Source organism: Sphingomonas sp. DBB INV C78 (assembly GCF_042693015.1).
Classification (GTDB): Bacteria; Pseudomonadota; Alphaproteobacteria; order Sphingomonadales; family Sphingomonadaceae; genus Sphingomonas_E.
In genome coordinates this window covers 4,100,001-4,155,009 of sequence record NZ_CP170544.1, presented here as the reverse complement: position 1 = coordinate 4,155,009, position 55,009 = coordinate 4,100,001, and the positions used below count along the sequence as shown (strand labels likewise).

58 protein-coding genes (2 of these 58 only partly in view) are annotated in these 55,009 nt (G+C 65.6%); 33 read left to right on the top strand and 25 right to left on the bottom strand.

Going from position 1 to position 55,009, the window contains the following annotated elements:
- The 3 genes from ACFB49_RS19725 to ACFB49_RS19715 form a co-directional block, all read right to left on the bottom strand.
- Positions 1 to 897, bottom strand: the 5' portion of a protein-coding gene (locus tag ACFB49_RS19725) for an NAD(P)/FAD-dependent oxidoreductase (RefSeq protein WP_380873074.1). Its footprint begins 189 nt before the window's first position; the window shows 897 of its 1,086 coding nt (coding positions 1–897); its start codon is at positions 895 to 897; its stop codon lies beyond the left edge, outside the window.
- Positions 876 to 1,568, bottom strand: a complete 693-nt coding sequence (locus ACFB49_RS19720) for a methyltransferase domain-containing protein (RefSeq protein WP_380873073.1) — start codon at positions 1,566 to 1,568, stop codon at positions 876 to 878. Before ACFB49_RS19720 ends, ACFB49_RS19725 begins: the two co-directional genes overlap by 22 nt.
- 154 nt (positions 1,569 to 1,722) lie before the next feature.
- Positions 1,723 to 2,802, bottom strand: coding sequence for a type III polyketide synthase (locus ACFB49_RS19715; protein WP_380873071.1), 1,080 nt, complete (start codon positions 2,800 to 2,802; stop codon positions 1,723 to 1,725).
- Between the two features lie 454 nt (positions 2,803 to 3,256).
- Between ACFB49_RS19715 and ACFB49_RS19710 the strand changes: the two genes are divergently transcribed.
- From ACFB49_RS19710 to ACFB49_RS19670, 9 genes are all read left to right on the top strand, one after another.
- On the top strand, positions 3,257 to 4,762 hold the full coding sequence (locus ACFB49_RS19710; RefSeq protein WP_380873069.1) for an aldehyde dehydrogenase: 1,506 nt from the start codon (positions 3,257 to 3,259) through the stop codon (positions 4,760 to 4,762).
- On the top strand, positions 4,759 to 6,144 hold the full coding sequence (locus ACFB49_RS19705; RefSeq protein WP_380873066.1) for a glutamine synthetase family protein: 1,386 nt from the start codon (positions 4,759 to 4,761) through the stop codon (positions 6,142 to 6,144). The genes ACFB49_RS19710 and ACFB49_RS19705 overlap by 4 nt, the downstream gene beginning before the upstream one ends.
- Positions 6,145 to 6,162: 18 nt before the next feature.
- Positions 6,163 to 7,038, top strand: coding sequence for an ABC transporter permease (locus ACFB49_RS19700; protein ID WP_380873063.1), 876 nt, complete (start codon positions 6,163 to 6,165; stop codon positions 7,036 to 7,038).
- Entirely contained in the window at positions 7,035 to 7,883 is an 849-nt protein-coding gene (locus ACFB49_RS19695; RefSeq protein ID WP_380873061.1) for an ABC transporter permease, read from the top strand. Before ACFB49_RS19700 ends, ACFB49_RS19695 begins: the two co-directional genes overlap by 4 nt.
- Complete coding sequence (locus ACFB49_RS19690) at positions 7,883 to 9,007, top strand: ABC transporter ATP-binding protein (protein ID WP_380873059.1); 1,125 nt, start codon at positions 7,883 to 7,885, stop codon at positions 9,005 to 9,007. The genes ACFB49_RS19695 and ACFB49_RS19690 overlap by 1 nt, the downstream gene beginning before the upstream one ends.
- A gap of 157 nt (positions 9,008 to 9,164) precedes the next feature.
- Positions 9,165 to 9,929, top strand: coding sequence for a gamma-glutamyl-gamma-aminobutyrate hydrolase family protein (locus tag ACFB49_RS19685; protein ID WP_380873057.1), 765 nt, complete (start codon positions 9,165 to 9,167; stop codon positions 9,927 to 9,929).
- Positions 9,926 to 11,341 carry an aminotransferase gene (locus ACFB49_RS19680; protein ID WP_380873055.1) on the top strand — a complete coding sequence of 472 codons (1,416 nt, stop codon included), beginning with the start codon at positions 9,926 to 9,928 and terminating at the stop codon, positions 11,339 to 11,341. Before ACFB49_RS19685 ends, ACFB49_RS19680 begins: the two co-directional genes overlap by 4 nt.
- Before the next feature lie 173 nt (positions 11,342 to 11,514).
- Entirely contained in the window at positions 11,515 to 12,864 is a 1,350-nt protein-coding gene (locus tag ACFB49_RS19675) for a glutamine synthetase family protein (protein ID WP_380873054.1), read from the top strand.
- 129 nt (positions 12,865 to 12,993) lie between these two features.
- Positions 12,994 to 14,304, top strand: a complete 1,311-nt coding sequence (locus tag ACFB49_RS19670) for an aspartate aminotransferase family protein (protein ID WP_380873051.1) — start codon at positions 12,994 to 12,996, stop codon at positions 14,302 to 14,304.
- On the opposite strand, the gene ACFB49_RS19665 is transcribed toward ACFB49_RS19670, so the two are convergent.
- Complete coding sequence (locus ACFB49_RS19665) at positions 14,301 to 15,599, bottom strand: NAD(P)/FAD-dependent oxidoreductase (protein WP_380873048.1); 1,299 nt, start codon at positions 15,597 to 15,599, stop codon at positions 14,301 to 14,303. The genes ACFB49_RS19670 and ACFB49_RS19665 overlap by 4 nt on opposite strands.
- Before the next feature lie 89 nt (positions 15,600 to 15,688).
- On the opposite strand from ACFB49_RS19665, the gene ACFB49_RS19660 reads away from it, so the two are divergent.
- Positions 15,689 to 16,783, top strand: coding sequence for a PotD/PotF family extracellular solute-binding protein (locus ACFB49_RS19660; protein ID WP_380873046.1), 1,095 nt, complete (start codon positions 15,689 to 15,691; stop codon positions 16,781 to 16,783).
- Positions 16,784 to 16,786: 3 nt separating this feature from the next.
- Here the strand turns inward: ACFB49_RS19660 and ACFB49_RS19655 are convergent, their stop codons facing one another.
- Positions 16,787 to 17,452 (bottom strand): DUF4893 domain-containing protein, encoded by a 666-nt coding sequence (locus tag ACFB49_RS19655; RefSeq protein WP_380873044.1) that lies wholly within the window; start codon positions 17,450 to 17,452, stop codon positions 16,787 to 16,789.
- 210 nt (positions 17,453 to 17,662) lie between these two features.
- On the opposite strand from ACFB49_RS19655, the gene ACFB49_RS19650 reads away from it, so the two are divergent.
- The gene (locus ACFB49_RS19650; protein ID WP_380873042.1) at positions 17,663 to 18,634 is read left to right on the top strand and encodes an alpha/beta hydrolase; all 972 of its coding nucleotides are present in this window, start codon (positions 17,663 to 17,665) and stop codon (positions 18,632 to 18,634) included.
- A 116-nt stretch (positions 18,635 to 18,750) separates the two neighbouring features.
- Here the strand turns inward: ACFB49_RS19650 and ACFB49_RS19645 are convergent, their stop codons facing one another.
- Genes ACFB49_RS19645 through ACFB49_RS19635 form a run of 3 tightly spaced genes read right to left on the bottom strand, consistent with a single transcriptional unit; the run spans position 18,751 to position 23,293 of the window.
- Complete coding sequence (locus ACFB49_RS19645) at positions 18,751 to 21,255, bottom strand: ABC transporter permease (RefSeq protein WP_380873040.1); 2,505 nt, start codon at positions 21,253 to 21,255, stop codon at positions 18,751 to 18,753.
- 23 nt (positions 21,256 to 21,278) lie between these two features.
- Positions 21,279 to 21,959, bottom strand: a complete 681-nt coding sequence (locus ACFB49_RS19640; RefSeq protein ID WP_380873038.1) for an ABC transporter ATP-binding protein — start codon at positions 21,957 to 21,959, stop codon at positions 21,279 to 21,281.
- 5 nt (positions 21,960 to 21,964) lie between these two features.
- A complete protein-coding gene (locus ACFB49_RS19635) occupies positions 21,965 to 23,293 on the bottom strand; it encodes an efflux RND transporter periplasmic adaptor subunit (RefSeq protein WP_380873036.1) in 1,329 nt (442 codons plus the stop codon).
- Positions 23,294 to 23,530: 237 nt separating this feature from the next.
- Between ACFB49_RS19635 and ACFB49_RS19630 the strand changes: the two genes are divergently transcribed.
- Together ACFB49_RS19630 and ACFB49_RS19625 are read left to right on the top strand one after the other, a co-directional pair.
- Positions 23,531 to 24,931 carry a sigma-54-dependent transcriptional regulator gene (locus ACFB49_RS19630; RefSeq protein WP_380873034.1) on the top strand — a complete coding sequence of 467 codons (1,401 nt, stop codon included), beginning with the start codon at positions 23,531 to 23,533 and terminating at the stop codon, positions 24,929 to 24,931.
- On the top strand, positions 24,921 to 26,261 hold the full coding sequence (locus ACFB49_RS19625; RefSeq protein ID WP_380873031.1) for a sensor histidine kinase: 1,341 nt from the start codon (positions 24,921 to 24,923) through the stop codon (positions 26,259 to 26,261). Before ACFB49_RS19630 ends, ACFB49_RS19625 begins: the two co-directional genes overlap by 11 nt.
- A gap of 3 nt (positions 26,262 to 26,264) precedes the next feature.
- Here ACFB49_RS19625 and ACFB49_RS19620 read toward each other — a convergent pair whose 3' ends face one another.
- The 4 genes from ACFB49_RS19620 to ACFB49_RS19605 all read right to left on the bottom strand — a co-directional run bounded on the left by ACFB49_RS19620 (position 26,265) and on the right by ACFB49_RS19605 (position 29,105).
- Complete coding sequence (locus ACFB49_RS19620; protein WP_380873030.1) at positions 26,265 to 26,465, bottom strand: hypothetical protein; 201 nt, start codon at positions 26,463 to 26,465, stop codon at positions 26,265 to 26,267.
- 53 nt (positions 26,466 to 26,518) lie between these two features.
- Positions 26,519 to 27,049, bottom strand: coding sequence for a nuclear transport factor 2 family protein (locus tag ACFB49_RS19615; protein WP_380873028.1), 531 nt, complete (start codon positions 27,047 to 27,049; stop codon positions 26,519 to 26,521).
- Between the two features lie 102 nt (positions 27,050 to 27,151).
- Entirely contained in the window at positions 27,152 to 28,546 is a 1,395-nt protein-coding gene (gene fumC / locus ACFB49_RS19610; protein ID WP_380873026.1) for a class II fumarate hydratase, read from the bottom strand.
- Between the two features lie 76 nt (positions 28,547 to 28,622).
- Positions 28,623 to 29,105, bottom strand: coding sequence for an SspB family protein (locus ACFB49_RS19605; RefSeq protein ID WP_380873024.1), 483 nt, complete (start codon positions 29,103 to 29,105; stop codon positions 28,623 to 28,625).
- A 79-nt stretch (positions 29,106 to 29,184) separates the two neighbouring features.
- Between ACFB49_RS19605 and hisB the strand changes: the two genes are divergently transcribed.
- The 8 genes from hisB (at position 29,185) to rnk (ending at position 34,972) form a co-directional block, all read left to right on the top strand.
- Positions 29,185 to 29,784, top strand: a complete 600-nt coding sequence (gene hisB / locus ACFB49_RS19600; protein WP_380873022.1) for an imidazoleglycerol-phosphate dehydratase HisB — start codon at positions 29,185 to 29,187, stop codon at positions 29,782 to 29,784.
- Entirely contained in the window at positions 29,777 to 30,397 is a 621-nt protein-coding gene (gene hisH / locus ACFB49_RS19595; protein ID WP_380873020.1) for an imidazole glycerol phosphate synthase subunit HisH, read from the top strand. Before hisB ends, hisH begins: the two co-directional genes overlap by 8 nt.
- Complete coding sequence (hisA, locus tag ACFB49_RS19590) at positions 30,397 to 31,131, top strand: 1-(5-phosphoribosyl)-5-[(5-phosphoribosylamino)methylideneamino]imidazole-4-carboxamide isomerase (RefSeq protein WP_380873019.1); 735 nt, start codon at positions 30,397 to 30,399, stop codon at positions 31,129 to 31,131. The genes hisH and hisA overlap by 1 nt, the downstream gene beginning before the upstream one ends.
- Entirely contained in the window at positions 31,128 to 31,889 is a 762-nt protein-coding gene (gene hisF, locus ACFB49_RS19585) for an imidazole glycerol phosphate synthase subunit HisF (protein ID WP_380873017.1), read from the top strand. The genes hisA and hisF overlap by 4 nt, the downstream gene beginning before the upstream one ends.
- A gap of 35 nt (positions 31,890 to 31,924) precedes the next feature.
- Entirely contained in the window at positions 31,925 to 32,245 is a 321-nt protein-coding gene (locus ACFB49_RS19580) for a phosphoribosyl-ATP diphosphatase (protein ID WP_380873015.1), read from the top strand.
- 9 nt (positions 32,246 to 32,254) lie between these two features.
- On the top strand, positions 32,255 to 32,635 hold the full coding sequence (locus ACFB49_RS19575) for a histidine triad nucleotide-binding protein (RefSeq protein ID WP_380873013.1): 381 nt from the start codon (positions 32,255 to 32,257) through the stop codon (positions 32,633 to 32,635).
- 98 nt (positions 32,636 to 32,733) lie between these two features.
- On the top strand, positions 32,734 to 34,296 hold the full coding sequence (locus ACFB49_RS19570; RefSeq protein WP_380873011.1) for an amino acid permease: 1,563 nt from the start codon (positions 32,734 to 32,736) through the stop codon (positions 34,294 to 34,296).
- Positions 34,297 to 34,576: 280 nt separating this feature from the next.
- Positions 34,577 to 34,972 (top strand): nucleoside diphosphate kinase regulator, encoded by a 396-nt coding sequence (rnk, locus tag ACFB49_RS19565; protein ID WP_380873009.1) that lies wholly within the window; start codon positions 34,577 to 34,579, stop codon positions 34,970 to 34,972.
- A 3-nt stretch (positions 34,973 to 34,975) separates the two neighbouring features.
- Here rnk and ACFB49_RS19560 read toward each other — a convergent pair whose 3' ends face one another.
- Both ACFB49_RS19560 and hisC read right to left on the bottom strand, forming a co-directional pair.
- Entirely contained in the window at positions 34,976 to 35,884 is a 909-nt protein-coding gene (locus ACFB49_RS19560; protein ID WP_380873008.1) for a prephenate/arogenate dehydrogenase family protein, read from the bottom strand.
- Positions 35,884 to 36,984 carry a histidinol-phosphate transaminase gene (gene hisC / locus ACFB49_RS19555; protein ID WP_380873006.1) on the bottom strand — a complete coding sequence of 367 codons (1,101 nt, stop codon included), beginning with the start codon at positions 36,982 to 36,984 and terminating at the stop codon, positions 35,884 to 35,886. Before hisC ends, ACFB49_RS19560 begins: the two co-directional genes overlap by 1 nt.
- A gap of 110 nt (positions 36,985 to 37,094) precedes the next feature.
- Between hisC and ACFB49_RS19550 the strand changes: the two genes are divergently transcribed.
- Genes ACFB49_RS19550 through ACFB49_RS19530 form a run of 5 tightly spaced genes read left to right on the top strand, consistent with a single transcriptional unit; the run spans position 37,095 to position 40,150 of the window.
- Positions 37,095 to 37,421, top strand: a complete 327-nt coding sequence (locus ACFB49_RS19550) for a hypothetical protein (RefSeq protein WP_380873004.1) — start codon at positions 37,095 to 37,097, stop codon at positions 37,419 to 37,421.
- Between the two features lie 51 nt (positions 37,422 to 37,472).
- On the top strand, positions 37,473 to 38,597 hold the full coding sequence (locus ACFB49_RS19545; RefSeq protein ID WP_380873002.1) for a homoserine O-acetyltransferase: 1,125 nt from the start codon (positions 37,473 to 37,475) through the stop codon (positions 38,595 to 38,597).
- Positions 38,594 to 39,016: a GNAT family N-acetyltransferase gene (locus ACFB49_RS19540; RefSeq protein ID WP_380873000.1), complete on the top strand. Its 423-nt coding sequence runs from the start codon at positions 38,594 to 38,596 to the stop codon at positions 39,014 to 39,016. Before ACFB49_RS19545 ends, ACFB49_RS19540 begins: the two co-directional genes overlap by 4 nt.
- Positions 39,013 to 39,600: a methionine biosynthesis protein MetW gene (gene metW, locus ACFB49_RS19535; RefSeq protein WP_380872998.1), complete on the top strand. Its 588-nt coding sequence runs from the start codon at positions 39,013 to 39,015 to the stop codon at positions 39,598 to 39,600. Before ACFB49_RS19540 ends, metW begins: the two co-directional genes overlap by 4 nt.
- Positions 39,575 to 40,150: an AAA family ATPase gene (locus ACFB49_RS19530; protein ID WP_380872996.1), complete on the top strand. Its 576-nt coding sequence runs from the start codon at positions 39,575 to 39,577 to the stop codon at positions 40,148 to 40,150. Before metW ends, ACFB49_RS19530 begins: the two co-directional genes overlap by 26 nt.
- Before the next feature lie 10 nt (positions 40,151 to 40,160).
- Here the strand turns inward: ACFB49_RS19530 and ACFB49_RS19525 are convergent, their stop codons facing one another.
- From ACFB49_RS19525 to ACFB49_RS19515, 3 genes are all read right to left on the bottom strand, one after another.
- Positions 40,161 to 40,628 (bottom strand): DUF3617 domain-containing protein, encoded by a 468-nt coding sequence (locus ACFB49_RS19525; protein WP_380872995.1) that lies wholly within the window; start codon positions 40,626 to 40,628, stop codon positions 40,161 to 40,163.
- Positions 40,629 to 40,649: 21 nt separating this feature from the next.
- Entirely contained in the window at positions 40,650 to 41,498 is an 849-nt protein-coding gene (locus ACFB49_RS19520) for a 2OG-Fe(II) oxygenase (protein WP_380872993.1), read from the bottom strand.
- Positions 41,499 to 41,595: 97 nt separating this feature from the next.
- The gene (locus ACFB49_RS19515; RefSeq protein ID WP_380872992.1) at positions 41,596 to 42,153 is read right to left on the bottom strand and encodes a DUF3617 domain-containing protein; all 558 of its coding nucleotides are present in this window, start codon (positions 42,151 to 42,153) and stop codon (positions 41,596 to 41,598) included.
- 54 nt (positions 42,154 to 42,207) lie between these two features.
- Here ACFB49_RS19515 and uvrB point away from each other — a divergent pair, with 54 nt between their 5' ends.
- The 4 genes from uvrB (at position 42,208) to ACFB49_RS19495 (ending at position 46,430) form a co-directional block, all read left to right on the top strand.
- Positions 42,208 to 44,397, top strand: a complete 2,190-nt coding sequence (uvrB, locus tag ACFB49_RS19510; RefSeq protein ID WP_380872991.1) for an excinuclease ABC subunit UvrB — start codon at positions 42,208 to 42,210, stop codon at positions 44,395 to 44,397.
- A gap of 81 nt (positions 44,398 to 44,478) precedes the next feature.
- Positions 44,479 to 44,760 (top strand): hypothetical protein, encoded by a 282-nt coding sequence (locus ACFB49_RS19505; RefSeq protein WP_380872989.1) that lies wholly within the window; start codon positions 44,479 to 44,481, stop codon positions 44,758 to 44,760.
- Between the two features lie 77 nt (positions 44,761 to 44,837).
- Positions 44,838 to 46,052, top strand: a complete 1,215-nt coding sequence (nhaA, locus tag ACFB49_RS19500) for a Na+/H+ antiporter NhaA (RefSeq protein ID WP_380872988.1) — start codon at positions 44,838 to 44,840, stop codon at positions 46,050 to 46,052.
- Positions 46,053 to 46,100: 48 nt separating this feature from the next.
- Positions 46,101 to 46,430: a PilZ domain-containing protein gene (locus tag ACFB49_RS19495; protein ID WP_380872986.1), complete on the top strand. Its 330-nt coding sequence runs from the start codon at positions 46,101 to 46,103 to the stop codon at positions 46,428 to 46,430.
- Positions 46,431 to 46,491: 61 nt separating this feature from the next.
- On the opposite strand, the gene ACFB49_RS19490 is transcribed toward ACFB49_RS19495, so the two are convergent.
- The 7 genes from ACFB49_RS19490 to gpmA form a co-directional block, all read right to left on the bottom strand.
- Positions 46,492 to 47,421, bottom strand: a complete 930-nt coding sequence (locus ACFB49_RS19490; protein ID WP_380872985.1) for an electron transfer flavoprotein subunit alpha/FixB family protein — start codon at positions 47,419 to 47,421, stop codon at positions 46,492 to 46,494.
- Positions 47,418 to 48,167: an electron transfer flavoprotein subunit beta/FixA family protein gene (locus ACFB49_RS19485; RefSeq protein ID WP_380872983.1), complete on the bottom strand. Its 750-nt coding sequence runs from the start codon at positions 48,165 to 48,167 to the stop codon at positions 47,418 to 47,420. Before ACFB49_RS19485 ends, ACFB49_RS19490 begins: the two co-directional genes overlap by 4 nt.
- Positions 48,168 to 48,208: 41 nt before the next feature.
- Positions 48,209 to 49,408, bottom strand: coding sequence for an ADP-forming succinate--CoA ligase subunit beta (gene sucC / locus ACFB49_RS19480; protein ID WP_380872981.1), 1,200 nt, complete (start codon positions 49,406 to 49,408; stop codon positions 48,209 to 48,211).
- Between the two features lie 102 nt (positions 49,409 to 49,510).
- Positions 49,511 to 49,840, bottom strand: a complete 330-nt coding sequence (locus ACFB49_RS19475; protein ID WP_380872979.1) for a hypothetical protein — start codon at positions 49,838 to 49,840, stop codon at positions 49,511 to 49,513.
- Between the two features lie 26 nt (positions 49,841 to 49,866).
- Entirely contained in the window at positions 49,867 to 50,931 is a 1,065-nt protein-coding gene (locus tag ACFB49_RS19470; protein ID WP_380872977.1) for a 5-(carboxyamino)imidazole ribonucleotide synthase, read from the bottom strand.
- 10 nt (positions 50,932 to 50,941) lie between these two features.
- The gene (purE, locus tag ACFB49_RS19465; protein WP_380872976.1) at positions 50,942 to 51,430 is read right to left on the bottom strand and encodes a 5-(carboxyamino)imidazole ribonucleotide mutase; all 489 of its coding nucleotides are present in this window, start codon (positions 51,428 to 51,430) and stop codon (positions 50,942 to 50,944) included.
- Positions 51,431 to 51,496: 66 nt separating this feature from the next.
- Complete coding sequence (gene gpmA / locus ACFB49_RS19460; RefSeq protein WP_380872975.1) at positions 51,497 to 52,183, bottom strand: 2,3-diphosphoglycerate-dependent phosphoglycerate mutase; 687 nt, start codon at positions 52,181 to 52,183, stop codon at positions 51,497 to 51,499.
- A 114-nt stretch (positions 52,184 to 52,297) separates the two neighbouring features.
- Here gpmA and ACFB49_RS19455 point away from each other — a divergent pair, with 114 nt between their 5' ends.
- Complete coding sequence (locus ACFB49_RS19455) at positions 52,298 to 53,014, top strand: dienelactone hydrolase family protein (protein WP_380872974.1); 717 nt, start codon at positions 52,298 to 52,300, stop codon at positions 53,012 to 53,014.
- Positions 53,015 to 53,046: 32 nt separating this feature from the next.
- Positions 53,047 to 53,709, top strand: coding sequence for a ligase-associated DNA damage response endonuclease PdeM (gene pdeM, locus ACFB49_RS19450; protein WP_380872972.1), 663 nt, complete (start codon positions 53,047 to 53,049; stop codon positions 53,707 to 53,709).
- Positions 53,710 to 53,727: 18 nt separating this feature from the next.
- Here pdeM and ACFB49_RS19445 read toward each other — a convergent pair whose 3' ends face one another.
- The gene (locus ACFB49_RS19445; protein WP_380872971.1) at positions 53,728 to 54,459 is read right to left on the bottom strand and encodes an SDR family oxidoreductase; all 732 of its coding nucleotides are present in this window, start codon (positions 54,457 to 54,459) and stop codon (positions 53,728 to 53,730) included.
- Positions 54,460 to 54,662: 203 nt separating this feature from the next.
- Here ACFB49_RS19445 and ACFB49_RS19440 point away from each other — a divergent pair, with 203 nt between their 5' ends.
- Positions 54,663 to 55,009, top strand: partial view of an AraC family transcriptional regulator N-terminal domain-containing protein gene (locus ACFB49_RS19440; protein ID WP_380872970.1) — the beginning only. Its footprint extends 562 nt past the window's final position; only the first 347 of its 909 coding nucleotides appear in the window; it begins with the start codon at positions 54,663 to 54,665; its stop codon lies beyond the right edge, outside the window.

Genomic DNA, 55,009 nt, shown 5'->3' with positions numbered 1-55,009 from the left:
GGCGGCGGCGGCGGCGTGGCCGCTGGTCAGCGCGATGGCGATGCCGTCGCCGGCGAGCGAGGCGATGACGGCGGCCTGATCGCCGACGCGGTAGAGAGACTGGTTTAGACTGGAAAGGCGCCAGCCATAGGGGATGTTGGAAATGGCTTGCCAGGATTCGATGCTGCCGGCTTGATCGAGGTGGGCGGTGAGGGTTGGCGATTCTTTCGCTATTTCAGTGAGTAAGGCTGTTGGATCGGCCGCAGCGGCGAGGCGGGAGCGGGCGACGGACAGGCAGAGGTTGGCGGTGCCATCTTCCTGCAGGAGTAAACCGGCATAGCCACGATCGAAGAGATGCAGCTCGATCACGCCGTCGAGTTCGGCCGCGAGCGCGGGGGTGAGGGCGAGGCGGGTGCGCAGGCCGACGGCGGGGTCCGCCCCCATCGCCTCGCGAGGGCGGGCGGCGCCGCGGAGATCATGCTTGCCGGTGGCGAGGAAGATGGCAGGGGCGGAGATGTCCTCGCCATTGTCCAGGCGGACGGTGTCGCCGTTGATGGCGCGGACTGCATGGCCGGTTTCGACGATCGCGCCTGCCGCAGCCGAGCGGGCGCGCAAGGCGGTGTCGAGCGTGGGGCGCGACAGGCCGGCGGCGGGGAAGGGCAGGGCGGCTTCGGCAATGCGGGCGCCGGCGATGAAGCGCAGCCGATGGATCGGGCGCGCGCCTAGCGCATTTGCATCCACCCCCAACCGGGCCAATGCGGCGAGCGCGTCGCCAGCGAGGAAGCCGCCGCAGACGATCTGTTGTGGGGTTTCATGCCGCTCGATCAGGAGCGGGTGGTGACCGGCCTCGGCCAGGGTGATCGCGACGGCGGACCCGGCCGGCCCGCCGCCGACGATCAGCGTATCCGTTCGACGCATAAGCGGAAGGGGAAGCGACGGACGATTGCGGCCTGTGTGGTTCCGGCATCGGCCAGGATCGCCTGCCAATCGTCGCGGCGGAAGGAGCGCGCGATCGAGAGCCTGCCATCATGGGCGACGATCGGATGCCAGCGCATGATCGCGGCGAGCAGCGGGAAGCCCAGATAAGCGAAACGGTGGCGGTGGAGATCGTTGACCAGCCAGCCGATCCGCGATTCGGCCTCCATGAAGCGGAGGAAGGCGCGGAGTTGATCGTCACTCATATGATGGGCGACGAAGCTCGAAACGACGAAATCCCAGCCCTGGCCGGCAAGATCGGCATAGTCGCCCGCGCGATAGTCGATGGTCATGCCAGCAGGCGTGACGGCGCGGGCCGAGGGCGCGCTGTTGGGGTTGAGATCGACGCCGACGAGATCGGCGGTGATGCCTTTTCGTTCCGCCCAGCGCGCGATCGCGCGCAGCATGTCGCCCTGGCCGAAGCCGACATCGAGCAGGCGGAATGCCTTGCGATCACCGAGCGCACGCTTGAGGAAGCCGAGCGTCGGCCGGGCCGAGAAGGTGACGCGGTTGACCTGCGCCAGATCGGCGAGGACGGCGGCATAATCTTCCGGCGGGAGCGCCGGATCGTCCATCTGCTCTTCCTCGCGGCTGCGGATGGCGAGGGAGGTCATTTTGTGTTCCCTGCCGTCACCCCAGCGAAGGCTGGGGTCCATGGCTGGTGCGGCAGGAACTGCCATTGCCTGTCAGGCCGTAGTTCTTGCCGAGAGAGCCATGGACCCCAGCCTTCGCTGGGGTGACGGATAAGGGAAGAAGGGTTGGTGGGCATTATCCCACCCTCTCGAACCCGAAGCCTTCGGCGGCGAGGCCAGGGCCGAAGGCCAAAGCGACGCCGGGGCCGGTGAGGTTGGCGGCGAGCATGTCGGCGAGCACGAACATCAAGGTGGCGGACGACATATTGCCGAAGCGGGCGAGCACCGAGCGCGACCAGGACAGCGCCTGCGCGTCGAGGCCGAGCCCATGTTCGACCGCATCTAGGATCGAACGGCCGCCGGCATGGACGGCCCAGGCGGCAATGTCCGATGGCGGGCGGGCGGCGGTAAGGGTCGCGCGGAAATCCGCGTCGGCGAGCGCGTGGCCGATGCGGGCAGGAACCTCGCCCGAGAGGTGCATGGCAAAGCCATGATCGCCGATGCGCCAGCGGATAAGCTCGTCCGAGCCCGGCAGCGTGGCGGCGAAGAAGCGATCCAGGACGAGGCCGGCGCCTTCCGCCGTGACGAGTGCCGCCGCTGCACCGTCGCCGAACTGGAGCATGGCAAGCAGGGGTTCGAGCGTGGAATCGGGCTGGAGATGGAGGCTGGAAAGTTCGACCGTGACCACCAGCACGCGCGCGGATGAGTCCGAGCGCGCGATGTGATGGGCGACGCGCAGTGCGGCGACCGCGGCGTAGCAGCCCATGAAACCGACCAGGGTGCGTTCTACGCTGCCTGGAAGGCCGAGCCGCGCGGCGATGATCTGGTCGATGCCGGGGGCGACGAAGCCGGTGCAACTCGCGACGACGAGATGGGTGATGCCGTCGAGCGATACCTGATCGCCGAGCGCGGCGATGGCGCGGAGCGCGAGGGCGGGTGCGGCCTGTCCGTACAAATCCATGCGGGCGCCGGTGAAGGGCATGCCATTGGCATAGAAGCCGCCGGCCTCGACCGGCGATCCGCCATCATCGGCGCGCGGCAGCACCGACCAACGATGTTCGATTCCCGATCGCTGGGCCATGCGACGAAAGAGCGAGCGTTCGCGATCGCCGATGCGTGCTTCGGCCCAGCTTTGGAAGGCGGCGTGAATGTCGTGATCCGGGACGGCGGTGCCGATGGCGTTGATGCGGGCGCTGGCTCGATCCAAAGGCGACATCCCGTTGTTCGCCGCGCAGAAAGCATGGCGAGGGCGGATACTATCTGTCCGATGTGAGAACGCAATCTGCGGCGTGTAGGTTGCGACGAGGGGCGTGGGTGTTTGCGCCTGGGGGCGGTTTGGGATGGTGGGTTGAAGGGCGTTGGTTATGATCAGGGGAGCCGATGCCCTCCTTCGTCACCCCGGACTTGTTCCGGGGTCCACCGGGCGGCACTCATCGACGCCGATGATCGAGCGACAGCCTCAGGACAATCCCTCATGGAATGATTTGGCTGTAGCGTTCGGGCTGGAACCGCTGGCCGCGTCGTCCGCGCGACGGTGGACCCCGGAACAAGTCCGGGGTGACGAAGGAAAATTCGGGCCGCGCAACGCGACTTCGCAGGTGCGGCAATTTGGCGGCTTCCCACCGTCGCGATGGCCGCTTATGGTGTGATCACAGTTGGGGGTTGCTGACGTGACTCAGGGTCTGAGCGACAATCTGGCCAAGGCTGAAAGCATAGCGCTGCCGAATATGGCAGTGGTCGATGGGGAACTGCGGCCTGCGCTGGCGGGCGGAACCTTCGACAATATCTCCTCGCGCGACGGCCGGTTGCTGGCCCAGGTTGCGGCGGGCGAGGCGGCCGACATCGACATTGCCGTGGCCGCCGCGCGCCGCGCCTTCGCGGATGGCCGCTGGCGCAATCTGGCGCCCAAGGCGAAGAAGAAGATCCTCCACAAGCTTGCCGACCTGATGGAAAGCCACGCCGAGGAACTGGCGCTGCTCGAATCGCTCGATACCGGCAAGCCGATCCGCGACGCGCAGGCGGTCGACATCCCGCTCGCGACCGATTCGGTGCGTTATTATGCCGAGGCGCTGGATAAGGTTTATGGTGAGGTCGGCCCGCATCATCCCGGCCGGCTATCCTATGCGGTGCATGAGCCGCTGGGGGTGATCGGCGCGATCGTGCCGTGGAATTTCCCGCTCCACATGGCGATGTGGAAGGTGGCGCCGGCGCTCGCGATGGGCAATTCGATCGTGCTGAAGCCGGCCGAGCAATCGCCGATGACGGCGATCCGCGTTGCCGAGCTGGCGCTGGAGGCGGGGCTGCCGCCGGGCGTGTTCAATGTCGTGCCGGGGCTGGGCGAGACGGCGGGCAAGGCGCTGGCGCTCCACATGGACGTCGACATGATCGCCTTCACCGGATCGGGCGTCGTCGGGCGGCTGCTGATGCAATATTCCGGGCAGAGCAACCTCAAGCGGGTGAGCCTGGAGCTGGGCGGCAAATCGCCACAGATCATCTTTCCCGACTGCCCCGACATCGCCGGCGCCGCCCGCGGGGCAGCGTGGAGCATCTTTTATAATCAGGGACAGGTCTGCACGGCGGCGTCCAGGCTGTTGGTTCATGAGGACATCAGGGCCGAGTTCATGGCCGAGGTTGTCAAAGTAGCGTCGCGTATCGAGGCGGGCGATCCGCTGGACCCGGCCACGCGCTTCGGCGCGATGGTGAGTGCGGGCCAGATGGAGACGGCCCTCCGCTATATCGAAACCGCCAAGGCCGAAGGTGCCGAGCTGGTGCTGGGCGGCGGCCGTGTGCGCGAGGAGTCGGGGGGATATTATGTCGCGCCGACGATCTTCGACCAGGTGACCCCGGGTGCCACGCTGGCGCGCGAGGAAGTGTTCGGGCCGGTGCTGGGCGTGATCGGATTCAGTGATGAGGCCGAGGCGTATCGGATCGCCAATGACACGGTTTACGGCCTGGCGGCGGGTGTGTGGACCGCCGATCTCGATCGCGCCCATCGCGCGGTGCGGGCGCTCCACGCCGGGCAGGTATGGGTGAACGGCTGGGATGCCGACGACATCACCATGCCGTTCGGCGGGTTCAAGCAATCGGGCTTCGGGCGCGACCGCAGCCTGCACGCGATGGAGAAATATGCGGACCTGAAGGCGGTGAGCTTCACGATCCGGGGAGGCGTTGCATGAGCAGCGATGCGATCCCGGCGGGTTTCGTCGCCGATCCGGCCGAGGGGCGGGCGTTCCTGGCGGCCAATCCGCATATCGCCCTGTTCGACATCTTCTACACGGGGCTTTCCGGCGTGCCGCGCGGCAAGAGGCTGCGGCGTCACGAGCTCGAAGCGGTCTATGATTATGGCCGTTTCCTGCCGGGATCGATCCAGGTGGTCGATATTACGGGCCGTGATTGCGAGGATACCGGCCTCGTCTGGGAAGATGGCGACGCCGACCGGCGGGCGCGGCCGGTGCCGGGCGGGATCGTGCCGGCGCCCTGGCTGGGCGATGATGTCGGGCAGGTGATGTGCTCGCTGCACGAACTGGACGGCACGGTCTGCGAACTCGATCCGCGTGCCGTGCTGCAACGGGTGATCGACCGCTTCACCGCCGATGGCCTGACCCCGGTGGTGGCGTGCGAGCTGGAATTTTATCTGGTCGACGGGCGGCGCGGGCGCGACGGATCGGTCCGCCTGCCGCGCGGCATGGCGACCGCGACCGAAGTCTATGGCCTGCCGCAGGTGGAGGAGGCATCGCCCTTTCTGCGCGACCTGTGGGCGGCGTCGGACGCGCAGGGGATTCCGCTGGAAGGCGTGATCTCCGAATGTGCGCCGGGGCAGTTGGAGCTGACCCTGAAGCACAAGGGCGATGCGCTACGCGCCGCCGACGATGCCGTCGCCTACAAGCGTGCGGCCAAGGGCGTTGCGAAGAATCACGGCTGCGACGTGACTTTCATGGCGAAGCCGTGGAGCGACCGGGCCGGCAGCGGGCTCCACCTCCATGTCAGCGTCAACGATGCCGAGGGGAGAAATCTCTTTGCCGACGAGGATGTTCACGGGACGCCGATGTTGCGCCACGCGATCGGCGGGATGGGCGCGTTGCTGGCGGAATCCATGGCGATCTTCGCGCCCAACGCCAACAGCTATCGCCGCTTCAAGGCGAACAGCTATGCCCCGACCGCGCCGACCTGGGGCGTGAACAACCGCACGGTGGCGCTGCGCGTGCCGGCCGGGTTGCCGCACACCCGGCATATCGAGCATCGCGTCGCGGGTGCGGACGCCAATCCTTATCTGGCGCTCGCGGCGCTGCTGGCGGCGGTCCATCATGGCATCACCCATCGCATCGACCCCGGCCCGCCGGTGACGGGCGACGGCTATGCCGCGGCGAGTGCTGCGGGATCGAGCCTGCCGACCAACTGGTTCGATGCGGTGCGACTGTTCGAGCAGTCGCAGGTGCTGCGCGACTATCTGGGTGACCGGACGGTCGACATGTTCGCCATCGTCAAGCGCACCGAACAGGCGCGCTTCTTCGAACAGGTGATGCCGCTCGATTATGACTGGTATCTGCATAACGCCTGAAGCTGGGGGGACAAGCGGATGGAAGAGGACTGGAAACGCGCCAAAGGCCCCTTCGCCGCCATCTTCACCGCACCGGCTTTGTGGCTGTTCGTCTTCTTCGTCGTGCCGCTGGCGGTGATCTGGGCCTATAGCTTCGGCCAGAATGTCGGGCCGACAACGATCGAGATCAGCGGCACCTTCCGCCATTATGTCCGCGCGGCGGACGCGGTCTATCTCGAGATTTTCCTGAAATCCTTGTGGCTGGCGGCGCTCACCACCTTCCTGTGCCTGGTGATCGGATTTCCCGTCGCGCTCGCCATCACCTTCGCACCGGACAAGGCGAAGGCGTGGCTGCTGCTGCTGATCATGCTACCTTTCTGGACCAATTTGCTGATCCGCACCTATGCGCTGATGGCGGTGTTGCGGCGCGAGGGTTACGTCAACAACTCGCTCGGCTGGGCGGCCGAGCATATGGGCTGGGCGTTCGAGCCGCTGCCGCTGCTCCACAATAATTTCGCGGTGATCCTGGGGCTGGTTTACGTCAATCTGCCCTTCCTGGTGTTGCCGCTATACGCCGCGCTCGACCGGCTCGATCGCTCGCTGCTGGAGGCGAGCCTCGATCTGGGGGCGGGGCATCTCCGGACGATCTGGGAGGTGGTGGTGCCCCTCGCACTGCCGGGCATCCTGTCGGGGCTGCTGATCACCTTCATCCCGGCGCTGGGCAGTTACCTTACGCCCGATCTGCTCGGCGGGCCGGACAGCCAGATGATCGCCAATGTGATCGAAAGCCAGTTCAAGCGGGCGAATGACTGGCCGTTCGGATCGGCCTTGTCCTTCATCCTGATGTATCTGACCTTCATCGCGATCGCGGGGCAGGCGGTGATAACCAACCGGCGGCGGAGGCTGGCACGATGATCGGCCGGAACCGCGAACCGATCGGGCCGCTCGATTATTTCCGGCGCTGGCCGCTCCAGCTCTGGATCGTGCTGGTGACGATCTTCCTCTATGCGCCGCTGATCACCTTGATGGTGTTCAGCTTCAATGAATCGAAGCGCAACATCGTCTGGACCGGCTTCACGTTGGACTGGTATTTCAAGGCCTTCCGCAATGCGAGCCTGTTCGAGGCGTTCACCAATTCGCTGACCATCGCGGCGCTGGCGACGGTGATCAGCGTGGTGCTCGGCGCGCTCGTCGCGGTCGCCTGCTGGCGCTTCCGTTTCCCGTTCAAGTCCGCGTTCGAAGGCACCTTGGCGCTGCCGATCGTCGTGCCGGAGATCTGCATGGGCGTGGCGATGCTGGTCTTCTTCTCGCGCGTGATGCCCTGGCCGCAGGGACTGACCTGGCCGCTCAATCTCGGCGCGATCATCATCGCGCACGTCTCCTTCTGCTTCCCCTTCGTCGCGGTGATCGTCCGCGCGCGGCTCGCCTCGTTCAACCGCGAGTTGGAGGAAGCGGCGAAGGATCTGGGGGCGAGCGAATGGCGGGCCTTCATCGACGTGCTGGTGCCGCACATGCGGCCGGCGCTGGTGGCGGGCGCCTTGCTCGCCTTCACGCTCAGCCTCGACGATTTCGTCATCACCTTCTTCACCGCCGGGCCCGACACGGTGACCTTCCCCGTGAAGGTCTATTCGATGGTGCGCTTCTCGGTGACGCCGGAGGTGAATGCTGCATCGACCGTGCTGATCGTGGTGACGGTGCTGATGACGGCGATCGGATTGAAGCTGCAGGGCCGCGAAGTGGCCAAGAGCGGGGGCGCGTGATGGTGGGGAAAACGCTGATCCGGATCGAGGGCGTCACCAAGCGCTTCGGCCAGTTCACCGCGGTGGATGACGCCAATCTGGAGATCGAGGAGGGCGAGTTCTTTGCGCTGCTGGGGCCATCGGGCTGCGGCAAGACGACCTTGCTGCGGATGCTCGCGGGGCTCGAAATCCCGACCGAGGGCCGCATCCTGATCGATGGCGAGGACATGGCCGGGGTGCCGCCCAACAAGCGGCCGGTGAACATGGTGTTCCAGTCCTACGCGGTCTTCCCGCACATGAGCGTCGCCGACAATGTCGCTTATGGCCTGCGCATGGACGGCGTCGCCAAGGCCGAACGCGAGGAGCGCGTCGCGGCGGCACTGGCGCTCGTCAAGCTCGACGGGCTGGAGGAGAGGAAGCCCGACCAGCTTTCCGGTGGTCAGCGCCAGCGCGTGGCGCTTGCCCGTGCGCTGGTGAAGCGGCCGCGGGTGCTGTTGCTCGACGAGCCGCTGTCGGCGCTCGACGCCAAGCTGCGCGAGCAGATGCGATCGGAAATGGCGCAGATCCAGGACAAGGTGGGCGTCACCTTCGTAATGGTGACGCATGACCAGGATGAAGCGCTGGCGATGGCGACGCGCTGCGCCGTCATGCATCGCGGGCTGATGCAGCAGGTGGCGAGCCCGACCGATCTTTACGAATATCCCGCCAACCGCTTCGTCGCCGACTTTATCGGCAGCGTGAACATGTTCGAGGGGCGGCTGACGGTGGACGAGCCCGACCGAGCCGTGGTCACGTCGCCGGCGCTGGCGAGCCCGATCTATGTCGATCATGGCGTGTCGGGCGCGGCGGGATCGACGGTGTGGGCGGCGATCCGGCCGGAGAAGATCGAGATGCTGCACCGGCCGGAGGTCGGGTTGCCGCCGGTCGTGTCGGGCGTGCCCGAGGGGCATAATGTGGTGGCGGGGACGATCTGCCATATCTCCTATCTCGGCAGCGAGACGGTCTATGAGGTGCAGGTGCCATCGGGGATGCGCGTCCGCGTGCTGCGGTCCAACGTCGCACGCTATGAGGAGCGCGGCTTCGACTGGGAGCAGCCGGTGTGGCTCGCCTGGCATCCGCGATCGCCGGCGGTGTTGTTGTCATGAGGGGGGCATTCCAGATCCTCCCCGGAACGGGGAGGGGGACCGCGAAGCGGTGGAGGGGGCGTGCGTCAAGTGACCGCGTTGCCTGTGAAACGCCCCCTCCACCATCCTTCGGATGGTCCCCCTCCCCGTGCCGGGGAGGATTTAGGGGGAGGCTCCCGTGACCCGCCCCCTTCTCGGCATCACCGCCTGCAACCGGCCGTTCGGCGAGGAATCGGCGCAGGTGGTGATCGACCGCTATATGGAAGCGGCGATGCGCCATGCCGATGCGGCGGCGCTGCTCATCCCGGCCCGGCCCGACCTGATGTCGGCGCGCGAGGCAGCCACGCGGATCGACGGGCTGCTGCTGACGGGGAGTCCGTCGAATGTCGGCCCGGAACGCTATGGCGACGCCGATGGCAAGGGGCCGTTCGATCCCGCCCGCGACGAGATGAGCCTCGCTTTGATCGAGGTGATGATCGAGCTGGGCAAGCCGGTGTTCGGCATCTGCCGCGGCTTCCAGGAGATCAATGTCGCTTTCGGCGGCACGCTGGACCGTGCGCTGGGCGATGCCGACCGGGCGCTTTCCCACCATTCGCCCGATGGCGTGCCATTGGATGCGATGTTCGCGCACAGTCATGACGTCAATCTCGCGCGAGATGGCGTGCTGGCGCGCGCATTCGGACGCGACAGCCTCAAGGTGAACTCCGTCCATTTCCAGGGCGTGAAGAGGCTGGGCGCGGGTCTGTCTGTTGAGGCGACGGCGCCCGATGGCGTGATCGAGGCGGTCTCGGCCAGTCCCGGCGGCACCCCCGTGCTCGCCGTTCAATGGCATCCCGAATGGCAGACCGATCGGGACGCATCCTCCCAGGGCTTTTTCGGAATCATGGGCCGGACGCTTCGTGGCGAAGCGTTCGCGGCCCAACAGGCGAAGGAAGGCGCGTGACCGTGCGCAACTATGACATTGCCAATCTGCGCAAGCAGGACGTGGCCCATCACCTCCCCGCGCAGGCGAATTACAAGCTGATCCAGGATTTGGGCGGCAGCCGGATCATCACGCGGGCCGAAGGATCGACAATCTGGGACGGGGAGGGCCATGCCATCCTCGACGGGATGGCGGGCCTGTGGTGCGTCGATGTCGGCTATGGCCGCGAGGAGCTGGCCAAGGTCGCCTATGAGCAGATGCTGGAGCTGCCTTATTATAACAGCTTCTTCCGCACTGCGACGGTGCCGGCGGTCGAGTTGGCCACCAAGATCGCCGGGCTGCTCGGCGGCGAGTTGCAGCATGTATTCTTCAACTCGTCCGGGTCGGAATCGAACGACACCGTGTTCCGGCTGGTCCGCCATTACTGGACGTTGAAGGGCCAGCCCGAACGGCAGGTCTTCATCAGCCGGCGCAACGCCTATCATGGATCGACCGTCGCCGGCGCGAGCCTGGGGGGCATGAGCTATATGCACGCGCAAGGGGGGCTGCCGATCCCCGGCGTCGAGCATGTCATGCAGCCCTACCATTTCGGCGAGGGATTCGGCGAAGACCCGGAAGCCTTTGGCGCGCGTGCGGCAGCCGAGATCGAGGCGCGCATCCTGAGCGTGGGGCCGGATAAGGTCGCGGCCTTCATCGGCGAGCCGGTGCAGGGCGCAGGCGGCGTCATCATCCCGCCGCCCGGCTATTGGGGCCGGGTGGAGGCGATCTGCCGCAAATATGGCATCCTGCTCGTTTCCGACGAGGTGATCACCGGCTTCGGGCGGCTGGGCAAATGGTTCGGCTTCCAGCGCTTCGGCTACACGCCTGACATCGTCTCGATGGCGAAGGGGCTGTCGTCGGGCTACCAGCCGATCTCCGCCACCGGCGTCAGCCACGAGATCGTCGAGACGCTGCGTGCAAGCGACGAGGATTTCGTCCACGGCTACACCTATTCGGGCCATCCGGTCGCGGCCGCGGTGGCGCTCCGCAACCTCGAGATAATCGAGCGCGAAGGGCTGGTCGATCGCGTCGCCCGCGACATCGGCCCCTATTTCGCCAAGGCATTGAAGAGCCTCGACGATCATCCGCTGGTCGGCGAGACGCGGAGCTGCGGGCTGCTGGGCGCGGTCGAGATCGTCGCGAAGAAAGGCACCAACCAGCGCTTCACCGGCAAGGAAGGCGCGGCCGGCCCGGTGGTGCGCGACGCCTGCATCGCCGGCGGGCTGATGGTGCGGGCGATCCGCGATTCGATCGTCATGTGCCCGCCCTTCATCATCACCCATGAGGAAGTGGACCGGATGGTCGCGATCATCCACGCCGCGCTCGACGAGGTGGGGCCGACGCTCGCGAAGATGCCGGCGCCGGACCATGTGGAGGTGGAGACGTTGGGGTGATGGACGCCCCAACCCCGTTCGTGTCGAGCCCCCGGACTTCGGCTCCGCCGAACCCGAGGACAGGCTGCGTCGAGACACGTTGCCGTATCGCTCGGGGCACGGCCCTCCACTTCGTTCGGGACGAACGGCGGGCGGGACGGAGAGTGTGAGGGAAGGGAAAATAAGGTGACTTTATGAGTACCAGCTTCCGCGAGTGGATCGCGGCCAACGGGATCAGCGAGGTCGAATGCCTCGTGCCCGATATGAACGGCGTCATCCGCGGCAAGGTGTGGCCGGCGCAGAAATTCCTGCAATCGGTCCATAACGGATCGCTCCGGATGCCGAGCAGCATCTTCAACGTCACCGTCACCGGCGAATATGCCGATGAGCCGTCCGAGGCGGAAAGTTTCAGCGACCCGGACGTGTCGCTCCACCCCGACCCCGCATCCTTGTGCGTGGCGCCGGGGTTCAAGACGCCGACCGCCTTCGTCTTCGCCGACGCGCATCACAAGAATGGCGACCCGTTCGAGATCGCGCCGCGTCATGTGCTGAAGAAGGTGCTCGGCCTTTACGACAAGATGGGCTGGGAGGTGGTGGTCGCCCCCGAGCTGGAATTCTACCTGACCAAGGTCAACACCGATCCCGATCTGCCGCTGGAGCCGCCGGCCGGGCGATCGGGCCGCGCCGAGACCGCGCCGCAGCCTTATGGGCTGGAGGCCGTCACCGAATATGAGGATCTGATCGAGGACATCTATGAGCAGGCCGAGGCCGCCTCGCTCCATCTCGACACGATGATCCACGAGGCGGGGACCGCGCAGCTCGAGATCAACTTCAACCATGGCGAGCCGATCCACCTGTGCGACCAGGTGATCGTATTCAAGCGCATCGTCCGCCAGGTGGCCCTCAAGCACGGTGTCTATGCGACCTTCATGGCCAAGCCGATGGAGCATCAGCCGGGCAGCGCGATGCATCTCCATATCTCCGCCAACGACAAGCTGACGGGACGCAACCTGTTCGGCGAGAAGCCCGATGGCCTGAGCGACGTGTTCCGCCATTTCGTGGGGGGATTGCAGAAATATCTGCCCGAAGTGGCTCCACTGTTTGCACCCAATATCAACAGCTTCCGCCGGATGCGGCCGGGCCATGCAGCGCCGATCAACCTGCAATGGGGCTATGACAACCGAAGCTGCGGGCTGCGCGTGCCGATCACCGACGTCGCCAATACGCGGATCGAGAATCGGACGCCGGGGGCCGACGCCAATCCCTATCTCGCGCTCGCGGCGTCATTGGTGTGTGGTTTCATCGGCGTGCGTGACGCGGTCAATCCGGCGCCGATGGTGGAGGGCAATGCCTATCTCCACCTGCGCACCTTGCCGCGCAATCTCGACGAGGCGCTCGACCGCTTCACCGAATGCCCCGAGGTGATCGAACTGCTCGGCGACAAGTTCGTCCGCGCCTTCCTGCTGATCAAGGCCGACGAGCTCACCGCCTATCAGGGCGTGATCAGTTCGTGGGAGCGCGACCATCTGCTGTTGAAGGTGTGAGCCAGCTTCCCCTCCCTGGCATCAGGGAGGGGATTGAGGGGTGGGTGCCCTCGATCGCAAGACCTTCGCCCGCCGCACCCACCCACCCCCAGCCCCTCCCTGCACGCAGGGAGGGGAGAAGGAAGGAAGATGACCAACCCCAACGACCTTGCCGCCTTCTGGCTGCCTTTCACCGACAATCGCGGCTACAAGGCCGATCCCCGCCTGCTCGCGCGGGCGAAGGACATGCATTACTGGACGCCCGACGGGCGCCAGATCCTCGACGGGACGGCGGGGTTGTGGTGCGTCAATGCCGGCCACACGCGACCCAAGATTGTCGAGGCGATCCGCGAGACCGCGGGGGAACTCGATTTCGCGCCGACCTTCAATCTTGCCCATCCGCTCGCCTTCCGGCTGGCGAGCCGGGTGGCGGAGATCGCGCCCGATGGCATGGACCATGTGTTCTTCGCCAATTCCGGGTCGGAGGCGGTGGATTCGGCGCTCAAGATCGCATTGGCCTACCAGCGCGCCATCGGCCAGGGCAGCCGCACCCGGCTGATCGGCCGCGCGCGGGCCTATCATGGCGTCAATTTCGGCGGGGTTTCGGTGGGCGGCATCGTCAACAACCGCCGCGCTTTCCTCAGCCTGCCCGGTGTCGACCATCTGCCGCATACCTATAACCATGCCGAACAGGGGTTCAGCCGCGGGCAGCCCGAATGGGGCGCGCATCTGGCCGACGCGCTGGAGGACATCGTCAACCTGCACGGCGCGGAGACGATCGCGGCGGTGATCGTCGAGCCGGTGGCGGGATCTACGGGCGTGCTGGCGCCGCCAAAGGGCTATCTTGAGCGGTTGCGCGAGATCACGAAGAAATATGGCATATTGCTGATCTTCGATGAGGTGATCACCGGTTTCGGCCGGATCGGCGCGCCCTTTGCCGCGCAGGCCTTCGGCGTCACGCCCGACATGATCACCATGGCCAAGGGGCTCACCAACGGCGCGGTGCCGATGGGGGCGGTCGCAGTGGCGAACCATGTCCACGCCGCGGTGGTCGACAATGCCGCGCCGGGGATCGAGCTGTTCCACGGTTACACCTATTCAGGCCACCCGCTGGCGGCGGCGGCCGGCCTCGCGACGCTCGAAACCTATGCCGAGGAAGGGCTGTTCGTGCGCGCGGCGGGGCTGGCCGACTATTGGGCGGACGCGATCCATGGCTTGCGCGATGCGCCGCATGTGATCGACATCCGCACGATCGGGCTGGTGGCGGGGATAGAACTCGCACCGCGCCCCGATGCGCCGGGCGCGCGGGGCAAGGCGGTGTTCCATCGCTGCTTCGATGATGGCCTGCTGGTGCGGGTGACGGGCGACATCATCGCGCTGTCGCCGCCGCTGATCATATCGACGGCGCAGATCGACGAGATTGCGACGCGGATCAGGGATGCGGTGGCGGTCGTCGATTAGAGCCGATCGCGAAGCGCAAACATCGACATCGCGGCCACCAAGGTCGGCCAGCGCAGCCATTTGCCGCCGGGGAAGGGGGGTACGGGGATGCGGGTGAGACGGGTGAAGTCGGGGCTGTTGCCGCCGGCCAGCGCATCGCCCAGCAGCTTGCCGAAATAGGGGGCGAGGACGACGCCGAGGCCCGAATAGCCGCCGATCGCGGTGAGGCCGGGTTCGACCTCTCGAACGAAGGGCATCCGCGTGGGCGTGACGCCGAGGGTGCCGCCCCAGCCATAGTCGAGCTTAACATCGGCAAGCTGGGGAAAGACCTTGAGCATGTGCGGGCGGACGAAGGCGGGGATGTCGGCGGGGAAGCGCCAGCGATAATTCTCGCCGCCGCCGAACAGCAGGCGATGATCGGGGGTCAGGCGGAAATAATAGACGACGAAGCGCGAATCGGAGACTGCGACATTGTCGCGGATCAACGACTGGGCGCGGGCCGCGCCCAGCGGCTCGGTGACGGCGATATAATTGTTGATCGGCATCACCCGCGCTTCGGTTTTGGGTGACAAGCCGCGGAGATAGCCGTCGCCGGCGAGAAGTATGCGGTCGGCGGTGATGGTGCCGCGTGCCGTTTTCACCTGCCAGCCGGCGGCGGTGCGGGTGAGGCCGGTCCCTTCTGTATGTTCGTGCAAACGCGCGCCGGCTGCTGCGGCAGCGTGGGCCATGCCAAGTGCGAGGTTCAGCGGATGAAGATGGCCGCCGCGCCGATCGAGCATCCCGCCATGATAGCCCTTGGCACCGAGCATTTCGGACAGCGCCTCGCCGGTGACGAACTCGGCATGGGGATAATCATAGCGGGAGCGGAGCAGCTCCACCGCGGCGCGGCTGTGGGGGACGTAGCGGCGCTTGTGATCGACGTGGAGCAGGCCGGGGGTGAAATCGCAGGGGATGCCGTGGGTTTCTATCAGCCGATCGAGATGATCGCGCGCGTCGATCGCGATCCGCCAGACGTGCATCGCATCGTCGGGGCCAAGCACGCGCTCCAGCCATTCGGGATCGCGGCGCTGGCCGACATGGACCTGGCCGCCATTGCGGCCTGAGGCGCCCCAGCCGAGCCGTGCCTGTTCGATCAGCCGGACTTGCCAGCCGGCCTCCGCCAGCCGGAGCGCCGCGCCGAGCCCGGTATAGCCACCGCCGATGATGCAGATATCGGCGCGCGCATCGCCGTCGAGCGGCGCTGCGACAGGGCCCGGGATCGCCGTCGCGGCATACCAGGACGGCGGATAATCCCGATCCTCACCGTCGCCCCGCATCGATCGTGTCCCTTGCTTGTTGCAATGCGGCGTTGACGGCCGCCATCTGTGATCTTAGCCTCAGTTCGACATAGCAGAAGGGGGCTTCGATGACCGACCTGCCGACGATCGTGCCGCCGCCTTCTCGCCGAGGGTTTCTTGCTGGCCTGGGTATCGCGGCGGTGGGGCTCAGCTTCACCTCGCTGTCCGGCTGCGGCAAGGGCGGCGAGACGGGCGCCAAGGCCAAGACGCTCAATTTCTACAATTGGGACACCTATATCGGCGAAACCACGCTGGCCGATTTCAAGGCCGCCAGCGGCATCGACGTCAATATGAGCCTGTTCGCGACGAACGACGAACTGTTCGCCAAGCTGCGCGCGGGCAACCAGGGCTATGATGTGATCGTGCCGACCAACGATTTTGTCCAGCGGATGGTGGCGGCCGACATGCTGATGCCGCTCGATCATGCGAAGATCCCGAACTTCAAGAATGTCGCGCCCGAATTCCAGGACGTGCAGTTCGATCCCGGCCGCAAACATTCCATGCCCTATACCTGGCTGGTGATGGGCATCGGCTATCGCAAGTCGAAGATGGACGGCGTGCCGGACAGCTGGAAGTGGGTGTTCGATTCGGACAAATATAAGGGGCGCATTGCCCTGCTGTCCGAAGCGGGCGATATGGTGCGGCTGGCGATGAAATATCTCGGCAAGCCGATGAATACGGCCGACGACGCCTCGCTGAAGCAGGTCGAACAGCTGCTGATCAAGCAGAAGCCCAATGTCGCCGTCTTCCACCAGGACAATGGCCAGGATCTGCTGCTGGCTGGCGACGTCGACATCTGCATCGAATATAATGGCGACATCGCGCAGGTGATGCGCGAGGACAAGGATATCGATTTCGTGGTGCCCAAGGAGGGCAGCCAAATCTCGTCCGACTGCCTGTCGATCCCGAAGGGCGCGCCCAACCCGGATCTGGCGCACGAGTTCATCAACTATCTGCTCGACGCGAAGGCGGGAGCGGAGATTTCCAAGACGATTCAGTTCCCGACGCCCAATGCCGCCGCCAAGGCGCTGATGGACGATGCCTATAAGAATAACCCGGTGATCTTCCCCACCAACCTCGCCAACAGCGAATATGCCCAATATTCGAGCGAGGATCTGTCGCGGAAATATGAGGAATTGTTCACCCGCGTCCGCGCGAGCTGAGGTTTAGCGCCAGGAAGGCGGCGGCGACGGTGGCGCGACATCGGGCACGAGCTCGATGATGTCGAGGTCGTTGCCGCCGCGCGGAACCACCAGCCGCCACTGGAAATCGCCGACCCGCTCGCACACGCCAGCGGTGTCGGTATCCGGGCTGTCGCCATAGGCCGGGGCGGGGCCTTCCGGGCCGCGGAGCGTGGAGCCGAGGAAGATCAGCCGTTTTTCCCCGTCCGGCCAGAGCCGGCCCTGAGGACGATCGCTGCCGGTCGCCTTGGTAAGGATCGTGAGATCGCCTTCCTCCTCGACGAAGCAGAACCAGGGCTGGAAGGACTGGAAACCGCCCTGGGTGCCGGTAAAACGCAAGGTGCGGCAGCGGTAACGGCCGGGCGGGGGCAGGGGGCGGACCAAAGCGGCGTCGGCTTCGAGGAGTTTGCCTTCGGCGGTGACCGCGGGCTTCCGCCACGCCTTGACGGCGGCCAGCGCGGAGGCCCAGCGGGCGCCCAGCGCGTCGATCGCCGACTGATCCTCTTTCTTCGCGATCGTCCGCCACTCGGGCAGTTGCGGTTGCGGCGGGGGCTCGACCGACACCTTGACGTCAGCACGATCCACCGGCTGCGCTGTCGTGCAACCGGAAACAAGCAAAAGCGCCACAAGGCACAGGATCTTCGACGTCATGATACGCTCCGTCGCGATCAACCCAACTAGAAGCTGGGGCCGAAGTATTAACAATTTCCTAACAAACCGACAGCCATTGAGCAGCCATAACCGATTTTGGCAGTAATTTCGCGGAGAGAACGAAGTTTCGCCAAAGGGACATTGCCGTCACCGATCCGGGCGACAGGCCATTAGCGGAAGGATAGGTTGCCGGCCGGAGAGGAGCCGGACATGGCCGAATGGATGCACCGCCACGCGCGGATCAACGGAATCCGCATGCATTATGTGGAGCAGGGGGAGGGGCCGCTGATCATCCTCGCCCATGGCTTTCCGCACCTCTGGTATAGCTGGCGGCACCAGATACCGGCGATTGCGGCCGCGGGCTGGCGGGTGGTCGCGCCCGACCTGCGCGGCATGGGCCAGACGGAAGCGCCGGCCGACCCCGCGCTTTACGATTGCGACCACACCGTCGGCGACCTGATCGGCCTGCTCGATCATCTGGACGAAGAGAAAGCGGTGTTCGCGGGGCTCGATTTCGGGGTGTTCGCGATCTACGATCTCGCCGTCCGCCACCCGGATCGCGTTGCCGGGATCATCGGCCTGCAGAATCCCCATACGCCCCACCTGCCCGAACTGTCGCCGCTGAAGGAAGCGGCCGACATGGCGGCCAAACACTTCTCCCACATCCATTATTTCGTCGATCAGCCGGGCGTGGCCGATGCCGCGCTCGATGCCGACCCGCGCGATTTCCTGAAGGCGGTGCTATGGGGGCTGAGCGGCGCGCACCATCTGCTCGACATGTGGAACTACCCGCCGGGGACGGCTTATCGCACGGCCTTGCCCGATCCGCCGCCGCTGCCCTGGGCGTGGATGAGCGAATGCGACATGGAATATTATGTGTCCGAATATAGCCGGTCCGGCTTCACTGGCGGGCTCAACTGGTATCGGGCGATGGACCTGCGCTGGCAACAGCGCCGGGCGTTCGAGGGGGTGAAGACCCAGGCGCCTTATTTCTTCATCGGCACCGAGAATGACGTCGACCTGGAAGGCTTCCATGGCGACGATCCGCTGGGCGCCATCAAGCTCCACCATGGAGACGTCCGCGCGGTCGAGATGCTGCCGGGGGCGGGTCATCTGGTTCAGATGGAGCAGCCGGAGGCGGTGACGGGGCTGATGCTGAAGTTTCTGGAGACGCTGCGGTAACCCACACGCGCCACCCATTCTCGCTGGGGTAACGCAATAAGGGAACGGGAAGTGGAAACGCGACCGCCCTGCCCGCGGTCAAGCGGACAGGGCGGCGCGACGAACAGGTAAGGGGCCTATTCGTACCGGAGCGCGTGGACCGGGTTCGCCCGGGCGACGCGGAAGGCGTGGCTGCCGATCGTGCCGACCGCGATCAGCAGCGCGAGCAGGCCGGCGAGCAGGAAGGGCGTCGGCCCGAGCGCGATGCGGCTGTCGAAGCCGTTCAGCCAATCCCGCATCACCCACCAGGCGATCGGCCAGGCGATCAGATTGGCGATCAGCACCGGCCGGCTGAACTGCCACACGAGCAACTGGACGATGTCCCGCGTCCGGGCGCCCAGCACCTTGCGGATACCGATTTCCTTGGTCCGGCGTTCGGCAGTGAAGGTGGCGAGCCCGAACAAGCCGAGGCAGCCGACGACCACCGCGAGCACGGCGAAGGCGGCGAACATCTGCGCGCGGGCGGCTTCCTTCGAATAAAGCTCGCGGACGATATCCTCGCTGAACTCCGCCTCGAACGGTGCGTCGGGCGCGATCTTCTTCCACGCGCGCTCGATCCGTTCGCGCACCACCTTGGGATCGCCGTTGTAGCGAACCACCAGCACGTCATAATTATTGTCGTTGCGGGTGATCATGATCGGATCGATCGGCGTGCGGATCGAACGGAAGCGGGAATCGTCCATCACGCCGACGATCGTCACCGGCGTGAGGCCGTATTTCTCGCTGTCGACCATGCTGGTGCGGACGGTCTTGCCCACCGCATCCGCCGGGCTGGCGAAGCCGAGCCGCTTGGCCGCCAGCGCGTTGATGACCATGTTGACGCCACGCCGGGCCAGCGCCTGTTCTACCACCGGATCTTCGGGGAAGGGCACGGTGGCGTCGTCGGCTGGGCGGTTGCGATCGAGCTTGCGGCCGGCGAGCATGCGGATGCCCATAGCGTCCACCCATTCCGGATCGGTGCTATAAGTGCCGATGTTCACGGCATCCTTGCGCCCCGGCACCTGGAAACCGCGGTTGCTGTTGTTGCGCGTGTTGACCCCCATGCCGGTGCCGGCGACCATCGTCACGCCTTCGACGCGGGCGATCTCGTCCTTGATCGTCTGCTTGCGGGTCTCGATCTGGCGGCGGCCGAAATTATCGACCTGCAAGATGCCGTCGCGGCGATAGCCGGGGTCGACGCTCTGCGCATACATCGTCTGCGTGTAGATGATCGCCGTGCAGATGATCAGCCCAATCGACACGGCGAACTGGCCGACGACGAGGATACTGCGCAGCCGCGCGGACCCTTCGGTATCCGCCGCCGAGCGATTGGCCTTGAGCACGCGTGCCGGCTGGAAGCGGGAAAGGACGAGGGCCGGATAGAGGCCGCCCGCGACGCCGACGATCAGAACCAGCAGGAGGATCGGCAGCAACACGCCATCGCTGCCGAAATAATGGAGCTGCAGCCTGGCATCAAGGAAGTTGGCGAAGAGCGGCAGCAGCAACTCGGCAATGGCGAGAGCGACCAGCATCGCGATTGCGGCGACGAGGATCGATTCGCCGACGAACTGGCCGATGAGCTGGCGGCGGTTGGCGCCGAGCACCTTGCGCAGCGCCACTTCGCGGGCGCGCTGGCTGGCGCGCGCGGTGGCGAGGTTGGTGAAGTTGACGCACGCCATGCCGAGGATCAGCAGCGCGATCACCGCGAAGGTATAGACCGTGCGCTTGTCATTGCCCGGCGTCATCGATGCGCCCTGCGCTTCGCCGAGATGGATGTCGCGCACATTGACCAGGCGCCAGTCCTGCTCGTCACCGGCATTGTAACGGATGCCTTCGACATCCTCGTCGGCGATGTTGCGCTTTTCCCAGGCGGGGAATTGGGACTGCAGCGTCTGCACGTCGGTGCCGGGCTTGAGCTGGGCGAACACCCAGCCCGATTGCCAGCCCCATTCTTCCATGAACTCGGGCTGCTCGGCGAAATAGCTGGTGAAATCGATGCGGGCGATGATCGTCAGGTGGAAGCTGCTGTTCTTGGGCGGATCCTTGACGATGCCGGTGATGCGGAAATCCATGGTCTTGCCGCGGGTGATCATCGTCATCGTCTGGCCGACCACATTGGTGGTGCCGTAGCGTTTCATCGCCTCGGCCTCGGTAAGGACGACCGTGCCCGCTTCCGACAAAGCGGTTGCGGGATTGCCGGTGGCGAAGGGGAAGCGGACGATGTCGAAGAAGGGGCCGTCGACCAGCAATATGTCGTTGGCCGCCGTCGCCTGGCCGTCCTTCATGACGACCGGACTGCCGCTCAGCGCGAAGACGGTCTTTTCGACCTGCGGAAAATCCTTCTTGAGCATCGTGCCCGCCACATAGGCGGTCATCTGGATGTTGAACTGCTGGCCCGTCTCCTTAGACGTGTAGAAGGACTGCAGCTCATAGGTGTTATCGGCATTGCCGAGGAACTGGTCGTAGGTGAATTCGTAGCGGACGAAGAGCAGGATGAGGATGCACGCCGCCATGCCGATGGCGAGACCGAGAATGTTGATGAGCGCATAGGCGCGGTTCTTCGCCAGCGAGCGGATGCCGACGGTGAGATAGTTGCGCCACATGGCCTTGATCCTCTCCCCCGATATCAGGCGGCGCGGCGCCGTTCGACGAGCACGCGGCCGTCGAGCATGTTGACGACGCGGCTGGCATAATCGGCATGGGACGGCGAGTGGGTGACCATGACAATGGTTGTGCCGTCGCGGTTTAGCGCCTGCAGCATGTGCATCACCTCTTCGCCATGCTGCGTGTCGAGATTGCCGGTGGGCTCGTCCGCCAGCACCAGCGCCGGCTTGCCGACGACGGCGCGGGCGACGGCGACGCGCTGCTGCTGGCCGCCCGAAAGCTGGCTAGGGCGATGGTCAGCGCGGTGGGCAATGCCGACGCGATCCATGACGAGATCGACGCGCTTGCGGCGTTCGGCCGCGGGGATGCCGTGATAGAGCAGAGCGAGCTCAACATTCTCGCGGACGCTCAGCTCGTCCACCAGGTTAAAGCTCTGGAAGATGAAGCCGATGTTGCGCTTGCGGACGTCGGCCAGCTGCGGTTCGGAGAGGCCGGCCACTTCCTGATCGCGGAAACGGTAGGAACCCGCGGTCGGGCTGTCGAGCATGCCGAGGATGTTGAGCAGGGTCGATTTGCCGCAGCCCGACGGCCCCATGATCGCGACGAATTCGCCGTCGAGAATGTCGAGGTCGATCGCGTCAAGCGCCGTCGTCTCGACGGTGTCGGTGCGGTAGGTGCGGGAAAGGTTGCGCAGGCTCAGCATCGGCTTCAGTCCTTGTCCGAGAGGTCGAGATCGAGCCGCGCCTTGTCGGTGAGGCCCGTATAGGGGGAGGTGATGACGCGCTCGCCGGGTTCGAGCCCGTCGAGTACCTCGATGAAATCGGCATTGCGGCGACCGAGGCGGACGGTGCGCTTCTCCGCGCTCTTGCCATTGGGAGCGACGACAAACACCCAGGCGCCGCCGCTATCGTTGTAGAAGGCGCCGTTGGGCAGGATGCGTGCAGGCGCGGGATCGCTGAGCGTCAGCTTGGCCTGCAGGGTCTGCCCGCGCTGGATGCCCGCGGGTTCGGGCCCGACGAATATCAGATCGACCTCGAACTGGCCGTCGCGGACCTGCGGATAGATTTTCGCGACCTTGAGCCGATAGGGCTTGCCGCCATGTTCGAGCGTCGCCGCCTGGCCGGGCTGGACGCGGCCGAGATAATATTCGTCGACGCCGGCGGCGAGCTTGTTGCGGCCCGGGCTGTCGATCTGGCCGAGCCGTTCGCCCTGCTGCATCGACTGGCCGATCTGGATCGAAAAAGCGGTGAGCTGCCCCGCGACCGGCGCGCGCAGGTTGAGCGATTCGAGATTGGCGGTGGCGATGCCGAAGCTCGCCTGCAACGATTCCGCCGACTTGCGGAGCTGGGCGAGTTGCTGCGACTGGAGCCGCTCGTCGGTGGCCTGGGCGGTGCGCAGCACGGCGGCGCGACGCTGCTGGAAGCGATAATCCTCGGCCGTGTCGGCGAAGGTCTTCTTGGCGACCCAGCCTTTCTCGGTCAGCGCAGCCTCGCGCTCATATTGCCGGCGGGCCTTGGCGGCGGCGGCGTCGGATTCGATGATCGCGCGCTGATTGTCGAGGCGGGTGCGCGAGAGCGCCAGTTCCTGGCTGCGCATATTGTTGAGCTGTTCGGCCACCTCGGTCTGGCGGGCCAGCACGGAAAGCTGGAGATCGGCGTTGGAAAGCTCGGCGAGCAACTGCCCCTTGGCGACGGTGGCGCCGTCCTCGACCAGCACTTTCTCGACCCGGCCGCCTTCGACCGCATCGAGATAAACGGTGACGAGCGGGGTGACGCGGGCGCGCAGCGGCAGGAAATCCTCGAACACGCCCTGGCGCACCTCGCCGATCGCGAGGCGCGAGGCGGCGACGGTCTGGCTGTCGCCCGAAGGCGCCAGCATCCAGAAGCCGCCGAGCCCGGCCAGCCCGACGCCGGCCGCGATGCCGAGCTTGAGCCTGGCCGGCAGACGCTTCTTTTCGACCACGCGGTCCATGCCGCCGCCGGAATGGGGCGCATCGGGCGACGCGGGATCGTTCGATTTGAGGGTAACAACAGACATGGCCGAAACAAAGCAAGCGGCGTGCCACAGCAGAAATTGCCGGATTTCCGGGGTTTCGGCCCGAAGCCGCCCGGCGTTGATTGTCCGGAACCGGACAGTCCCGGTGTCCGATCGCGGACACAGATCCGCGTCGACCCTCCCGAAATGGCGGAATGCCGGGCTTTCCCGGCTGGCACGCAAATTGATTGTCCGGAACCGGACAGCTCCTAAAAGGGGTGGCCGCAATGGGGAGCGCGCATGGCCGGCGACAAGCCTTATGATCTGTGTCTGGTGGTGGACGATGACGAGGATATCCTCCTCGCCGCGCGGCTGTTGCTGCGCCAGATCTTCGCCGAGGTGGTGACGACGACCTCGCCCGAGGACGCGGTGGCGATGATCGCCAGCCGATCGCCCGACGTGATCCTGCTCGATGCCAATTTCGCCCGCGGCGCCACCGACGGCGCGGAAGGTTTCCGCTGGCTGGGCAAGATGCTGGCGGTCGACCCCCAGGCGGTGATCGTCCTCATCACCGCGCATGGCGGTGTGCAGGTCGCGGTCAACGCGATGAAGCAGGGTGCGACCGATTTCGTCACCAAGCCCTGGGCCAATGAACGGCTGCTGGCGACGGTGCGGACCGCCGCGGCGCTGCGGGCGTCGCGCCGCGAAACCGGGGTGGAGAAAGCGAAGGCGGCCGCGATCGCCGCGCCGGCAGCCGGGGAAACCCCGTTGCTGGGCCAATCGCCTACCATGGCGCATGTCCTGTCGCTGATCGAGCGCGCTGCGCCGACCGACGCGAATGTGCTGATTCTGGGGGAGAATGGCACAGGCAAGGAATTGGTGGCGCGCGAGATTCACCGCCGTTCGCGCCGTGCCGATGGCGTCATGCTGTCAGTCGATCTGGGCGCGGTCGCGGACAATCTGTTCGATTCGGAACTGTTCGGCCATGTGAAGGGAGCCTTCACCGACGCCCGCGCCGATCGCGTCGGGCGGATGCAGGCGGCCGACGGCGGCACTTTGTTCCTGGACGAGGTGGGCAATCTGCCGCTCCACCTGCAGCCCAAATTGCTCACCGCGCTCGAACAAAGACGGGTGACGCCGGTGGGTTCCAACAAGCCAGTGGATATCGACGTCCGCATCGTCGCCGCGACCAACATGGCGCCGGAGCGGTTAGGCGATGAGACCGTGTTCCGGCCGGACCTGCTGTTCCGCCTCAACACCGTCGAGATCGAGCTGCCGCCGCTCCGCCGCCGGCGCGAGGACATTCCCCTGCTGCTCGATCATTTCCTGCGTTTCTATGCGCGCAAATATGGCAAGCCCGAGCGGGCGGTGCCGGGCGAGCTGCTGGGGGAACTCGTCGCTTATGACTGGCCGGGCAATGTCCGCGCGCTGCGCCATGCCGCCGAACGCGCGGTGGTGCTCGCCAATGGCGAGCATTTCGTGATGGCCGATTTCCCGCTGCCGCGCACTGCCGGCGCACCGATCCGGCTGTCGCCCGAAGCCGCACCGCCGCCGATGCAGGATCTCAATCTCGAACGGGCCGAACGGCAGATGATCGAGCGCGCGTTGAAGAAACATGCCTATAACATCTCCGCCGCTGCCTCCGAACTGGGGCTGACGCGCGGATCGCTCTATCGCCGGATGGAAAAGCATGGGCTTTGAGCGCGCCTTCGCGATCGGCCTCGCCTGGCGGCTGGCGCTGGTGGGCCTTGCCACGCTGGCCTTCACCTGGGCGCTGAACCAGCCCGATCTCGCCGCGGTGCGGGTGGTGGCTTTCCTCGCCTGCGTCGCCACCATCATTTTCCTGTGGCGCCACATCCGCCGCACCAATGTGGAACTGTCCCGCTTCGTCGAAAGCGTGCTGCATGGCGATCTGGCGCAGGCGTTTGGCCGGCCGGGTTCGGGCAGCGGCTTCGACGAGCTTGGCGCGACGCTCGACAAGGCGATGCGCAAGCTGCGCGAGGAGCGGCTGGCGATCGCCGACGAGGGCCGTTTCGCCGCGGCGCTGGTCGACGAATCGCCGGTGGCGCTGCTGACGATCGACGCCGAGGGCCGCATCGACCTGGCCAACAAGGCGGCGCGCAAGCTGTTCCGCCGCGTTGCCGGTGTCCGCCGTGACGATTTCGCGATCCACGGATCGACCTTCGTCGCCGCGCTCGAGGCGCTCCAGCCCGGTCAACGCCGGCTGACGACGATGCTGCTCGATGGCGCGGCGCAGCGGGCGATGCTGGTCGCGGCGGGCGTGTCGCGAATGGGGCAGGGGATGCGGCTCGTCTCGGTCCAGCCGATTCAGGGTGAGCTTAATGCCGTGGAGTTGGGCGCACAGGCCGATCTGGTGCGCGTGCTCACCCACGAGATCATGAATTCGATGACCCCCGTCACCTCGCTGGCATCGAGCGCGGCCGAACTGATGAAGGAAGTGGATGACGGGAGCGACCCCGCGCTCGGTGATGCGCGGGCGGCGGTGGAGACGCTGGCGCGGCGCGCGGCCGGCATCATGCATTTCGTGGAAACCTATCGCCAGTTCATCCGCACGCCCGAGGTTTCGGTGCGGCGTTTCGCCGGCAAACCCTGGGCGGACGAGATCGGCCGGCTGTTTGCTGCGTCCGACCATGGCAAGTCGGCGCGTCTTGCCATCCAAGTCGCGCCGGACGACTTGTTGCTCGATGCCGATCCCGACCTGCTGGCGCAGGTGGCGATCAACATGGTCAAGAATGGCGCCGAGGCGGCGGCCGGCCATGCCGATCAGCCAGAGGTGCGGCTGGAGATGGAGCCGCTGCCCGGCGGGCGGACGATCATCGCCATCAGCGATAATGGACCGGGGGTCGCCGCTGGCTTTCGCGAGGATGTGTTCCTGCCCTTCTTCACCACCAAGCCCGCGGGCACGGGCGTGGGGCTCAGCCTCGCCCGGCGGATCGTCGTCGCGCATGGTGGCTCGATAACGCTCGCCCCGCCGAGTGAGGGCGGGGCGAGGTTCGAGATCGTCGTCTAGCGGTTAGGGTTTCGGCGCTGCCGCCCGCCGCCGATCGATCATTTTCTTCGCGACATAGGCGCCGCCGAGCGCAAGGCCGAGTGGCCCGAGCCGGCGCAGGCCGCCGGCCGTCGCGGCGCCGAGCACAGCACCCTTGAAGCCGCCGCGGCCGTCGCGCCGATCAATCTCCCGCCCGACAAGGGCACCGATAAGCTTGCCGATCATATATCCTCCTGACCTGCCTGCCAAAGCGCGCGAACGGTGGTTTCGGTTCCGCGTCAGGCAGCCCAAGAGATCATGCGCGAAATATCGGTGCGGTCCTTGGCCTTCAGGCCGGTGCGGCCGAGCAGGTGGGACTTGATCTCGACATCGGCGGGGAGCTTGTCGACGAACTCGATCACCCGATCATATTCGGTCTTGGCGAGCTTCCATTTGCCGTCGACGCGGCGATATTGGTCGCGATAGATGGCCGTGCCCTCGGTGCGGGTGCGATCGCGCAGATCGACGAAGATATCCTCCAGATACCAGACGCCCTCCGCCGTATCATCGCCGGTCAGCGTGATTTCCGGCTGATGGCCCTGATGGAGCGCGGCGGCGTCCGAGTGGAAGGAATTGGCGAGGAATTCGAGCAGGTTCTCTCGGCCCTGGAGCTTCACCTTATAGCCGCCGCCGCGATATTCGACCTCGATATCGTCGGTGAACATATCCGACAGCAGGCCGATGTCGGCGGTGTCTATGCCGCGGAAATAGCGGTGCTTGAGGGTGCGGATGTCCTCGAAATCCGAAAGCTGCTGCAGCGTATAGGCCATGATGCTCTCCTGCTTGTCCCGCCGGGCTAATCCTCCCCGGCGGACGACGCAACGGTGGCGGCGCAGCCGATGGCCGCCCTGCGAAAGCGCGTCACTTTACGGCTATGGATGGCCGATCATCTCCTCCGGCCGAACCAGCCGGTCGAAGGTGGCTTCGTCGACCAGGCCGAGCGCAAGACCGGCCTGGCGGAGCGTCAGCCCTTGCGTATGGGCGTGCTTGGCGATCTTCGCAGCATTGTCATAGCCAATCTCGGGGGCGAGCGCCGTCACCAGCATCAGCGAGCGTTCGACCAGGTCGGCGATGCGGGCGCGATTGGGCTCCAGCCCTTCGATGCAGCGTTCTGCGAAACTCTCCATCCCGACACTGAGCAGATGGATCGAGCGGAGAATATTGGCACCGATCAGCGGCTTGAAGACGTTGAGTTCGAGATGGCCCTGCAGGCCGCCCACCGTGATGGCCTGATGGTTGCCGATCACCTGGGCGGCCACCATCGTCAGCATCTCGCACTGGGTCGGGTTGACCTTGCCGGGCATGATCGAGCTGCCGGGTTCGTTCGCCGGCAGATCAAGCTCGCCAAGCCCCGAGCGGGGGCCGGAGCCGAGCAGGCGGATGTCGTTGGCGATCTTGGTGAGCGCGACGGCGAGCGTGTTGAGCGTGCCGGAGAGGTGAACCAGCGGATCGTTGGAGGCGAGCGCCTCGAACTTGTTTTCTGCCGGGCGGAAAGGGAGGTCGGTGAGAGCGGCGATCTCCCGCGCAATCTCCTGATCGAAACCGGCCGGCGCATTGAGGCCGGTGCCGACCGCGGTGCCGCCCTGCGCCAGCGCGGTCATGCCGTGCATCACCGCGGGCTCGATCCGCTTGCGACAGCGGTAGACCTGGTGGGCATAGCCTGAAAATTCCTGGCCGAGCGTGAGCGGGGTCGCGTCCTGCAGATGGGTGCGGCCGATCTTGACGATATCGGCCCAGGCATTCGCCTTGGTATCCAGCACGGTGAAGAGGCGGTCGATTGCCGGGAACAGGTGCGCTTCGGCGGCGCGGGCGGCGGCGATGTGGAGCGCGGTCGGGAAGCTGTCGTTGGACGACTGCCCCATATTCACATGGTCATTGGGGTGAACCGGCGATTTGCCGCCGCGCTTGCCCGTCAGCAGCTCGTTGGCGCGGCCGGCGATCACCTCGTTGACGTTCATATTGCTCTGGGTGCCGGAGCCGGTCTGCCAAATGACGAGCGGGAACTGGTCGTCATGGCTGCCGGCGACGACCTCTGCGGCGGCGGTTTCGATCGCGTCGGCAAGCTCGGGCGCGAGGCCATGGGCGCGATTCACCCGCGCGGCAGCCTGTTTCACGATCGCGAGCGCATGGACGATGCCGATCGGCATCCGTTCGGTCGCGTCGAACGGGAAATTCTCGATCGATCGCTGGGTCTGCGCGCCCCAATACGCATCGGCCGGAACATGGATCGGGCCGATGCTGTCAGTTTCGGTGCGGGTATCAGACATGCGATTCTCCGTCGGCTCCATTTGCGTGAAATGGCGTGGGACGGAGGCAGATTCCAGCGTGGCTGGTGCGAATCGCTTATTTCTTGCGGGTGAAATCCACCGAGACGACGTTCGAACCGTCCTCGATCGGCTCGGCGATCGGCGCGTCATTGCCGGCGGGCGCCGTCTCCTGCGGCTCCTCATCCTCGACCTGGGCCTGGAACTGGAGCGCGAAATTGACGGCCGGATCGACGAATCCGGTCACCGCCGCAAAAGGAATCACCAGTTTCGCGGGCACCTGGTTGAAGGAGAGACCGACCTCGAACGCATCGGGGCGGACCTTCAGATCCCAGAAACGGTGTTGGATGATGATCGTCATCTCATCCGGGAAGCGTTCGATAAGGTGCTGCGGGATGTCGACGCCCGGCGCACCTGTCTTGAAAGTAATGTAAAAATGGTGCTGGCCGGGCAATCCGCCATTGGCTTGGACCTCGCCCAGCACCCGGCCGACGACGGCACGGAGGGCATCCTGGACGATCTCGTCATAGGGAATCAGGCTGTCGGGCGGTGTCTCGCTCATGCCTTCCTTCGTGAACATTGTGCCATTCAGGGTCAATAGTCTCGTTGCGTCGATGATCGACGACGCTATAGCGACCGCCATGCGCACGGCCACTATCCAGCGGACGACCAGCGAAACCGAGATCCTTGTCGAGCTCAATCTCGACGGGACCGGCAGCTATGAGGTGTCGACCGGAATCGGTTTCCTCGATCATATGGTCGAGCAGCTTTCGCGGCATTCGCTGATCGACCTGAAGGTCCAGGTGAAGGGCGATTTGCATATCGACCAGCACCACACGACCGAGGACAGCGCGATCGCGATCGGCGAGGCGCTGACCAAGGCGCTGGGCGACCGCAAGGGCATCACCCGTTACGGCACGGCCTATGCGCCGATGGATGAGACGCTGACGCGCGTCGCGATCGACATTTCGGGCCGGCCCTATCTGGTCTGGCGCTCCGAATTCAGCCAGCCGCGGCTGGGCGAGATGGACGCCGAGCTGTTCGAACACTGGTTCCACAGCTTCGCGCAGGCGGCGGGCATCACGCTGCATGTCGAGACGCTTTACGGCCGCAACAACCATCATATCGTCGAAAGCAGCTATAAGGCGCTGGCGCGAGCGCTCAGGATCGCGGTCGAGATCGACCCGCGCAAGGCCGATTCGGTGCCCTCCACCAAGGGGACATTAGGCGGCCATGCCTGAGCGCATCGCGCTCGTCGATTATGGTGCGGGCAATCTGAAATCGGTCGAAAACGCGCTGCGGGCCGCCGGCGCGGAAGCCGTGGCCGTCACCGCTGATCCGGCCGTGGTGCGCGAGGCCGACCGGATCGTGCTTCCGGGCGTGGGCGCCTTCGCGGCCTGTATGGGCGCGCTATCCGCGATCGACGGCATGATCGCCGCGATGGACGAAGCCGTGCGCGGGCGTGGCCGGCCGTTCCTGGGCGTCTGCGTGGGCATGCAGTTGCTGGCGGACGCCGGCGAGGAACATGGCCGCCATCCCGGCCTCGGCTGGATCGGCGGCACGGTTAGCGTGCTGAACCCGGCCGATCCCGCGCTCAAGGTGCCGCATATGGGCTGGAACGACGTCCGCCCGACCGGGCGCTGCGGTCTGATCGAGCCGGGCGAGGCCTATTATCTCCACAGCTTCGCCTTCGACGTCGCCGATGAGGCGCATCTGGCGGCCACCACCGACCATGGCGGCCCGGTCACCGCGGCGGTGGCCCGCGACACGATCCTTGGCGTGCAATTCCACCCGGAAAAGAGCCAGGCCTATGGCCTCGCCTTCCTGTCCCGTTTTCTTGCCTGGAAGCCCTGATGTCGCTGATCGTCTTTCCCGCTATCGACCTCAAGGACGGGCAGGTCGTCCGCCTGGCGGAGGGCGACATGGATCGCGCCACCATCTACGGCAATGACCCGGCCGAACAGGCGCGCAAGTTCGCGGACGAGGGGGCCGATCACCTGCATGTCGTCGATCTCGACGGCGCGTTTGCGGGCAAGGCGGTGAATGCCGGGGCGGTGGAAGCGATCATCCGCGCCTTCCCCGGCAAGGTGCAGGTCGGCGGCGGCATCCGCAACCGCGCGGCGGTCGATCGCTGGCTGGGGCTTGGCGTGGATCGCGTCGTCATCGGTTCGGCCGCGCTCGACGATCCCGATTTCGTGAAGGCGGCGGCGCGCGATCTGCCGGGGCGCATCGTCGTTGGCGTCGATGCGCGCGACGGGCTGGTCGCGACGCATGGCTGGGCGGATGTGTCCAACGTCCCCGTCATCGAGCTTGCGGATCGTTTCGCCGATGCGGGCGTGGCGGCCCTGCTGTTCACGGATGTCGGCCGCGACGGGCTGCTCAAGGGCTGCAATGTCGAAGCGACCATCCACCTCGCCCGCAACACCAATATCCCGGTGATCGCGAGCGGCGGGGTGAAGGATCTGGGCGACATCCTCGATCTTGCACGCCATGCGAGCGAGGGGATCGAGGGCGTTATCACCGGCCGCGCGCTGTATGACGGGGCGCTGAGCCTCGCCGCGGCGCTGCACGTGGCGCGGGGCCGATGACGGTCCGCACGCGGATCATCCCCTGCCTTGACGTGGCCGGTGGCCGCGTGGTGAAGGGCGTCAACTTCGTCGATCTGGCGGATGCGGGCGATCCGGTGGAACAGGCGCGCATCTATGATGCGGCGGGCGCCGACGAGCTTTGCTTCCTCGACATCACTGCCACGCATGAGGGGCGTGGGACGATCCTCGACGTGGTCGCACGGACGGCTGCGGTGTGTTTCATGCCGCTCACTGTCGGCGGCGGCGTCCGGACGGTCGAGGATGCCCGGGCGCTGCTTCTCGCCGGTGCGGACAAGGTTGCAATCAATTCCGCCGCGGTGGCGCGGCCCGAACTGGTGGCGGATCTTGCCGAGCGTTTCGGCGCGCAATGCGTGGTCGGCGCGGTCGATGCCCGGAGTGTCGCGCCGGGCAAATGGGAAATCTTCACCCATGGCGGCCGCAAGCCGACCGGTATCGATGCGGTTGCCCATGCCGTGCGCCTGGCCGAGCTCGGCGCCGGCGAATTGCTGCTTACCTCGATGGATCGCGACGGCACGCGCGATGGCTATGATCTGACGCTCACCCGCGCGATCGCCGACAGGGTGCGCGTGCCGGTGATCGCCAGCGGTGGCGTGGGCAATCTCGATCACCTCGTCGCCGGGGTGAAGGAAGGCCATGCCAGCGCCGTGCTGGCGGCTTCCATCTTCCATTTCGGCCAGCATTCGATTGCCGAGGCCCGCGCCGCGCTCCGCGCCGCCGGCCTGCCCGTCCGCGCCTGATTGACGGCAGCGGGCCAGAAGCGGCAGGAAAGATCATGGCCGATACGCTGACCCGCCTCGAACAGACCATCCGATCGCGCAAGGGCGGTGACGCCTCCGCATCCTATGTCGCCAAATTGTTCGCCAAGGGCCGGCCGAAGATCGCGCAGAAACTGGGCGAGGAGGCCGTCGAAGCGGTGATCGCGGCAATGGCCGGGGACCGCGAGGAGCTCGTCAAGGAATCGGCTGACCTGCTTTTCCACCTGACCGTGCTGCTGGCGGACATGGATGTGGAACTGGCCGACGTGTTCGCCGAGCTTGATCGGCGCGAGGGTGTTTCAGGGATCGCCGAAAAGGCGGCACGCCCCCAGGATTGAGGAAGCCTTATGCCTATCGACGCGACCCAACCTTATGACGACACCAACATCTTTGCGAAGATATTACGCGGGGAGATACCGGCCAGCCGTGTCTATGAGGATGAATTCGCGCTCGCCTTCCACGACATCAATCCGCAGGCGCCCACCCATATCCTGGTGATCCCCAAGGGCGCTTATGTTTCGTGGGATGATTTTTCCGCGCGGGCACAAGATGCAGAAATCGCGGGTTTCGTTCGCGCTGTGGGCCATGTCGCGCGGGAGGCGGAGTTGGTCGCGCCGGGTTATCGGCTGCTGGCCAATGCTGGCATCAACAGCCATCAGGAGGTGCCGCACCTCCACGTCCATATCTTCGCCGGCCGACCGCTGGGGCCGATGCTCGCCAGAACATAATCTGTTGCGCGGTGAAGATTAGCCTTTAGGCTCCCGCCAACATTATTTCCGGACCTGGCCGCCGAAGTGGCCATGCTCCGCTCGCCGGGGAACACCTCATGATATTCGGGCGCGTCAAATCACTCGACGCCATTCTGCGAACCGCAGAGAAGAAATCGCTGCACCGCTCGCTCGGTGCCATTCAACTTACCTTGCTCGGTGTCGGCGCCATCATCGGCACCGGTATCTTCGTGCTGACGTCGGAAGCGGCCCAGAAGGCTGGGCCGGGCATGATGATCAGCTTCGTCATTGCCGGCGCGGTCTGCGCGGTGGCCGCGCTCTGCTATTCGGAACTGGCATCGATGCTGCCGGTTTCGGGATCGGCCTATACCTACAGCTATGCCGTGATGGGCGAAATGCTCGCCTGGCTGGTCGGCTGGGCGCTGGTGCTGGAATATGCCGTGGCCGCATCGGCGGTCTCCGTCGGCTGGTCAGGCTATTTCGTTGGGCAGTTGCGCGGCTGGTTCGGTATCGAATTGCCGCCGGAGCTGATCGCCGGGCCGTTCGGTGGCGGGATCATCAATCTGCCGGCGGTATTCATCGCGCTCCTTATCACCGGCCTGCTGATCCGTGGTACGACCGAGAGCGCGCGGGTCAATGCCGTCCTCGTCGCGATCAAGGTGACGGCGCTGACCGTCTTCATCGTCCTCGCCCTTCCGGTGATGAAGATGGAGAATTTCGAGCCGTTCACGCCGATGGGTTGGGCCGGCAATAATGGTGCCGGCGTGATCGGCGCGGCGGCCTCGATCTTCTTCGCTTATGTCGGCTTCGACGCGGTTTCGACTGCGGCCGAGGAAACCAAGAATCCGCAGCGCAACGTGCCGATCGGCCTGATCGGATCGCTCGCGATCTGCACCATCTTCTACATGCTGGTCGCGGCCGGCGCGATCGGTTCGCCGCTCGGCTCGCAGCCGGTGATGAGCGCGATGGGCGAGTGGCTGGCGCCGGGTTCGGCCGGGCTTTCGGCGCGCTGCACCGAACTTTCCGCCCTCGGCCACGAGCCGCTGTCCTGCTCCAAGGAAGCGCTGGCCCATGTGCTGCGCGAGATCGGCTATCTCAATTTCGGCAATTTGATCGGCCTCGCTGCCTTCCTGGCGCTGCCTTCGGTCATTCTGGTCATGATCTATGGCCAGACGCGCATGTTCTTCGTGATGTCGCGCGATGGCCTGCTGCCGGAGAAATTGTCGACCGTTCACCCGAAGTGGAAGACGCCGCACATCATCACCGCGATCACCGGCATCGGCGTGACGCTCGCGGCCGCCTTCCTGCCGGTCGGAAAGCTCGCCGACATCGCCAATGCCGGCACGCTGGCGGCGTTTCTGGCGGTTGCCGTCTGCGTCGTCGTGCTGCGGCGTCGCGAGCCCAATCGTCATCGTCCGTTCCGCACGCCGGCCTTGTGGCTGGTGGCGCCCGCGACGGTGATCGGCTGCGTGGGCCTTTATCTGAGCCTGCCGTTCGAAGCGCAGATGGTGCTGCCGGTGTGGGGCGGCGTCGGCCTGCTGCTTTATTTCGCTTATGGCTATCGCGCGAGCCATGTCGGGCGTGGGCTGGTCGAGGTCCATGAGACCGACGCCGATGCGCCGTTGCCGCCGCATGAGGTGGAGAAGCCGTTCAACGCCTGAGCGCCTCTCGATTCCTGAACCAAAGGCCCGTTCCGGGATGCCGGGGCGGGCCTTTTGCTTTGACTCGGGGCAGGGCCGCCCGCAAAGTCGGAGCATGATCGGTCGATCGACACTCTGGCATTATTGCCGCCATCAGGCAGGACAGCTTCTCGCGGGCTTCTAGCCCCGGGCCTGGGTGAGCACGCGCCCGGCCGGGTCCGGGGCGAATATTCCATCCATCCAGATTTTAGGTGGTCGCTCGGCCGGAATGGCGGGCGAGACCTTGCTTTGCGAGACTGCCATGACCGATGAAAAGCCCCCGATCCGTATGATCGACGCGGAAGCCGACAAACTCGCCACGCTGGCGATGAGTGTCGAAACGCGCCTGCCGCAAGTGGCGGAACTGCTGCTCGCCGAGATCGACCGTGCCGAGCTCCATGCGGCGGACGCCATGCCTGCCGATGTCGTAACGATGCTGAGCACCGTCGAATTCGTCGACGAGGGGAGCGGAGCGGTCCGTACCGTCTCGCTCGTGTGGCCGGCCGACGCCGATATCGCCGCGGGGCGGATCTCGATCCTGACGCCGGTCGGGGCCGGGCTGATCGGGCTCAGCGCGGGCCAGGCGATCCGTTGGCCCGATCGCGACGGGCATGAGCGGCGGCTGCGGATCACGCGGGTGACGCCGCCGGGCGCGTAACGCCTATTCGTGGCTGCGGCCGAAATCGGGGCGGGCGTCGTCCTGCCCCTGTTCGATGATCGAGCGGCGGATCGCACGGGTGCGGGTGAAGAGATCGAACAGCGCATCGCCATCCCCCCAGCGGATCGCGCGCTGGAGTGCGGTGATATCCTCCGAGAAGCGCTGGAGCATTTCCAGCACGGCATCCTTGTTCGACAGAAAGACGTCGCGCCACATCGTCGGATCGGACGCGGCAATGCGGGTGAAATCGCGGAAGCCGCCGGCCGAATATTTGATCACCTCGCTCTGCGTCACTTCCTCGAGGTCCGAGGCGGTGCCGACGATGGTGTAGGCGATGAGGTGGGGCAGGTGGCTGGTGATGGCGAGGACCAGATCATGGTGCCGCGCGTCCATCAGCTCGACCTTGGCGCCCAACCCTTCCCAAAAGGCGGCAAGGCGCGCGACGGCGGCTTCGGGCGCGCCGTCCGGCGGCGTCAGGATACACCAGCGACCGTGGAAGAGGCTGGAAAAACCGGCGTCGGGTCCGCTCTTTTCGGTGCCGGCGACGGGGTGGGCGGGAATCACGGTTGCGCCCGGCAGGCTGGCCGCAAGCGCGGTAGCGACGCTCGCCTTGGACGAACCCACGTCGCTGACAATCGCGTCCCCGGGCAGATCGGCGGCGATCGCCTCGCCCACGGCGGCCATCGCGCCGACGGGGACGCAGAGGATGACGAGATCGGCATCGGTGACAGCCGCGCCGGGCGTATCCGCGACATCATCGACGAAGCCCAGTTCGCGCACGCGCTCCCGCACCGCGGGATCGCCGTCATGGCCGGTCAGCCGCACCGTCGGCATATGCTGGCGGACGGCATGGGCGATCGATGATCCGATCAGCCCCAGCCCGATGATGGTGACGCGCGAAAAGGGCAGCATCAGGCGGTTTCACCGACGATCTGGCGGAGCGCTGCGACGAGTCCGCGCGTCTCCGCTTCGGTGCCGATCGAGATGCGCAAGGCCTGGGGCAGGCCCTGGCCGGGCAGCCAGCGCACGATATAGCCGTGGTCCATCAGCGCCTTGTAGGCCTGCTCGGCCGTCACCTTGCCTTCAAACAGGACGAGGATGAAATTGGCCTTGGAGGGCACGGCGCGCAGGCCGGCATTGCCGAGGCTGGCGATCTCGCCTTCCAGCCAGGTCCGCCAGCGATCATTATGCTCGCGGCTGTGATCGACGAAGGCCTTGTCCTCCAGCGCGGCAATCGCGGCGAGCTGACCGGCGGTGGTGACGTTGAAGGGCGCGCGTATCTTGTGCATCGCCTGGATCACCGGCGCCGGCCCATAGCCCCAGCCGATCCGTTCTGCCGCCAGCCCGAAGATCTTGGAGAAGGTGCGGGTGACGAGGACGTTCGACGCGCCCTGCGCGAGTTCGAACGCGCCGTCATCGTCGGCGGGATCGAGATATTCGGCATAGGCCTGATCGACGACGAACAGGCAGTCCGACGGCAGGCCGGCATGGAGGCGCAGCAGTTCGCCGCGCGGCAGATAGGTGCCGGTCGGATTGTTGGGGTTGGCGAGGAAGACGACACGGGTGCGCTCGGTAACATGCTCCAGCAGCGTATCGACGCAGGTGGCATAATCCTTGTCGAGCGCCTCTACCGGGGTCGCGCCGACGCGGCGGGCGGCGATCGGGTAGACCGAGAAGCCGTAGCGGACGAACAGCACCTCATCGCCCACGCCGGCAAAGGCGCCGGCGGCGAGGTGGAGCACCTCGTCCGATCCGGTGCCGTGGATCACGCGCGCGGGATCGAGCCCGTAATGGGTAGCGATCTTTTCGCGCAGCGCGGTGGCGCCGGCGTCCGGATAGCGATCGAGCGACTGCGCGCCGGCGGCGAAGGCCGCCCGTGCCGCGTCGCCCGTGCCGAGCGGATTCTCGTTGGACGAAAGCTTGGCGACCTTGCGGCCGTCATCGGTGGTGGAACGCCCCGGCACGTAAGGGGCGATGGCGTCGATCCAGGGCTTGGGCGTCGGTGCAGTCATGCGCCGCGCCTTAGCGCAGCGACGCGGGAAATACATCACAAAGCGAGGCTGGCGGCTGACGATTTACTTTGTGCCCGCTGCGGTGCAAGCTACTAGGATAGCATTGAATGATGCCGGCAGCGGCCAGCTTCATGACGGGGAAAACAGAGATGCTTCGTGTTGTTTTTGCAGCCACTTTGCTGATCGGTGCGGCACAGATGCCGTTGCGAGCGCAGGTCGATGAGCGCGAGTCCGTCGATGCGCCGGAGCGGGCGGGCGACAAGGAAGACCGCGTCGTTTGCAAGCGTTTCCAGAAGATTGGCTCGCTTGTTGCGACCTACAAGACCTGCAAGACGGTGCGCGAATGGCGTCGCGAGCGCGAGAATATCCGCAGCGGGGGCGGTAGCGGCGGAGCATGCGGCGGCACCGCCGAAGGTGCGAATTGCACCATCGGCTGAATCGGGCCGATGATTGACAGGAGGGGGGCGCAGCCCTAGCCCGCCCTCTCCATGTCCGACGACCAGCGCTACGGCCTCGCCCGCCGCGTCTCCCTGCCCGGTCCCCTCTTGCTCGATGGCGGTGCGCGCCTGAGCCCGGTGGAGGTCGGCTATGAGACCTATGGCACGCTCAATGCCGATCGCTCCAACGCGATCCTGATCTGCCATGCGTTGACCGGCGACCAGCATGTCGCCTCGACGCATCCGATCACCGGGAAGCCCGGCTGGTGGACGCGAATGGTGGGTGCGGGCAAGCCGATCGATCCGGCGCGGCACTTCATCGTCTGCGCCAATGTGCTGGGAAGCTGCATGGGATCGACCGGGCCCGCCTCGATCGATCCGGCGACGGGCAAGCCCTGGGGGATGCGCTTCCCCGTCATCACCATCCGCGACATGGTGCGCGCGCAGGCGATGCTGCTCGATCATCTCGGCGTCGGCACGCTGGCGGCCGTCGTCGGCGGATCGATGGGCGGGATGCAGGTGATCGAATGGGCGGCCACCTTCCCGGATCGGGTGCGGTCGGCCGTGATCATCGCATCGGCGGCGCGGCATTCGGCGCAGAACATCGCCTTCCATGAGGTCGGCCGGCAGGCGATCATGGCCGATCCCAAATGGCGCGGCGGCGAATATTATGGCGACGGCGATGCGCCCGCCGCCGGCCTCGCGGTCGCGCGGATGGCTGCGCACATTACCTATTTGTCCGAAGCAGGGCTGACGGAGAAGTTCGGGCGCCGCCTGCAGGGCCGCGACGCCAAGAGCTTCGGCTTCGACGCCGATTTCCAGGTGGAAAGCTATCTGCGGCACCAAGGGATCAGCTTCGTCGAGCGGTTCGATGCCAACAGCTACCTCTATATCACTCGCGCCATGGACTATTTCGATGTGGCGGAGCCGCATGGTGGCCGGCTGGCCAATGCCTTCAAGGGCGTCGGCACACGCTTCTGCGTGGTGAGCTTCGATACCGACTGGCTTTATCCGACCGCCGAATCGCGCGCGATCGTCCATGCGCTGAACGCGGCGGGCGCGGCGGTGAGCTTCGTCGAACTGTCCTCGCCCTTCGGCCATGATGCCTTCCTGCTCGACGTGCCGGAGCTGAACCGCGTCGTCGACGGGTTTTTGAAGGCGGGAGAGCTGCGGTGAGCGTCCGCCTTTCCTTCGATGCACAAGAGCAGCAGCTCGACGTGATCCACGATTATCTTGCGCAGAGCTACTGGTCGCCGGGAATCCCGCGCGCGACGGTCGAGCGCGCGATCGCCAACTCGATCGTCGTCGGCGCGTTCGAGGATGGCGCGCAGCTCGGTTTCGCGCGCGTCGTCAGCGACCGCGCGACCTTCGCCTATTTGGCCGACGTGTTCGTGCTGGAGCCGCATCGCGGCCGCGGCATCGCGCGCGCGATGATCGAGGCGCTCCACGCCCATCCCGAATTGCAGGGGCTTCGCCGCTGGGCGCTGTTCACCCGCGACATGCAGCCGCTCTACGCGCGCTTGGGCTGGACGCCCTATCCGCACCCGCCCGAGCGGTTGATGGTGCGCGAGGATGACGAGGTCTATTCGCGATGAGCTTGCGCCCCGACCTGGCGATCATCGCCGCCAATGTGACGCCTGCCAGCCGCGTGCTCGACATCGGCTGCGGCGACGGCGAACTGATGGCGGAGCTGCGCGATCGGAGCCAGGTGGACGCGCGCGGCATCGAGATCGATGCGCGCAATGTCTCCGCGGCGGTCGGCCGTGGGCTTTCCGTCGTGCAGGGCGACGCCGATACCGACCTCGCCAATTATCCCGACCAGGCGTTCGACTTCGCGATCCTGAGTCAGACGTTGCAGACCACCAACGCGCCCGACAAGGTGCTGGAGGAATTGCTGCGGATCGGCCGGCGCGCCTTCGTTTCCTTCCCTAATTTCGCCTACTGGCGGGTGCGGTGGAGCCTGATGTGGGGCGGGCGGATGCCGGTGACGGCGGCGCTTCCGGTGAGCTGGTACGAGACGCAGAATATCCATCAGCTCACGATCGACGATTTCCGCGCCTTCGTCGCCGAACGCGGCATCATTGTCGAGAATGCGTGGTTCCTGAACGGGGCCAAGCGGACGAGCGCGGCCGCGGCGAATTTCCGCGCCGAACATGCGGTGTTTCTGCTGCGCCGCTGAACAGCGGATAAGCGCCATCGACAGCTTCATCATCATTTCGGGATGCTCCGGCGGTGGCAAATCGACTTTGCTGACCGAACTCGGCCGGCGCGGATATGCCATCGTCGAGGAGCCGGGGCGGCGGATTGTCGCCGAAGAGCTCGAAGGCTCGGGCGCGGCCCTGCCTTGGGTGGACCTCGCGGCCTTTGCGCGAAGGGCGGTCGAGATGGCCTTGAGCGATCGGCAGGCCGCCCGGGACCGGGCTGGGCCGGTTTTCTTCGACCGAGGCTTGGTCGATGCTGCTGCGGCGGTCGAACATGCCACGGGAGAATCCGTCCTGGCGCGGCTGTGCCGGAACCATCGCTACAACACTTGCGTGTTCATGGTGCCCCCATGGCCCGAGATATTCCTGGCAGATGATGCCCGCCGGCATGATCTGGCCGAGGCCGTGGCCGAATATGAGCGGCTGCTGATGGCCTATCAAACGCTGGGATATCGGCACGAGATATTGCCCAAGATCGGCGTGAGCGAGCGCGCCGATCTGGTGCTCTATCATCTGGAGCGGAGTTAAGGCCGCACGCCTATCGGCAGCGATCGGCGGCGCGCCGGCCGCTGGCTTCAGTGACGATCCTGACCGGTTTTCCCTTGCGCGTTCCCGTCGTCACCGAGCGAAAGGCATAGCTGGTGGGTGTCCAGCGGCCGGTGCTGTTGACGGTCATCGGATCGGGAAAGCGCTGGTTGATGCAGGTGGCTGCATAGTCCAGCGCGCCGTCGGCGGCCATGGTCAGCCGGATGGTGCGGCAGCTCGCCTTGTCCTCCTCGACGAACAGGGATTCCTGATGGCGTGCCGCGAGATCGGCGGTGAAGCAGCTCTTCCGCTCGCCGCCGCCGGCAACCATGCGGACGAGAAATTCGGGAACGCCGGGCACGTCGGCACTGATCAGCTTGCTGCTATGGCGCCATTCGCCAGGCGTGAAGCCGGCCGCGTGGCCGGTGGCGGCGGTAAGGATCAACGATGCGGACAGGATCGACTGTCGATATCCCCACATCGCCTGCCTCCCTGCCGCTCGTCAGCTCAGCCCGACTCGGCTCAGCACCTTGCGTGCGGCAGACTGCAATTTGTGCGGCACCCAATCATTGACGAAATGCTGGCCGCGCACCTGCCAGTCGGTCTTGTCCGGGCTGCCGGGACGCGACTTGAATACGGTCGACCGCTTCGGCGCTGCACCGGCGCCTTCGGGGAAGGCGGTGTAGTAATAGAGCGCGATCGAGCGGCGCGCGCGATCGGGTGGGCAAAGCAGCGGTTCGGGCTGGCCGTGGAAGCTGTCGAGCGAGGTGTTGAACAGCACGGCCCGGCCGATCAGCGGCGCCACCGATTCCTGCGCGCCCGTCATCGCCTGATCCCACAGCTCGAGATTGCCGCCATATTCGGACGGCCAGTCATCATTGAGGTAGATGAGCAGGTTCAACCGCCGTTCCACCTTCATCCGGCCATGGATGTTGAAATCGGCATGGACCGAAAGATGCCCGCCGGCCTTGGTTTCATGGAGGCCGCCGCCCGAATAATAGGGATCGGGGATCAACCCCTTGATGCCCGAAATGCCTTCGACGAAGCGGATGAAGGCGTCACTGTTCAGTTCGGCGAGAAGATTGCGGATGAGGCCGCTTTCGATCGTTTCGGGGTGAAACTGATATTTCAGCCGTTCCTGCGAGCGATCGAAATGGTCGCGCCCCTGCGTCGAAGGAAATTGGGCGATCACGCGGCGCAGCAGATCCGTGTCGAGGAAATCGTCGATCACCGCATGGGGGAAAGGCTGGGCCGCGGCATAGGCCCCAGCCCGCTTCGCCCCTTCCGCGCGGCATTCCTCCGGATCGAAATGGAGATAGCCGTCAACCTCGCGAACGTGAAGAACAGGCATCGGCAGACAGACTCCTCAAGCCAATACGGGGCGTTCCATAAACCGGTACGACCCCGGCGTGAACCGCAGTCATTGCACGATAATTACGAACACCTGCTTAGCTGGGGCGATCGGCCTCGCATGTATCGCCGACATGCTTGCCGCTGGAGCGGACGACCATCTTCATTGCCCCGCCATTGGGGCCGCCCTCGCCGTTCATGGTGACCGTCATGTCATAGGCGTCGGGGCCGTAATTGCCCGCCATCGTCATCCGCATGGGGCCGCCCGCACCTTGCCCCTGGGCGGCCTGGCAGAGGATTTCGGCGTCGAGCTTGCCGCCGGCCATGGCGAACCTTTCCGACTTGCAATTGCCGTTCTTGACGTCGGGATGCGCGAAGAAATCGGCGGGCGGACGTTCGGCCTGTTCCGGCGTCACGCAATTCTTGAACTCGGTCTTGCGGCCGACATTGCCCTTGAACATCGCCGGATCGAGACCCGCAATCTCCATCGAGACGATCTCTGTCGTGGCGTCCCATGCGCCCGGCTTCAGCTTGATTTCAGCCACCTTCGGGGCAGGAGCCGCGACCTCCTCCGCCTTGCCGGCCTTCTCGTCCCCGCTCTTCCCGCAGGCGGCCAGAGCGAGCAGCGACAGCAGCATTACCGAACGGTGGATCATTGAAACGCCCCCAGAGATTGCGAACAGAGGGGCAACATCCCATATTCGACCGCGATGGCAATCCAGATTCGCACCAGCCTCGCCGAGCCGGAAACGGGTGAAACCTTCGTCCCCCACCGGCCCGAACGTCCCCCCAAGGCCGAGGGCGGCAAGCCGTTCAAGCTGGTTTCGGAATATCAGCCGTCGGGCGACCAGCCGGGCGCGATCGCCGAACTGGTTGAGCAGGCGCAGGCCGGCGAGCGCGATCAGGTGCTGCTGGGCGTCACCGGATCGGGCAAGACCTTCACCATGGCCAAGGTGGTGGAGGCGCTGCAGCGCCCCGCTCTGATTCTCGCCCCCAACAAGATTCTCGCCGCGCAGCTTTATGGCGAGTTCAAGAGCTTCTTCCCGGAGAACGCGGTCGAGTTCTTCGTAAGCTATTATGATTATTACCAACCCGAAGCCTATGTGGCGCGGACGGACACCTATATCGAGAAGGAATCGTCGATCAACGAAGCGATCGACCGGATGCGCCATTCGGCCACCCGATCGCTGCTCGAACGCGATGATGTGCTGATCGTCGCCTCGGTATCCTGCCTTTACGGTATCGGATCGGTCGAAACCTATTCGGCGATGATCTTCGACCTCAAGAAGGGCCAGACGGTCGACCAGCGGGAGATCATCCGCAAGCTGGTGGCGCTGCAATATAAGCGCAACGACCAGGCGTTCGCGCGCGGCAATTTCCGCGTGCGGGGCGACAATCTGGAGATCTTCCCGTCGCATTATGAAGATAGCGCGTGGCGGATCGCCTTTTTCGGCGACGAGATCGAGGAGATCACCGAGTTCGACCCGCTGACCGGCAAGAAGGCGGCGTTGCTCGATTATGTCCGCGTCTATGCCAACAGCCATTATGTGACGCCGGGGCCGACGCTCAAGCAGGCAAGCGAGGCGATCCGCCACGAACTCACCGAACGGCTCAAGGAATTGCAGGTCGAGGGCAAGCTGCTGGAGGCGCAGCGGCTGGAGCAGCGGACGAATTTCGACCTGGAGATGATTGCGGCGACGGGAAGCTGCGCGGGTATCGAGAATTACAGCCGCTTCCTCACCGGCCGCTTGCCAGGCGAACCGCCGCCCACCTTGTTCGAATATCTGCCCGAGAATGCGCTGCTGTTCGTCGACGAGAGCCACCAGACCGTGCCGCAGGTTGGCGGCATGGCGCGCGGTGACCATCGGCGGAAGATCACGCTGGCCGAATATGGCTTCCGCCTGCCGAGCTGCATCGACAACCGGCCGCTCAGGTTTAACGAATGGGATGCGATGCGACCGCAGACGGTCTCCGTCTCCGCGACCCCCGGATCGTGGGAGATGGAACAGACCGGCGGCGTCTTCGTCGAGCAGGTGATCCGCCCGACCGGGCTGATCGACCCGCCGGTCGAGGTGCGCCCCGTGGAGGATCAGGTCGACGATCTCGTCCGCGAATGCCGCGCGGTGGCGGCCCAGGGCTATCGCGCGCTGGTGACGACGCTGACCAAGCGGATGGCCGAGGATCTCACCGAATATATGCACGAGGCGGGGCTGAAGGTCCGCTACATGCACTCCGACGTCGAGACGCTGGAGCGTATCGAACTGATCCGCGATCTCCGGCTCGGCGTCTATGACGTGCTGGTCGGCATCAACCTGCTGCGCGAGGGGCTCGACATCCCCGAATGCGGGCTGGTGGCGATCCTCGATGCCGACAAGGAAGGTTTCCTGCGCTCCGAAACCTCGCTGATCCAGACGATCGGCCGTGCGGCGCGCAATGCCGACGGCAAGGTGATCCTCTATGCCGATCGCATCACGGGTTCGATGGAGCGGGCGATGGCCGAGACCCAGCGTCGGCGCGAAAAGCAGGAGGGCTATAATCTCGAACATGGCATCACGCCCGAAAGCGTGAAGCGCGCGGTGGCGGATATCGTCGGCCATCTCGCGTCGAAGGATCAGGTGACGGTCGACACCGGCATCGAGGACCGGCCGCACATGGTCGGCCACAATCTCCGCGCCTATATCGAGGAGCTCGAAGGCAAGATGCGCAAGGCCGCGGCCGATCTCGAGTTCGAGGAAGCGGGCCGGTTGCGCGACGAGATCCGCAAGCTCGAACAGCAGGAACTGGGCCTGCCGGTCGAGGAGCATCGCGCGCCGGTGCGCGGCCGCGCCAGCGAGGGCAAGCCGGGGACGCGCAAGACGCGGTTCGGCAAGACGCAGCGGAAGTTCGGCGGCCGTCGTTGAAATGTCATCGGCGCGACGGAAAATCGGAACATTGGGCCTGCATTCGCTGTTATAAGTTTCGGGGGCTGCAGGGACAGGTCGATGGTTGCGAAGTGGGTCGCCTTGATCATCTTGACCGGATTTACGGCTGGCACCGTCGACGCGCGGCAGCCGTCACCGGCCAAGGCGCGCACGGCGCAGGTTCGTATCGCGGAACAATGGAAGTCGCCGGTTGCGGCGGACACCGCCCACGACGCGGCCCGCAATCGCTGGCTGTTGCAGGATGACATTCCCCAATATTCCGAAGATAATAGCGGCTTCCGCTGGCGCCTGCATGGCGCGAAGGTGAAGATGCGGATGCCGTTCGCGCTTCACCTGGACTGAGCAGGCTCCGCTAACAGGTTCAACTCGCGGCTATGATCGTCTAGGCCATCTCCACCAATCACGGACGGGGAGCGACAGTGACGAAGGCCGTCGCCCGGCGGGGCGTACATTCCGCGCTGCGCGATTTCCTTCAGTCCGAGGCATCGGGCGGCATCCTGCTGATGGTGGCGGCGGCGCTGGCGATGATCGTCGCCAACAGCCCGTGGGCCGAGGATTATTTCCATCTCCTCCATCTCGAAACCGGACCGGTGCTGAGCGAGAAGCTGGGGACGATGACGGTGCATCTGTGGATCAACGATGCGCTGATGGCCCTGTTCTTCCTCCTCGTCGGGCTGGAGATCAAACGCGAGTTCGTCGACGGCCATCTTGCAAGCTGGAGGGACCGCGGCCTGCCGATCGTCGCGGCCGCGGGGGGCATGATCGTCCCCGCCTTGGTCTATCTGATCGTCACAGGCGGGGCGCCGGCCTTGCTGCGCGGCTGGGCGATTCCCTCCGCCACCGACATCGCCTTCGCCATCGGCGTGCTGGCGCTGCTCGGTTCGCGTGCGCCGACATCGCTCAAGCTGTTCCTGACGACGGTGGCGATCGTCGACGATATGGGCGCGGTGGCGATTATTGCGCTGGCTTACACCGCGAGCATCGGCGGCCCGGCGCTGCTGGCGGCGATCCTGCTGTGGGGGCTGATGTTCGCCCTCAACCGCTTCGGCGTGACGCGGCTATGGCCCTATCTGCTCCTCGCCGTGGCGCTCTGGTTCGCGGTTTTGCTGTCGGGCGTGCATGCGACGATCGCGGGTGTGCTGGCGGCGATCGCAATCCCGATCAAACAGACACCCGGCGCGCCTGACGCCGACGATTCGCCGCTTCACCGGCTGGAACATGGGCTACATCCCTGGGTTGCCTATGCGATCGTGCCCCTGTTCGGCTTTGCCAATGCCGGCGTGTCGCTGGCGGGCACGGGCCTGGCGGAACTGCTCGCACCGCTGCCGCTCGGCGTCGCGCTGGGGCTGTTCCTCGGCAAGCAGATCGGCATCTTCGCCAGTGTCCGGCTCGCGGTTGCGCTGAAGATCGGCGAACGGCCGGCAGGGGCGACCTGGCTCCAGATCTATGGCGTGGCTTTGCTCTGCGGCATCGGCTTCACCATGAGCCTGTTCATCGGCGGGCTGGCCTTCGCCGATCCGCGGCTGGTGGACGAGGTGAAGATCGGCGTGCTGGGCGGCTCGCTGCTCTCGGCGCTCGCGGGCTATGCGCTGCTGCGCTTCGCCCCGCAGCCTATGCCGCAAAGCCAAAATTAAGGTTCGCGCGTTACGCCCTTACATTCCCTTTGGAATGGATGGACGGCGTTGCGGATTCTGGCGGTCCTTCACGAGCAACAGGCCGGTGATGCGCGCAGCGACGTGCGTCGCCCCGTCGACCTGAATGCCAGCCTCCTGATGGCCGGAACCAAGGGAATCGGCTGCGTCGTATCCAACATCTCGATCGCAGGCTTCATGGCGACGGCCTATTCGCCAGTTTCGCCCGGTGCGCTGTTGTGGCTGCGGGTGCCGGGCTTCGCGGCACTTTCGGCCCGCGTGATGTGGGAAGAGGATGGGCGAATCGGCTGTCAGTTCGAAACCCCGATCACGCCTGAAACATTGATCGGGATCGTCGCGGACGCGCCCAACCTTCACTGAGACGCAAAGAAAAAGGGCGGCCCGATGGACCGCCCTTTCTGCAATCGGATGCCAGCGAGGCTTAGAGCTTGCTGGTGAGCTCCGGCACGATCTTGAAGAGATCGCCGACGAGGCCGATGTCCGCGACCTGGAAGATCGGGGCGTCTTCGTCCTTGTTGATGGCGATGATCGTCTTGGAGTCCTTCATGCCGGCGAGGTGCTGGATCGCACCCGAGATGCCGACCGCGATATAGACTTCCGGGGCGACGATCTTGCCGGTCTGGCCGACCTGATAGTCGTTGGGGACATAGCCCGCATCGACTGCGGCGCGGCTCGCGCCGACGCCGGCACCGAGCTTGTCGGCCAGCGGCTCGATGATCGAATGGAAGTTCTCGCTGTTCTGGAGCGCACGGCCGCCGGAGACGATGATCTTCGCGGAGGTGAGTTCCGGACGTTCGGACTTGGAGATTTCCGCGCCGACGAAGCTGGAAAGACCCGCATCGCCCTTGCCCGAAACCGCCTCGACCGTGCCCGAGCCGCCCTCGCGTGCTGCCTTGTCGAAGGCGGTGCCGCGGACGGTGATCACCTTCTTCGCGTCCGACGACTGGACGGTCGCGATCGCGTTGCCGGCATAGGTCGGCCGGGTGAAGGTGTCCTCGCTCTCGACCGAGAGGATTTCGGAGATCTGCATCACATCGAGCAGAGCGGCGACGCGCGGCGCGATATTCTTGCCGTTGGCCGTCGCGGGCGCGACGAACGCATCATGATGGCCCATCAGCTCGACGACGAGCGGCGCCACATTTTCCGGCAGCGCATGGCCATAGGCCGCGTCGTCCGCGACATGGACCTTGGCGACGCCGACGATCTTCGCGGCGGCATCGGCAACCCCGCCGACGCCCTGGCCGGCGACGAGCAGGTGGACTTCGCCGAGCTTGGACGCGGCGGTGACGGCGGCGAGGGTGGCATCCTTGACGGCGCCGCCTTCATGTTCGACCCAGACGAGCGTCTTCATGCCGCGACTCCCATCGCCTTGAGTTTTGCCACCAGTTCATCGACGTCGGCGACCTTGACGCCAGCGACGCGCTTGGGCGGCTCGCTGACCTTGAGCGTCTTGAGACGCGGGGTCGTGTCGACGCCGTAATCGGCGGGCGTCTTCTGCGCGAGCGGCTTGGACTTGGCCTTCATGATGTTGGGGAGCGACGCGTAGCGCGGCTCGTTCAGGCGAAGATCGGTGGTGACGATCGCCGGAGTCTTCAGGCTGACGGTTTCGAGGCCGCCATCGACCTCGCGGGTGACGGTGACGGTGTCGCCGGCGACCTCGACCTTCGACGCGAAGGTGCCCTGCGGCCGGCCGGTGAGGGCCGCCAGCATCTGGCCGGTCTGGTTCGAATCGTCGTCGATCGCCTGCTTGCCGAGGATGACGAGGCCGGGAGCCTCCTCATCGACGATGGCCTTCAGGATCTTGGCGACCGCGAGCGGCTCGACTTCGCCCTCGGCGACCACCAGGATCGCGCGGTCGGCACCCATCGCAAGCGCGGTGCGGAGCGTTTCCTGCGCCTTGGCTTCGCCGATCGACACCGCGACGATCTCGGTCGCGACGCCCTTTTCCTTCAGGCGGATCGCTTCTTCGACCGCGATCTCGTCGAACGGGTTCATCGACATCTTGACGTTGGCGAGATCGACGCCAGTGCCGTCCATCTTCACCCGCGGCTTCACGTTGTAGTCGATCACCCGCTTCACGGGCACGAGTACCTTCATGGCATGCTCTCCTTCGGCTGGCCGATTCTCCAAACGGGGAATCAGGCGGCCTTCTTCACCTGCGCCACGATCTTCTTCGCGGCATCGCCAAGATCGTCGGCCGCCACGATCGGCAGGCCGCTATTGGCGAGGATGTCCTTGCCCTGCTGGACGTTGGTGCCTTCGAGGCGGACGACCAGCGGGACCGACAGATTCACTTCCTTGGCGGCGGCGACGATGCCTTCGGCAATGATGTCGCAGCGCATGATGCCGCCGAAGATGTTGACGAGGATGCCTTCGACCGCCGGATCGCTGAGGATCAGCTTGAACGCCTCGGTCACCTTCTCCTTCGAAGCGCCGCCGCCGACGTCGAGGAAGTTGGCCGGGAAGGCGCCGTTGAGCTTGATGATGTCCATCGTCGCCATGGCGAGGCCGGCGCCGTTGACCATGCAGCCGATATTGCCGTCGAGCTTGATGTAGGCAAGGTCATGCTTCGAGGCTTCGACCTCGGCCGGATCCTCCTCGGTCTCGTCGCGGAGCGCGAGGATGTCCGGGTGACGGAACAGCGCGTTCGAATCGAAGCTGACCTTGGCGTCGAGGACGAGCAGCTTGCCGTCCGTCGTCTCGATCAGCGGATTGATCTCGAGCATCGACATGTCGGTCGAGGTGAAGGCGGTGTAGAGCTGGCCGGCGAGCTTGATCGCCTGCTTGTTGAGATCACCCGTGAGCTTGAGCGCGAAGGCCACCGCGCGGCCATGGTGCGGCTGGAAGCCTTCGGCCGGATCGATGGTGATGGTGCGGATCTTCTCGGGCGTCGAATGGGCGACTTCCTCGATGTCCATGCCGCCTTCGGTCGACACGATCATGGCGATGCGGCCGGTCTTCCGGTCGACCAGCATCGACAGATAATATTCGGCCTTAATGTCGGCGCCGTCTGTGATGTAAAGGCGGTTGACCTGCTTGCCGGCCTCGCCCGTCTGGATCGTCACCAGCGTGTTGCCGAGCATGTCGGTAGCGTTGGCGCGCACCTCATCCAGCGTCTTGGACAGGCGGACGCCGCCCTTGGCTTCGGCCGACAGTTCCTTGAACTTGCCCTTGCCGCGGCCGCCGGCGTGAATCTGCGCCTTCACGACATAAAGCGGACCAGGGAGCTTGCCGGCGGCGGCAACCGCCTCGTCAACAGTGAGGGCGGCGTGGCCCGCGGGAATCGCGACGCCAAACTTCGCCAGCAGTTCCTTCGCCTGATATTCGTGAATGTTCATGACGCTCCAAGCCTGCTCCGGTTCAAAATCCGCCGGGCTAAAGCATGAAAGTGTCGCGAATGAAAGCCCGCAGACGTGCTTCCTGACGCAAAGAAGAGGCGATCAGGCGGCGATCGCGCAGCCGAGGCCCGCCTGGCTGACCACCATGAAGATTTCCGGGTCTCTGAGCGCGCGGACCTGATGGAGAAACTGATCCACCGTCATCCCGCCGATGTCCCGATCGGGCAGCTTCGCAAGGGACTGCAAGCGTTTGAGCTGGGTGATCGACAGACGATCGACCATTCTTTCCGCCATGCAGGATGCCACGCGCGGAGTGATGCCGGCGTCGATCAGGCCGGCGCGGACCTTCGCTTCAGGCGACACCGTGGCGCAGGCCGAAAGGGCTGCGGTTGCAAGCAGCAAAGGAAATATTCTCATGAGCGGATTCTTCATCCGAATCGATGAACCGGGGATGAGCGCTACTCGACCGACAGGCGGGTGACGTGGCCCATCTTGCGGCCGGGGCGGGGTTCGCCCTTGCCGTAAAGATGGAGGTGCGCGGTGGGATCGCCAAGGATCGCCGCCCAGTCGTCCGCCTGGGTGCCGATCAGGTTGCGCATCTCGACATGGCGGGCGGCGAGTGCGGTCGATCCCAAGGGCAGCCCGCAGATCGCCCGCACATGATTCTCGAACTGGCAGGTCACTGCGCCCTCGATCGTCCAATGGCCGCTATTGTGGACGCGCGGTGCCATCTCGTTGAACACCGGGCCGGCGGCGGTGGCGAAATATTCCACGGTGAGCACGCCGACATAATCGAGCGCGTCCGCCAGCGCCTTCGTCATCGCGATCGCATCACCGGCCTGCGCGGCGATGAACGGCCCGGCGGGCACGGTGGAGGTGGCGAGGATGCCGCCTTCATGCACATTGTCGGGCGCGTCCCAGGTGGCGAAGGCGCCATCCTGCCCGCGCACCGCGATGATCGAAAATTCGCGATCGAAGCGGACGAAGCCTTCGAGCACCGAAGGATTGCCGCCGACCGCCTCCCAAGCGGTCTCGGCATCATCGGCCGAAGCGAGCCGGGCCTGGCCCTTGCCGTCATAGCCGAAGCGCCGCGTCTTCAGGATCGCCGGCGTGCCCAACTCCGCGATCGCAGAGCGCAGGCCTTCGAGATCGTCGACGGCGCGATAGGGCGCAGGCTTGAGGGCGAGCCGCGCGACGAAATCCTTTTCCGTCAGCCGGTCCTGCGCGACTTCCAGCGCGGCGAGATTGGGGTGCAGCCGCTGCGACAGCGACCGGAGCGGCGCCACCGGCACATTTTCGAATTCATAGGTGACGACATCGACCGAGTTCGCGAAGCTCGCGAGCGCCACGGCATCGTCATAGCTGCCCTGCGTCCATCCGGCCGAGACATCGGCGGCAGGGCCGCTCGTTTCGGGCGCATATATATAGCAGCGATAGCCGAGCCGCGCGGCCGCGAGCGCGAGCATGCGGCCAAGCTGGCCGCCGCCGACGATGCCAATGCGCGATCCGGGCGGGACGATCATTGCTTGCCTGTTACTCCGGTGTTTCGGCGACGTCCGCCGTCTGCTTTGCGCGCCAGGCATCGAGGCGGCCGGCCAGCGCATCATCGGTGGTGGCGAGGATCGATGCGGCGAACAAAGCGGCGTTGACCGCGCCCGCCCGCCCGATCGCGAGCGTGCCAACAGGAATGCCCGCCGGCATCTGGACGATCGACAATAGGCTGTCCATGCCGCTCAGCGCCTTGGATTCGACCGGAACGCCCAGCACCGGCAGCCGCGTCATCGACGCCGTCATGCCCGGCAGATGCGCCGCACCACCGGCCCCGGCGATGATCGCGCGCAGGCCACGGCCCGCGGCCGACTTGGCATAATCATATAGCCGTTCGGGCGTGCGGTGGGCGGAGACCACCTTGCACTCATGCGCGATGCCGAGCGCTTCGAGCGTCTCGGCAGCGTTGCGCATCGTTTCCCAATCGGAACGGGAACCCATGATGATCCCGATCAGCGGCCCGGTGTCGGCCATGTCCTCTCCCCGGCAAAGCGCGGCCTTTAAGGAATCGCCGCGCTTTGCGCAATCAAGTCGGTGCGATCAGCGTTCCGACAGATAATAACGGTCGAGCGCGGAGAGATCGTCGGCCAGATCATAGACGATCGGCTGGCCGGTCGGGATCTCAAGCTCGGTGATCTCATCGTCGGGAATGTTCGACAGATGCTTGACCAAAGCGCGCAGCGAATTGCCGTGCGCGGAGATGACGACACGCTTGCCGGCCTTGAGCTCGGGGGCGATGCGCGCCTCCCAATAAGGCAGCACGCGGGCGATCGTGTCCTTCAGGCTCTCGGTCTGCGGCACGGCGATGCCGGCATAGCGGCGATCCTGCGACAGATCCCATTCGCTGCCGATTTCCAGCGGCGGCGGCGGCACATCGAACGAACGGCGCCACACCTTGACCTGCGCATCGCCATGCTTCGCCGCAGTCTCGGCCTTGTTGAGGCCGGTGAGGCCGCCATAATGGCGCTCGTTCAGCCGCCAGTCCTTCTCGACCGGCAGCCACAGCCGGCCCATCGCCTCGAGCGCCAAGTTGAGCGTCTTGATCGCGCGGGTCTGGAGGCTGGTGAAGGCGAGGTCGAAATCGAGCCCCTTGGCGGCCATCAGCTCGCCCGCGGCCTTGGCTTCCTCGATGCCCTTGTCGGTCAGGTTCACGTCCCACCAGCCGGTGAAGCGGTTTTCGAGGTTCCAGGCCGACTGGCCGTGGCGGATCAGGACGAGCGTGGGCATGGGGTCTCCTGTGCGGGTGTCGCGGCCTCCTTAGCGTCCCTTTCGCGAGTCTCAACATTGTCATGCATCGGCGCGACATGCGATGCGCGCTCAATCGACGGAGGAAATGAGCAGATGACCATCCAGACGCGCACGCTGATCTACGATGCACCCGGTGGCACCTTCGAAGGCGTGATCGCCTGGGATGACGCGCTTTCCGGCCCGCGGCCGGGCGTGCTCGTGTCGCACAACTGGATGGGTCAGGATGATTTCGACACCGGCAAGGCGATCGCGCTTGCCGAACTCGGCTATGTCGGCTTCGCGATCGATCTTTACGGCCAGGGCCGGCGCGCGACCAACACCGATGAGGCGATGGCGCTGGCGGGCGAGCTGGGTAGCGACCGTGCTGTGCTGCAGGCCCGGATCAATCAGACGTTGGAATTGCTGAAGGGACTGCCCGAGGTGGATGCCGGGCGCACCGCGGCGATCGGCTTCTGCCTCGGCGGCAAATGCGTGCTCGACCTCGCCCGGTCGGGCGCCGACGTGGATGGCGTGGTCAGCTTCCATGGCGTGTTCGATCCGCCGCCTTTCGCCAACAAGCCGATCAGCGCGAAGGTGCTGGTGCTCCACGGCTTCGAGGATCCGCTGGCGACGCCCGACCAGACGGTTGCGCTCGGCCGCGAACTGACCGAGGCCGGCGCGGACTGGCAGATCCATATGTACGGGAACACCAGCCACGCCTTCACCGCGCCGGGTGCGAACAATCCCGAGTTCGGCCTGCTTTATGATGCGAAGGCCGATCGGCGGTCCTGGCAGGCGATGCGCAATTTCTTCGAGGAATTGTGGGGGTAGCGCGCGGGGCCGCGCCGGCCTTATAGCGGGGCATGGTTCGCTTTTCGTTCTGCGGCGTGGAGATGGTGGCGCTGGCGCATGGCGCGCTATTGCTGCCGGCCCGCCGCGCGCTGCTCGTCGCCGATCTGCATCTGGAGAAAGCGAGCTGGTTCGCCGCCGGCGGGCAGATGCTGCCGCCTTATGATTCGATCGCGACGCTCGCCGATCTCGGCCGCGTCGCCGAACAGACGCACGCGGCGGAGATCTGGTGCCTGGGCGACAGCTTCCATGATTCGGCGGGCTGCGACCGGCTGCCGGCAAAGGCGGAGGCGATGCTGCGGGCGTTGACGGCGCGGACCCGCTGGACGTGGATCACCGGCAACCATGATGCCGGCCTGGTAGATCGTTGCGGCGGTGCGGTGGTGCGCGAGGCGGAAGTGGACGGGCTGATCCTGCGGCATGAGGCCGATCCCGTCGATCCGCGGCCTGAGCTTTCCGGGCATTTCCATCCGAAGCTGCGCGTGTCTCTTCGTGGACGCCAGGTGGCGCGGCGCTGCTTCGTCGCCAGCGCCACCAAGCTCATCCTGCCGGCCTTCGGCGCCTTGACCGGGGGGCTCGACGCCAGCCACCCCGCAATCGTCCGCGCCGTGGGGCGCGACGCGCAGGCGCTCGTGCCCGTGGCCGATCGCCTGCTGCGCTTTCCGTTGGCCGCCTGACGGATCAGGCCAGATCGTTCAAAGCTGACGGGTTGGCCGGATGACGATCTCGTTCACGTCGACATCGTCCGGCTGCTCGATGGCATAAGCGATCGAGCGGGCGATCGCGTCGGCGGGGATAGCGAGCTCGCGGAAGCGATCGATCATCGTCCTGGTCTCGTCATGGCTGATCGTGTCGGCCAGCTCCGATTCGGTGGCGCCCGGCGAGATGATAGTCACGCGGACATCGTCATTCTCCGCGCGCAACCCTTCGGAGAGAGCCCGGACGGCGAACTTGGTCGCCGAATAGACCGCGCCGGTCGGCATCACGCGGTGCCCCGCCACCGACGAGACATTGACGAAATGGCCGGACCCTTGCGCCTTCATCCGCGGCAGGCCGGCGGCGATGCCGTTGAGGACGCCCTTGATATTGACGTCGACCATGCGGTTCCATTCGTCGACCTTGAGGGCTGCGAGCGGTGAAAGCGGCATGAGGCCGGCATTGTTGACGATGACGTCGATCCGCCCATGGGTTTCGACGGCGAAGGCGACGAACGCCTCCATCGCCTTCGGATCGATAACGTCGAGTGCGCGATAGATGGCCGATCCGCCCGCGCAGCGGATCTCCGCAGCGATGGTTTCGAGGCGATCGGTGCGGCGCGCGCCGAGCACGACATGCGCTCCGCGGGCGGCGAGATGGCGGGCGGTCGCCTCGCCGATGCCGCTGCTGGCGCCGGTGATGAGGACGACCTTGTTGGCGATATCCGACATGGAGTGCGGCTCCTTGGCATGAAGGGGGCTATGTGGGGGAGGCTGGCGCGGAAGACGCACCGGGCCTTGCCCCCTTATTGCCGGCACTCGCGGGCGGTGCGGTAGCAAGATGCTCCGCATTGATTGCACGATCCTCCAAATGGAAAGCGGCAGGGCTTTTGGGCGGCAGCGCGGCGTGCCATCTGAACCGCAGGAGAATCGCTATGGAAACGCTGGATCGCCTCGCGGCCCTGATTGAACGAAACACCAGAGAGGATGGCACGCACGTCACGGCGATACGGGGCCTGTGGCTGATGCGCTCGTCGCGGCCCACCGAGCCATTGCACGGGGTTGCTGAGCCATCTTTGTGTCTGGTCGCACAGGGGCGCAAACGGGCGATGCTGGGCGAAGGCATCTTCGAATATGATCGCCATCGCTACCTGCTGGTGTCGGCCGACCTGCCGATCGTCGGCCATATCGTGGAGGCGAGCGCGGAGCGGCCCTATCTGTGCGCGCGGCTGGCGCTCAACCGCAAATCGCTGTCGGCGCTGATGCTGGAGCTTGCCGGCAA

Bases quoted from the DNA above. Each gene is read 5' to 3' on its own strand.
- hisA (WP_380873019.1), top strand. From the start codon at position 30,397: ATGTCGCTGATCGTCTTTCCCGCTATCGACCTCAAGGACGGGCAGGTC.
- ACFB49_RS19705 (WP_380873066.1), top strand. From the start codon at position 4,759: ATGAGCAGCGATGCGATCCCGGCGGGTTTCGTCGCCGATCCGGCCGAG.
- ACFB49_RS19550 (WP_380873004.1), top strand. From the start codon at position 37,095: ATGCCGGCAGCGGCCAGCTTCATGACGGGGAAAACAGAGATGCTTCGT.
- ACFB49_RS19660 (WP_380873046.1), top strand. From the start codon at position 15,689: ATGACCGACCTGCCGACGATCGTGCCGCCGCCTTCTCGCCGAGGGTTT.
- ACFB49_RS19635 (WP_380873036.1), bottom strand. From the start codon at position 23,293: ATGTCTGTTGTTACCCTCAAATCGAACGATCCCGCGTCGCCCGATGCG.
- ACFB49_RS19625 (WP_380873031.1), top strand. From the start codon at position 24,921: ATGGGCTTTGAGCGCGCCTTCGCGATCGGCCTCGCCTGGCGGCTGGCG.
- ACFB49_RS19675 (WP_380873054.1), top strand. From the start codon at position 11,515: ATGAGTACCAGCTTCCGCGAGTGGATCGCGGCCAACGGGATCAGCGAG.
- ACFB49_RS19650 (WP_380873042.1), top strand. From the start codon at position 17,663: ATGGCCGAATGGATGCACCGCCACGCGCGGATCAACGGAATCCGCATG.
- ACFB49_RS19575 (WP_380873013.1), top strand. From the start codon at position 32,255: ATGCCTATCGACGCGACCCAACCTTATGACGACACCAACATCTTTGCG.
- hisB (WP_380873022.1), top strand. From the start codon at position 29,185: ATGCGCACGGCCACTATCCAGCGGACGACCAGCGAAACCGAGATCCTT.
- rnk (WP_380873009.1), top strand. From the start codon at position 34,577: ATGACCGATGAAAAGCCCCCGATCCGTATGATCGACGCGGAAGCCGAC.
- ACFB49_RS19490 (WP_380872985.1), bottom strand. From the start codon at position 47,421: ATGAAGACGCTCGTCTGGGTCGAACATGAAGGCGGCGCCGTCAAGGAT.
- uvrB (WP_380872991.1), top strand. From the start codon at position 42,208: ATGGCAATCCAGATTCGCACCAGCCTCGCCGAGCCGGAAACGGGTGAA.
- ACFB49_RS19715 (WP_380873071.1), bottom strand. From the start codon at position 2,802: ATGTCGCCTTTGGATCGAGCCAGCGCCCGCATCAACGCCATCGGCACC.
- ACFB49_RS19645 (WP_380873040.1), bottom strand. From the start codon at position 21,255: ATGTGGCGCAACTATCTCACCGTCGGCATCCGCTCGCTGGCGAAGAAC.
- ACFB49_RS19545 (WP_380873002.1), top strand. From the start codon at position 37,473: ATGTCCGACGACCAGCGCTACGGCCTCGCCCGCCGCGTCTCCCTGCCC.
- ACFB49_RS19525 (WP_380872995.1), bottom strand. From the start codon at position 40,628: ATGTGGGGATATCGACAGTCGATCCTGTCCGCATCGTTGATCCTTACC.
- ACFB49_RS19720 (WP_380873073.1), bottom strand. From the start codon at position 1,568: ATGACCTCCCTCGCCATCCGCAGCCGCGAGGAAGAGCAGATGGACGAT.
- fumC (WP_380873026.1), bottom strand. From the start codon at position 28,546: ATGTCTGATACCCGCACCGAAACTGACAGCATCGGCCCGATCCATGTT.
- ACFB49_RS19615 (WP_380873028.1), bottom strand. From the start codon at position 27,049: ATGGCCTATACGCTGCAGCAGCTTTCGGATTTCGAGGACATCCGCACC.
- ACFB49_RS19695 (WP_380873061.1), top strand. From the start codon at position 7,035: ATGATCGGCCGGAACCGCGAACCGATCGGGCCGCTCGATTATTTCCGG.
- ACFB49_RS19515 (WP_380872992.1), bottom strand. From the start codon at position 42,153: ATGATCCACCGTTCGGTAATGCTGCTGTCGCTGCTCGCTCTGGCCGCC.
- hisC (WP_380873006.1), bottom strand. From the start codon at position 36,984: ATGACTGCACCGACGCCCAAGCCCTGGATCGACGCCATCGCCCCTTAC.
- ACFB49_RS19620 (WP_380873030.1), bottom strand. From the start codon at position 26,465: ATGATCGGCAAGCTTATCGGTGCCCTTGTCGGGCGGGAGATTGATCGG.
- ACFB49_RS19485 (WP_380872983.1), bottom strand. From the start codon at position 48,167: ATGAAGGTACTCGTGCCCGTGAAGCGGGTGATCGACTACAACGTGAAG.
- ACFB49_RS19700 (WP_380873063.1), top strand. From the start codon at position 6,163: ATGGAAGAGGACTGGAAACGCGCCAAAGGCCCCTTCGCCGCCATCTTC.
- ACFB49_RS19605 (WP_380873024.1), bottom strand. From the start codon at position 29,105: ATGAGCGAGACACCGCCCGACAGCCTGATTCCCTATGACGAGATCGTC.
- hisF (WP_380873017.1), top strand. From the start codon at position 31,128: ATGACGGTCCGCACGCGGATCATCCCCTGCCTTGACGTGGCCGGTGGC.
- hisH (WP_380873020.1), top strand. From the start codon at position 29,777: ATGCCTGAGCGCATCGCGCTCGTCGATTATGGTGCGGGCAATCTGAAA.
- ACFB49_RS19530 (WP_380872996.1), top strand. From the start codon at position 39,575: ATGCGGTGTTTCTGCTGCGCCGCTGAACAGCGGATAAGCGCCATCGAC.
- ACFB49_RS19505 (WP_380872989.1), top strand. From the start codon at position 44,479: ATGGTTGCGAAGTGGGTCGCCTTGATCATCTTGACCGGATTTACGGCT.
- ACFB49_RS19630 (WP_380873034.1), top strand. From the start codon at position 23,531: ATGGCCGGCGACAAGCCTTATGATCTGTGTCTGGTGGTGGACGATGAC.
- ACFB49_RS19690 (WP_380873059.1), top strand. From the start codon at position 7,883: ATGGTGGGGAAAACGCTGATCCGGATCGAGGGCGTCACCAAGCGCTTC.
- ACFB49_RS19470 (WP_380872977.1), bottom strand. From the start codon at position 50,931: ATGATCGTCCCGCCCGGATCGCGCATTGGCATCGTCGGCGGCGGCCAG.
- purE (WP_380872976.1), bottom strand. From the start codon at position 51,430: ATGGCCGACACCGGGCCGCTGATCGGGATCATCATGGGTTCCCGTTCC.
- ACFB49_RS19475 (WP_380872979.1), bottom strand. From the start codon at position 49,840: ATGAAGAATCCGCTCATGAGAATATTTCCTTTGCTGCTTGCAACCGCA.
- ACFB49_RS19580 (WP_380873015.1), top strand. From the start codon at position 31,925: ATGGCCGATACGCTGACCCGCCTCGAACAGACCATCCGATCGCGCAAG.
- ACFB49_RS19655 (WP_380873044.1), bottom strand. From the start codon at position 17,452: ATGACGTCGAAGATCCTGTGCCTTGTGGCGCTTTTGCTTGTTTCCGGT.
- gpmA (WP_380872975.1), bottom strand. From the start codon at position 52,183: ATGCCCACGCTCGTCCTGATCCGCCACGGCCAGTCGGCCTGGAACCTC.
- ACFB49_RS19665 (WP_380873048.1), bottom strand. From the start codon at position 15,599: ATGCGGGGCGACGGTGAGGATCGGGATTATCCGCCGTCCTGGTATGCC.
- ACFB49_RS19445 (WP_380872971.1), bottom strand. From the start codon at position 54,459: ATGTCGGATATCGCCAACAAGGTCGTCCTCATCACCGGCGCCAGCAGC.
- ACFB49_RS19560 (WP_380873008.1), bottom strand. From the start codon at position 35,884: ATGCTGCCCTTTTCGCGCGTCACCATCATCGGGCTGGGGCTGATCGGA.
- pdeM (WP_380872972.1), top strand. From the start codon at position 53,047: ATGGTTCGCTTTTCGTTCTGCGGCGTGGAGATGGTGGCGCTGGCGCAT.
- ACFB49_RS19640 (WP_380873038.1), bottom strand. From the start codon at position 21,959: ATGCTGAGCCTGCGCAACCTTTCCCGCACCTACCGCACCGACACCGTC.
- ACFB49_RS19455 (WP_380872974.1), top strand. From the start codon at position 52,298: ATGACCATCCAGACGCGCACGCTGATCTACGATGCACCCGGTGGCACC.
- metW (WP_380872998.1), top strand. From the start codon at position 39,013: ATGAGCTTGCGCCCCGACCTGGCGATCATCGCCGCCAATGTGACGCCT.
- ACFB49_RS19670 (WP_380873051.1), top strand. From the start codon at position 12,994: ATGACCAACCCCAACGACCTTGCCGCCTTCTGGCTGCCTTTCACCGAC.
- ACFB49_RS19570 (WP_380873011.1), top strand. From the start codon at position 32,734: ATGATATTCGGGCGCGTCAAATCACTCGACGCCATTCTGCGAACCGCA.
- sucC (WP_380872981.1), bottom strand. From the start codon at position 49,408: ATGAACATTCACGAATATCAGGCGAAGGAACTGCTGGCGAAGTTTGGC.
- ACFB49_RS19520 (WP_380872993.1), bottom strand. From the start codon at position 41,498: ATGCCTGTTCTTCACGTTCGCGAGGTTGACGGCTATCTCCATTTCGAT.